Source organism: Staphylococcus sp. NWU MK-U1 (assembly GCF_033283505.1).
Taxonomy (GTDB): Bacteria; Bacillota; Bacilli; order Staphylococcales; family Staphylococcaceae; genus Staphylococcus; species Staphylococcus haemolyticus.
The window spans coordinates 1-57,671 of the sequence record NZ_JAVSMG010000007.1 but is presented as its reverse complement, the minus strand read 5'-3'; the positions used below and the strand labels follow the sequence as shown (position 1 = coordinate 57,671).

Below are 57,671 nucleotides of genomic sequence, written 5' to 3'. Positions count from 1 at the left end.
ACACGTTGTGAGAAGATTAGTCCAAATGTTTTATCGATATTATTTCTCATGTTGTCTTCAAAAACAGTTAGTCTATCAACAATATTAGTGAATCTATTTAAAGCATAATCTAAAGCAATTGTAACATCTGGTAACATGATACGTTCAGCTGAAGAGTGAGAAATATCACGTTCGTGCCATAAAGGCACATTTTCATAAGCCGTTGTAATGTAACCTCGAATCACTCTTGAAATACCTGTTATATTTTCTGAACCAATAGGATTTCTTTTATGAGGCATAGCTGATGACCCTTTTTGACCTTTTGCAAATGCTTCTTCAACTTCACGTGTTTCTGTTTTTTGTAAATTACGTATCTCTACCGCAAATTTTTCAAGAGATGTAGCTATTAGTGCTAGTGTAGCGATATAGTATGCATGACGGTCACGTTGTAATGTTTGAGTAGAAACGGGTGCAGTATCAATGCCTAAATGGTCACATACATATTGTTCTATTTCAGGAGGAATGTTAGCAAATGTACCAACTGCACCACTCATTTTACCAACTTCTATTTCTTTACGTACCTCTTTGAAACGCTTTAGATTACGTTTCATTTCTGTATACCATAATGCCATTTTAACACCAAATGTAGTCGGTTCAGCATGTACACCATGTGTACGCCCCATCATCAATGTGTATTTATAATTTTTAGCTTTCTCTTCTAAAACTTTTATGAAACGTTCAATATCTTTCTCAATAATTTCGTTGGCCTGCTTTATAACATAACTTAGCGCTGTATCAACTACATCTGTAGAAGTTAAGCCATAATGAACCCATTTACGTTCGTCACCTAACGTTTCCGATACTTGTCTAGTAAATGCCACAACATCGTGTCTTGTTTCTTGTTCGATTTCTTGAGCACGTTTCACATCTACTTTAGCGTTCTGTCTTATTTTTTTTACATCTTCTTTAGGAATGTGGCCTAATTCACTCCAAGCTTCACAGGCCAAGATTTCAACCTCTAACCAAGCTTCATATCTATTTTGATCAGTCCAAATATTTGCCATTTCTTCTCTTGAATAACGATCAATCATTTCTAATCTCCTATTCTATGTATAAATTTATAATTCAAAACTGTACATTAAACGTAAATTATCGTGAAAAGTTCGTTTTTACAACTTCATTTTTAGTTTAACAGATAATTAATCAAATGTATAAATCTTTTTTTACAAACTTAGTATAATGGATTTTATCTAAATAATACACTTATCTAACAATAATCCGATAATAAAAAGAGTAAAAAGAAGTTGTACTTTAGCTTCTTTTCACTCTTAATAAAAATTAATTTAAGTTGTAATTTATATTATTAAATCAAAGCTTTTTACCAACAAATTGAATATCCTGTCTTAATACTACTACATTACCTTTTTCATCTTCAGTGTATATAGGTTTTTCAATTCGTTTAACTGGCATATAGCCTTCTTCACGCATACGTGTTAAACATTCTGAGATTGTTTCATTTTCATTTACTTTGAACTTCATCGTCATGCTCCACAACACTTTCTATTTCTTCTACTTCGTATGCTTTTACTTTTCGAGTTCGAACGCCTTTAGTCCAGAAACCGCCGTGAATCGCTCTTGGCTCATACGCTATAATAAACGCTTTCTCATCTAAATTTCGTACTGTCTCCATTAATTTACGTTCATAACGTCTTGGCGTTAAAATCTGCATTACCATTCGACTACCATCGCGACCATGTGCTGCATAGTGTGTAACACCATAACCTAAATTTCTTAACTCATTTGGTAAATCAATTTCATACTCTGATGAGGTTACATTTACGACTGTATAACCTAATGCGAGTTTTTCTTCAATTTTCATACCTACTAAAATCCCAATCGAAAAACCAAACGCATAAGCAAAGATATTTTGAATTTGGTCTAAACTAGACATTACCATACCAAGACCAACTACATATACTAACACTTCAAGGAAACTTACTGCAGCCGCCATATAACGATAACCTTTTAACGTTAATATTGTACGCATTGTTAAAAATGTAACATAAAAAACGTTGATGACGAATATCGCTAATACCATTGACCATGGATTTGAAGTTATCACTGACATACTAATCCCCTTTTCTTACATGGATATCTAAAATCGAAATAATTTTATCAGTGAATTTTTATTTTGTCACTAGAAAATCTTTTTTTAATTTTTAGGCCAAGTATAACGCGTATAGGCTAATTCACGTTTATGTGCATTTTTGACATAGTGATTTTCAATCGTATCACGGGCTACACTAGATATGTGTTTACCTTCTAAATAGTCATCAATTTGATCATAAGTAACACCCAAAGCTTCTTCATCAGGTAATTGTGGTTTATCATCCTCTAAATCTGCTGTGGGAACTTTTTCGTATAAATGCTTTGGTGCGTTCAAATATTTAAGTAGCTGTCTTCCTTGTCTTTTATTTAGACCAAAGATAGGTGCGATATCAGCAGCACCATCACCGTACTTAGTATAAAATCCTGTAATATTCTCTGCAGAATGATCCGTACCTATAACAATACCACTACGATTTGATGCGATTGAAAATTGAACCTTCATACGTTCACGTGCTTTTTCGTTACCACGTTGAAAATCTGTTAATTCAATACCAGCCTCGTTTAAAGATTTAACACTTTGATCAACAGCAGGTTTAATATTGACAGTAATGATTTCATCGGGATGAATAAAGTTTAATGCGTCTTCAACTTCTTCTGCATCTTTCTGCACACCATATGGTAATTTCACAGCAATAAATTGACAATCTCGCCCTTCATTACGTAATTCTTCAACTGCTAGCTGAGCTAATTTACCAGTCAAAGTAGAATCTTGACCACCAGAAATACCTAACACTAAAGATTTAATAAATGAATGTGATTGCACATAGCTTTTAATAAATTGAATAATTTCACGTGACTCTTGTTCACTATCAATATGTTTCTTCACTTTCATTTCATTGACTACAATATCTTGTAAATTAGTCATTGTCTTCCTCCATCTCTTTTACGTGTTCTGCAACTTCGAAAATACGCTTATGTTTGTTGTCCCAACTAGCTGTACTTAAATCCACAGGATATTCTTGAGGATTTAAATAACGTTTATTTTCATCCCATAATTTAGATAATGCATTTTTAGAGTATTCTTGTGCCTCTTTTTCACTCGGTAATTGGTAAACAAGTTTCCCATTTTCAAAGATTGAATGATGCAAGTCAATCGCTTCAAAGTGTTTGATATGTTTCATTTTATACGTGTGAACTGGATGGAACATTTTTAAAGGTTTTTCTTTATTAGGATTCTCATGTTCTAGAGTAATATAGTCGCCTTCTGCTTTACCTGTTTTAGTATTGATGATGCGATACACTTTCTTCTTACCAGGTGTTGTCACTTTTTCTGCATTGTTGGACAGTTTAATTCTATCAACATATCGACCGTTATCATCTTCAACTGCTACTAGTTTATATACTGCACCAAGTGCTGGTTGGTCATAACCAGTAATTAATTTCGTACCTACACCCCATGAGTCAACTTTAGCTCCTTGAGATTTCAAACTCATTATCGTTTGTTCATCTAAGTCATTAGATGCGATGATTTTAGCATCTTTGAATCCCGCTTCATCTAACATTCTGCGTGCTTCTTTAGATAAATAAGCAATATCTCCAGAATCTAAACGGATACCAATGAAATTGATTTTATCCCCTAGTTCTTTCGCTACTTTAATAGCTGTAGGAACACCTGATTTAAGCGTGTGGAACGTATCAACTAAGAACACACAATTTTTATGACGTTCTGCATAAATTTTAAAAGCTTTATATTCATCACCATATGTTTGAACTAAAGCGTGTGCATGCGTACCAGAAACGGGTATACCAAATAATTTACCGGAACGCACATTACTAGTAGAATCAAAACCACCGATATAAGCAGCTCTTGCCCCCCATAGCGCAGCACCTAACTCTTGTGCACGGCGAGTTCCAAATTCCATTAATGTATCATCAGGTGCTACTTGACGAATTCTACTTGCTTTAGTCGAAATTAATGTATGGAAGTTGATTATATTAAGTAATACAGTTTCTATAAGTTGCGCTTGAATTAATGGTGCCTCCACTCTAAGTAAGGGTTCATTTCCAAAACACAATTCACCTTCTTGCATTGAACGAATATTACCAGTGAACTTTAAATTTTTTAAATAGTTTAAGAAATCATTTTTATAACCTATTGACTGTAAATATTCAATATCAGAATCACTAAAATGAAAATGTTCAATAAATTGAATTACTCTTTTTAAACCATTAAAAACTGCATATCCACTCTCAAATGGCATACTTCTAAAATACAAATCAAATACTGCATTTCGTTCATGAATACCATCATTCCAATAGCTCTCTGCCATGTTAATTTGGTATAAGTCATTATGTAACATTAAACTGTCATCTTCGTAACGATACACCACAATCTCTCCTAACGATATTTTAGTACATTTTATCATAATTCAGTAGAAGTGCGTATTCACATCCTATTGATACAATTAAAATTTAAATAAGTACCAATAAGACAAATTCGTGACAATCTATGTAATTGAATGAGTTAATTCATTGTCTAGATTATAATATGAACCGAGGTGGTTATATGTTATTGGAAGAAGCAAGAAGTTTTATCGAAACGATGTATCGTGAACTTAATTACAATCCATCTATTTTTGATAAAAGAATAAAAGAGATAGAAAAAGAAATTGAACTTACTGGTACATATACGCATACTTTGGAAGAGTTGACGTATGGTGCTAAACTTGCTTGGCGTAATTCTAATCGCTGTATTGGGCGCTTATTTTGGGATTCTTTATATGTAAAAGACGCTAGGAACGTTGATAATGAGCGTGATTTTATAGATACAATCAATCATCATCTTAAACATGCGACGAATAATGGTAAGATCAAGCCTTATATAACGATTTTTTCACCTAATCAAGCACCTCATATCTATAATAATCAACTTATTAGATATGCTGGTTATGAACATGCCGGTGATCCATCTGAACGTGAAATCACACAATTAGCGGAGCATTTAGGTTGGAAAGGCAAAGGTACTGATTTCGATGTACTACCACTCATTTATCAATTACCTAATGATTCTATAAAATGGTATGAGTTACCCAATGAATTAATAAAAGAAGTTGAAATAGAACATGAACATTATCCAAAATTAAAAGATTTAAATTTAAAATGGTATGGTGTTCCAATCATTTCTAATATGGATTTGAAAATTGGTGGCATTACTTATCCAACTGCCCCGTTTAATGGATGGTATATGGTAACAGAAATTGCAGTACGCAATTTCACTGACTCATACCGCTATAATTTATTGGAAAGTATTGCAGAAGCGTTTGAATTTGGTACACTAAAAAATAATTCTTTTAATAAAGATCGAACACTCGTTGAACTTAATTATGCGGTATACCATTCATTTAAATCTCAAGGTGTTTCTATTGTTGATCACCTAACTGCATCAAAACAATTTCAATTATTTGAAGAAAAGGAACTAGCAAATAACCGTGATGTCACTGGTAAATGGTCGTGGTTAGCCCCACCACTTTCACCGACCCTAACTTCAAATTATCATCATGGCTATAATAATGAAATCAAGGATCCTAATTTTCATTATAAAAAGAAACAGTCAATGAAATGTCCATTTCACTAGTGTTCGATAATACGAGGTGACGAACAAAGATGCGTTTATATTATTTAGGCCCTAAGGGAACATTTTCTTATTTAGCTGCAACAACTTATTTATCTGAGGAAGAAGTTACATATTCACCTAAATCAAATCTTTATGAAGTAATTAAAGCCGTTAATAGTCATAGTGATGCTGTTGGTATCGTACCTATTGAGAACTCAATTGAAGGTACTATTAATATTGTTGCGGATGCACTTGCACAAGAAGATATTTACGCTCATGGCGAAATCCATTTAGATATTAACTTTGGTTTATACGCTAATAAAGGTACTTCACTGGATGATATTGAAAAGGTCTATTCCATTGCACCAGCAATAAGTCAAACGAGTCAATATATCCATCGACATCATTTCTTATATGATTATGTTGATAGTACGATTCAAAGTTTAGAGAAGATTGACACACATGTCGCTGCTATTGCACCATTAGGAAGCGGAGAGTCATATGGTTTCGAACCGATAGACACACATATACAAGACTATCCACATAATGTCACTCGTTTTTTAGTAGTAAAAAGTAACGAGCACTACAATGAATTTGCTTCTAGTACACTATTACTGATAACACCTAAACATGATAAAGCTGGATTATTAGCTAGTATACTTAACACATTTGCATTATTTGACATTAACTTGTCATGGATTGAGTCTAGACCTCTCAAGACGCAGTTAGGTATGTACAGATTTTTTGTTCAAACCGATATTGGGAAAAATGAAAAACTCAATAAGGTTATCACAATATTACAGACTTTAGATTTTGAAGTTAAAATTATAGGTGCATTTAATCGCCATTAGATAAATATCGTAAGGCATTATGACGACATTATAAAAAATTTGTTGTCTTGCCCTTATTTAACACTGATGTATCGAAATTAAATAGCCAGTAAATGCGTCTTCAAAACGTATTTACTGGCTATTTATTGTTGGGTTGTGTTCGAAAACATTATCTCTACTCAGTCTACATTAATTTTTTTAATAGTAACATCTTCACCCTGGTTTAGGGTTAAATCTTCTATATCTTCTAAATGTATGGTTTGTGATGCTTTATCAAAAGTATTTCCGGCGATAAACACTTGCTGATGTTTTATATTATTATAGCTTCTAATGTGAATGGCATCTTTTTTCATTTCTCCAATAAAGTGATTACCAATCACACTGAAATTCTCACCAGCTTGAGATTCCATGACTTTGCCAGTAACAGGGGCAGCAGCATTCTTTCCATCTTTTACCCCTAAAAATCGAATACCACCTTTACAATTTTTGAATTTATTGCGTGAAATAATCATATTTTTAGCTTTTAAGGGTGTTAGTGCATAGTCTTGAGTCCCCTCAAAACAATTATCTTTTATATGAACATTTTCGTAGAACTTATTATACCTGCTTGCATGTGAGCCAATTGCTCTATTCCATGGACGCATTTGATGGTCATCTGAATTCCCAAAATAACAATTCTCAATGACTACATTTTTAGTGATAGTTCCGTCTGTCGTCCCAAATTTAGGAAACGCACCAGGTACTTGAATATCTAATTGAATTGCTTCAGAAAATGAACGATCTCCATCGAAATCATTAAAACCTTTAAAATTGCAATTCTTGATATACAAACCATTGATACCACAAGCGTCTAGAGCGTGTCCGCCAACTACGTTTAATACTGTTACACCTATTAATTGAATATCTTCGGCATGTCCAATTGACATCGCAGTATTATTGTAGGGATATTCAGAGCCATTCATATCAAACGTTCCACCTTTAACATAAATATGACTATTACCTTGATATCCTTTATAAAAACCAAAACGATGGCCATTTTTTAAAAGTGCATCCTTACCACATCTTAGTAATGTCGTATCATCTTCTAGTAATAAAGTTGTTGAGTCATAAATAATGAGTGCTTTCGAAATATAATATGTACCGCTAGGTATAAGTACTGTGTGTTCACCATATCTTGCTTTATTCAGTGCTCGTTGTATTGCTTTAGTGTCTTTACGTTTATTACATCCTTTTAATCCATAATCTTGAGCATTTATTAACATAACGTATCCCCTATCTAAACTTTCAAACCTATTATATTGCTATATACCATTTTAGAATGGGATTAGCTATAATATATATAATGATTAATGAGGTAATAATTTAATCGTTTCTATATAATTATACAATTTTTAAATAGCTCAAACATTTAATAGAGAGGAAGATTGATCATGACTAGAAAAGCACTAATAGTAGTAGATTATTCTTATGACTTCATTGCAGATGATGGTCGATTAACATGTGGTAAACCTGGGCAAGATATTGAATCTTTTATCCTGAAACGTTTAGAGGCATATCAGTCTGAAGGCCAAGACATTTTCTTTATGATGGATTTACATTATGAGAACGATATGTTCCATCCCGAGACACGATTATTCCCTCCTCACAATATTGAAGGCACAGCAGGACGTGAATTATATGGTAAGATTAAAGCCTTTTATAATAACATTAGTGGAAACAGTAATATTCATTATTTAAATAAGCGCCGTTATGATTCATTCTATGGTACACCTCTCGATAGTCTATTGAGAGAGAGAAATATAAAAGATATTGAAATTGTGGGCGTTTGTACAGATATTTGTATTTTACACACTGCTGTTTCAGCCTATAATTTGGGGTATAACATTACTATTCCTAAAGATGGTGTTGCTTCATTCAATGAGAGTGGTCATAAATGGGCTTTAGGACATTTTGTAAACTCATTAGGCGCAGAGGTAGATGTAGCTAAATGAAACATGATAAAATAAGATGAAAAATTAAATGATAAGGGTGGTTAATAACAATGGCAAAAACTTATATTTTTGGACATCAAAATCCAGACACAGATGCAATAGCATCAGCTATCATCATGGCTGATTTTGAACAATTAACTGGTAACTCTGAAGCGACGCCATATCGTTTAGGAGATATTAATCCTGAAACTAAATTTGCTTTAGATCATTTTGAAGTTAAAGCACCAGAATTATTAAGTGATAATTTAGATGGTCAAGAAGTAATCTTAGTCGATCACAATGAGTTCCAACAAAGTGCTGAAACAATTTCTGACGCAGAGATTAAACACGTTGTGGATCATCATAGAATCGCTAATTTCGAAACTGCTTCACCGCTTTGGTACCGCGCAGAACCAGTTGGTTGTACTGCTACTATTCTTTACAAAATGTACAAAGAACGTGGCTTTGAAATTAAACCGCATATCGCAGGTTTGATGATTTCAGCAATTATTTCTGATAGCTTATTATTCAAATCTCCTACTTGTACTGATGAGGATGTAAATGCTGCTAAAGATTTAAAAGATTTAGCAAATGTTGATTTAGATGAATATGGCTTAGAAATGTTAAAAGCTGGTGCATCAACTACTGATAAATCTGCAGAGGAATTATTAGACATGGATGCTAAATCATTTAATATGGGCGACTATGTTACACGCATTGCCCAAGTAAATACTGTCGACATCGATGAAGTATTAAATCGTAAAGAAGATCTTGAAAAAACAATGTTAGAAACAAGTGCTAATGAAAAGTATGATTTATTTGTATTAGTAGTTACTGACATTATTAATAGTGATTCTAAAATCTTAGTAGTAGGTGCTGAAAAAGATAAAGTCGGCGAGGCATTTAAAGTTCAATTAGATGATGGCATGGCATTCTTATCAGGCGTTGTATCACGTAAAAAACAAGTGGTACCTCAAATCACAGATGCTCTAACTAAATAAAACATATTGGCAATTTAGTTATCGCCTTTATATACGCAGTTGAATGAATCTTTTCATTCAACTGTTTTTTTATTGAAAAATATTTAGGGTATAGATATGATGAATTACATCATTTATTTTAATTTAATTCTTTAATATAGATTTTACTATTTAGGAGGTATCACACATTGCCAAGCATTGAGCAACAATTTGAAGAAAGTAAAGCTTTTTTCAAAACACATAAAACGAAAGATTTAAAATTTCGAAAACATCAATTAAAACTTCTAAGTAAAAGTATTAAAAATCATGAAAATGATTTACTAGATGCTCTAAAGACTGATTTGGGAAAAAGTCCTGTTGAAGCATATGCCACAGAAATTGGTATCACACTAAAAAGTATTAAAACTGCGAGAAAAGAACTTAAAAATTGGTCTAAAACAAAACAAGTTGATACACCTCTATTTATGTTTCCGGCAAAAAGTTATATCAAACAAGAACCATATGGCACAGTATTAATCATTGGTCCATTTAATTATCCTGTACAGTTACTATTTGAACCTTTAATTGGGGCTATTGCAGCTGGAAATACTGCTATTATAAAACCATCTGAATTAACACCTCACGTTGCCACGGTCATTCGTCAAATTATTGAAGACGTATTTACTACTGATTATATAGGTGTTATCGAGGGTGGTATAGAAGAAACACAAACATTAATTAATCTGCCATTTGACTACATATTCTTTACAGGTAGTGACAAGGTTGGTCAAATCGTGTATGAAGCAGCAAGCAAAAATTTAGTTCCTGTTACCCTTGAATTAGGCGGTAAATCTCCAGTTATTGTAGATGATACTGCTAATATTAAAGTTGCTAGTGATCGTATTAGTTTCGGTAAATTTACTAATGCAGGACAAACATGTGTGGCTCCGGATTATATATTAGTTAATAAGAAGGTTAAAAACGAATTGATTGAAGCACTTAAACAAAGTATTCAAGAATTTTATGGTACTAACATAGAGGAAAGTCCAGATTTTGGTCGCATAGTTAATGATAAACACTTTAATCGCTTAAATGAATTACTTAACGTGCACCAAAACCATGTTATTTTCGGTGGTAATGCAAATGCTACAACACGCTATATAGAACCAACTATTTTAGATGGTATTACGTCAAGTTCTAAAATCATGCAAGATGAAATCTTTGGACCTATATTACCTATTATTACTTATGATGATTTTAATGAGGCAGTAGATATTATTCAGAGTAAAGCTAAACCGCTAAGTTTATATTTATTTAGTGAAGATGAGAATACTACACACCGTGTATTAAACGAATTATCTTTCGGTGGCGGTGCAATTAATGATACTTTAATGCATCTTGCTAATCCTAATTTACCATTTGGTGGTGTCGGAATGTCTGGCATTGGACAATATCATGGTAAATATACTTTCCAAACCTTTAGCCATAGCAAGTCATACATCTTTAAGTCTACGCGATTAGATTCAAGTGTTATGTATCCGCCTTATAAAGGTAAATTTAAATATATTAGAACATTTTTTAAAAACTTATAAAAATTTGCAAAAAGCCACGACATTTTACACTGCCGTGGCTTTGTATTTTACTTAAATAAAACTAACATGTACACCTTCAGGTGCAATTTGTTGATTATCTGTTGGCGTTAATTTACCAGTATTTGTGTCTCTTTTAAAAACTGTAATTTCATAATTACCCTGTTGATGGGCACAAACTAGATAGTCATCTGATTCAGTAATATTAAAATCTCTTGGGAATTGGTCCCCACTTTTAACGATTTCTACAGGGTTTAGTCCCGCGCCATTCTCTGTAATCGTGAATACCGCAATACTGTCATGACCACGGTTACTAATATATAAAGTTTGTTGATCATGCGATAAGCGAACAGCCGCTAATTTAGTGTCATCATTAAAATCTTCAGGAACAGTTAAATGACGTTCTAGTTCTTCAAATTGACCATCTTTATATTTAGCTACGCTAACATAATTAGATAATTCATGAACAATGTAGGCATATTCACCATTATTGTGAAATGCAATATGTCTTGGACCATCTTGATCTTTAAATTTAGAAACTTTGTATTCTTTAAGACCTTCATTACTGAATTCATAAGTTACAACTCTGTCTGTACCTAAATCAGTAGCTACAACATATTTGCAATCGGGTGTTTCATTTATATAGTGGACATGTGAATGCTCTTGACGCTCATGACTTCCAAGTGGATAGTCGTGATTTAATTCTTGAATTAACTTAATAATCTCACCTGTATCTTTATTCAATTGATATATTCTAGTGATACCGGCGCCGTATACCGCTTCAAATAAAAAATTGTGGTCTGATGATACCGATATATAGCAACCTGTACCCTCTTCAGATTCTAAGCATTTATTAATTAATGTTAACGAACCAGAAGCTTCTTTTTTAAAAGCAGCTACCCCGCAGTGTGCGCCTTCTTTAGTGATTGCGTATAAATAATCATCTGTTTGAGCAAGATAAGTAGATGCTTCAATCTCATAACCAGTATTAACAGAACTAATTTGTCCACTATCTTCATTTAATTCGAATAAGTAAATACCTTTACCTTCTTTTTTTGTGTATGAACCAATATAACCCTTCGTCGTCATCAGAATACCTCCTATTGTCTAATTACCTTTATTTTATTAAAAGATTGGTGTCTATGACAATTATTCTTAATCATTGTTTGAATTTATTGAAATAAAAAACCAGTAACTTCAAAACTGAAGTCACTGGTTAAATTAATATTATTACGCGTTATTACTTTCGATATCTGAAACGATTTCTTTAGTTTTTCTTTCGATATCTTCAAAGTCTTTCTTGAAGATGTAAGCAAATGCTACAACACCTACACCAACTACTACTGATGTAATAACTACTAAGCTTAATAAGAATTTGAATAAACCTTTAATTAAATCCCACATGTATGTTTCACCTCTAAATAGATATAAGTATGTTTACAATATTATATATTATCATACTTACTGTTATGGTTAAATAGATAGCATTTTCAACATTTAAAAACTTAAAAATTTAAAGAAATAAATGTAAATATTACTGTGTAATACTTTTAATTCTTTATCATAAGCTAATTTAAACCGAAATAACCATTTACATTTTAAATTTCTTATACAAGTCTATAGCTGCTTTTCTGAAATCATTAAATGATGACATGGTATCCCTCCTTGAGATTTTTATGAATCTTGCTATCATGTTTAGTATAATTATATTTTGAATTGAATTCAATCAATCCTATGTTATAAATAAACCTTATAGGAGGCTATTTAAGTGCAACAAGTGAAATCAGATATAATGACGTTTAGAGGATCACATTTTGATTTAGGAGTCAGTACAGCACAATGGCTAAAACAAACACCCTTATTGCAAAATCGTGAACGTGAATGGAAAAAACGTATGCCCCGATTTGATATAGATGTTAACGAAACGTATCAAGTATTTCAAACATACGCACCAGAAATATGGGAAGAGTTAATGGGTATGCAAGAAGTACTGAACTTACCTACAAAACAAATGATATTAAATTTTGCACATTACCGCTTCACAGATTTAAAAGAGAGTGGATGTACTGTATTTCAAGGTAAGGATTTTATGGTGCGCAATTATGATTATCATCCTGCCACATACGATGGGAGATATTTATTATTCCAACCTAATGACGGTGGGCTAGCGCAAATTGGTCCTACGTCTAGAGTGACAGGTCGTATGGATGGTATGAATGAAGCTGGTTTGACGATGGGCTATAACTTTATGCATCGTAAACACCCTGCTAATGGCTTTGTATGTTATATGATTGGTCGTCTTGTTTTAGAATATTGCAAAGACGTTGATGAAGCCGTTAGATTCTTGAAAGAACTCCCTCATAGAAGCTCATTCAGTTATATTTTAATGGATAGAAAGCTTAATCACGCAATCGTTGAGGTTACACCACGTTCTTTTGATGTCAGATATGATAAAGTATGTACAAATCATTTCGAAATCTTAACGCATGAAAACCGAAATTACACAAAAGAATCACGTGAACGTTTAGAACGTACTGTCTCACAAACCTCACAAAGCTTAGATAAACATACAGCTTTTAAATTGTTTAATGACCCAAAATTCGAAATATATAGCAAATTATTTAGAAGTTGGTCAGGTACGATCCACACTTCAATGTATGAACCACAAAACTTAACCGCTTGGATGACTCTAGGAGAAAATCAAGCACCCACTTCAATTAATTTTCAATCATGGCTAGATGGTAATGAGTTAACTATCCAACAATTTAACGGTCAAATTGATACCAATTTAACATTCGCAAATTATTAAAAAATCGACGAACTTTGAAATCGTCCGTCGAATTGAAAAAATGATTGCCTCTTATTGTTTAGGCAATCATTTTATTGTGATGTCTTCTTTTACTGTATAAAATTCAATTACATTATTACTATTTCCTACCTTACCTTTATTAAAAGCTTTATTTTCAACTTTTCCCTCTCCTGTACCTGGGTGTAATTTTAATAAAGTATTTTTAGGCTCATCCTTATAGTCTAAATGAATATAATCATGCTTACTTGAGCCTTTTACATCTGTTTCACTACTCATGTTTGTGAAATTAAGATAACCATCTTCACTTACAAATAATGATTTTTGAAGCTTTGAATTATCTACATTCATGTCACCCAAGTAAGTCTTAAATTTACTATTAAGTATTTCACTATTTTTAATATTTACTCCACCGGTATTATTCCTAAAGGAAAGGTTATTTAATTTTGAATTGTTAATTTTTAAATGACTGTTGTCTTGATAAATCGAACCTTTCTTCGCGTTAATGCCATCAAGATTCACATTTCCAAATCCTGAATATACATCTAAATTATTAATGTTTTTATTTGGAAGTGTAACTTCAATTTTTGATTTACTTTGATTAAAAGGATTAATATTAACGCTATAACCCCTCTTATCAGATTTATGCTCTTTTATATTTAATGTATCTTTTGTGCGATATACCTTAACATCATTATCACCATAATATTTAACACCACAATGTTCTCCTTGCTTAATTGTGAGTTCTGAATTATAGCTGTCAATATTTAAATTATTCATTTTCACATTACTGTATGCTCTATCATATTTTAGCTTTTTATATTCATCTTTATCATGCACAAACCAGACTAAAGTTGCTGCTAAGAAAAATCCTACAAATATTACTATGCCTGTTATCATTGCCTTCTTCATTGTTTAATTCTTCCTTTAACCGTTTGGATATACCAAGTTAAATATTTTAATACAAGTCGATATAAATTTTGTGTAATTTTCATGGTAACTACAAATAAGACGATACCTAATCCAGCATATGAAATGCTAAATAAGAAATTGCTAAACGAATCAACAATCCCTTTTATGATACTCATTGATATTATTATTAATGGAAGAGAAATTAAAAAAACAGAGAATATAAACACAACAATCAATAACGCTATAAATATTACAATAGGGATGATGATGAAGAAAAAAGAAAGCACGCCAAGACTTAATGAAGCCATTATAGCCCTAATAATATTCCGTAGGTTAGGGGTTACTTTAGCATAGGATATTGCTTCTTTGGCTTTAACTTCTTTACCTATATCATGTGGTTCTCTTAAATCCGATATAATATCTTTTTCTGATTTCCCTTTCGATTCTTGTTCATTGAAATGATTTTCATAATCATCCATGAGTTTATCTTTTTCTTCTCTTGATAATTCATCAAGTTCTAATTCAAGTTCATTTAAAAAGGTAATCTTATCCATTATTTCACTTACTTTCTTAATTGAATTATCTCTATCTTATCGAAAAGTAGCTTATTTTGAAGTGCATTGTAAAAGTATCACTTTTTAACGACTAAAAAATTCAATTCGTTTAACCACATTATCCTTATATAAAATGGATAGCTTCATATGGTGCTCTTTATCAACATAAATTAACGCATCATATCCCTTACCTACTTTATCTTTACGATAATTATCACCTAAATAATTGATTGCATGATCCACTCTATCTCCAATTTTAACACCAAAGTTTGTTGTTACATCATGATCATTAATCAATACGATCCCTTTTACTGTTTGGTGTTTATTTTTTACTTTTACAATTAAATCTTTATGTTTTTTATCGTTATAGAATTTGTATCTATCCAACTTTATGTGATGATTTATCTCATAATCATTTTCATTAAATGGTTCATTTAATTGAATATCATTTATCTTCACTTCAGTAAGATTAATTGTTTTTTCATTTTTATAGATTGTAAGACACGTAACCACTATAAAAGCTATTATTGTAAAAATACTAAAGATTATCCATCGATTTTGAATGCGCAACCGTACCACCACTTCTATTCTTATTAACTTAAATATATCATAACCACTTACTGAGAAACATCTAAACCACTACAATCATTTCTTACAGAATTGTAACGTTGTTTTAACGTTCTTATAATTGTGATAAAACTAATATATTTTAAGTTTTATAATTATTCATTCTTAGTAAAAATTGTTATAATGATATAAATTTAACGGGGAGGTTTTATTTATGGCTAATTTAGAAACATATTTTAATAATAGTCAGCCACTTGATGAATATATCGATAACATGACTGTGAATAAAGATAATGTACTAACAATTTTCAATGCATTCACATTACCTTCGTCTGACGATAGAATCAATCAACTTAAAGATAGTTCTTATTCTAAAGTCTTGGTTATAAGTGAAGATTGGTGCGGCGACGCTATGATGAACTTACCTATATTAAAGCGTATAAGTGAATCACTACAGTTAGAAGTACGCGTATTCCATAGAGATGAAGACACAAATCTCATTGATCAATATTTAACAAATGGTACAGCACGCTCGATTCCAATCTTTATCTTTATGAATGATCAATTTGAACAAGTGAGTGTTTGGGGCCCTAGAGCTCGTGAAGCTCAAGAATTTGTTACTCAACTTAGAGCTGAAAAACTACCACCTAAAGATGCACACAATTATGAGGATAAAGAAAAAGAAGTACATCATGAAATCACTTCTAAATATAAATCAGATACTGACTTATGGAATCAAGTTTATGACTCTATAATCAGTAAGTTAATTCTATAAAAGGATATATAGTAAGAGGGTAATAAAACAAAATTTGTTTTACTACCCTCTTTTTTGGATATCAATTTCTTGGCATATATTATATATCCCTTTTAGCTGCATAAGCAATATTCGCAATGAATAAAATAACAATTGATGTTAAAGAAATAAACCATTGCCAATTTGAAAATTTAATACTATCTGTTTGAGATTTCTCAGTTAAATAACTAAACGGAATATACTTTAATGATTTTTGAATTTTTTCTCCCCAGTCAGGAATCAAACCAATAAAAGGTTGAATAAATGGAACTATAAATACTAAGAATATACCTAGTGTAAAAATTACTGCCGGTTTTTGAACAATTAATGTAACTAAGAATAATAGTAAACCGAAGAATAGTAAGAAGATAAGATAGAACCAAATGTTCGTTAAGAACTTATCTCCGTCTAAATTTTTTTCGTCTGTAAACACTTGTACTAACATTAATGTGATATATGTGATGAATGCAAAAATGAATGAAAATAAAATAATTGAAATTGTTTTAGCAATAATATACCCAATTCTATTTCTCACTTTATTCATATAAAGTTGAATCGTACCTTGTGAATAATCACGTGTAATTGTCTTAATCACTACTAACAAGCCAAAGAATAAGAACATCCAATTTGCCATAGATAAAATAGATGAATAATTTACTTGATCATTATTTCGTGCCATTAAGAACGTTATTAATCCTAAAACTAACCAGATTAAAATTAGTGCTATATATGTTAAATAGCTTTTACAAAAACTCAATATATCATATTTAACTAATTGTAAACTTCTCATTTATTTGTCACCTCTTTGATTAATATTAAAGTACGTATCACGAAGCGAACTTTTTCTTGTTTCAATATACTTAGGATATAAATCTTTTTGTGCTAAAGATTTGAGTAATTGTTTATAATCTTTTTGTGCTTTAATCATTATTTCTCCACTATCTTTGTGTGATTGAAGCACGTTAAAATGTTCTGTTAAATAATCTAGTGCTGTATTAAATTCACTAACTTCAAATTTAATCGATGTATGATCTTGCGCACTACCATCTTTCATATTGACATCTTGTACAAAGTTTCCATCACGTAGAAAGACAGCTCTATCACAAATCAATTCAATATCTTCCAATTTATGACTTGAAATTAGAATTTTCATTTCTAAATCATTCACTAATGATTGAATTGTCTCTAATACATCAATTGAGCCATCTGGATCCATACCGTTTGTCGGTTCATCAAGAATTAGATATTTTGGTTTGTTCATTAATGAAACTGCAATCGCAAGTTTTTGTTTCATACCCATTGAATACTTTTTCACTTTTTTCTTAATGTAAGGTCTCATGCCAAATGCGTCTATGATTTTATCTGTATATTCCTTGTCGAAACCTTTGCCTAGAACTTGAGCAAATAATTTCAAGTTATTTAATCCTGTTTTATTATCATATAATTTCGGATGTTCAATAAGATAGCCAACGTTCTCGTTATCATTTAATTGAACTTTTCCTTTAAAATTAATAATATTGCCATTCATGACTTTCATTAATGTTGTTTTACCAACACCATTTTTACCAATTAAACCTACAATTTTACTATTTCCAAAATCAAAATTGATATTATCTAAAACATTGTTATCTCCATATGTTTTTGTAATATTTTCTAATTTCATATAGGCCCTCCTTTATTTTCACGCTGAATTATACGTTTTAATTGAATCAAATAATTTAAAATCATCCAAACAATACTTAAGCTTAATAAACCATAATTGTTATATATGCTAAAGATATTATAAGAAATATGATGATGAAAAACGAATGCATTAATTAGTGTAAAAACTATTGTAATAGCAAATGGAATAACTAACATCATTATCAAGATATAAGGTGCATATGATATCCCTTCGCGTTTCTTTTCAGTATTCCTACTAAATGCAATTGGAATACTTAAAAAGTTTACAAATATAAAAGCAATCGCAGTTGAGTATCTTAAATCCCCAAAATCAATATTAGAAGATTGAAAATTGTACAAAGCGATAATAAAACCACCAAAAAGTGTTAATACGATACAGGTAATGTAATTCGCATTAAGCATGTCTTTTTTAGAGACAGGTAAACTTTCGTAAAACAAATATGAACTTTTACCTCCTAATCTTCTATGTAGTCTAAACAAGTGTCCAGAGTCTAATATGCTAACCGCCATTAATGTGATTGCAATCGGTGCATAGAATAAAAAATAAAGTTCTGTTTTAGAAAATACGAAAGCATATAACGGATTTAATAGAAGTAATAAGATATAAATGGCAATCATTATACTCCTACATTTAAAATTTCTAATTAGTAATTGCGTCATTTTATCAACCTACTTTGCTGAAAATCTTGTTGATTGTCATTACTTTTAGACTTTTCAATGTAAATCATAAGTTCTTCAATCGTAGGTTGTTTAATATTAACTTTTTTTCCGAACAATTCTTTAAACACTTGGGCCTGTTTAGTAAAACCAACAAAACCTGTCGACTTCACTTCTTTATAAAGGAACAAGCGATTTAATTCCTCGTCTAAATCTTGATTATCACCTTGTACAATTGAGTATTGTTCTTGAAGTTGATGACGAAAACCTTGCATAATAACTTCTCCATCTTTTATATGTACAAGATAGTCAGCAATTTTCTCTAAATCCGAAATAATATGGGTTGAAATAAATAAAGTCTTATGTTCGTCGAGTAATTCACTTTGTAAAATTTCTAACACTTCATTACGAACAATAGGGTCTAACCCCGCAGTTGGTTCGTCTAATATAAACAATTCAGCATGGTGACTCAAAGCTAGTGCTAAAGACAATTTCATTTTCATACCTGTAGAAAAATGTTTTATTTTTTCATTGAAAGGTAAATTGAATTTTTCTAAATAATTTTTAAATGCTTGTGAGTCCCAATCGGTATAAAATGGTGAAACCATTTTTTCAAGTTTTTTTGCAGTCCATTGTTGGTTAAAATAAACTTCTGAATAAACAAAACCTATTTTATTTTTTATCCATTTCGGTTTATTTGCTATTGGTTCACCAAATATTGATATATGACCATGATTAGGTTCTATAATATCCATTATCATACGAATTATCGTTGTTTTCCCTGCCCCATTAGCCCCAATGAATCCAGTTACAAATCCTTGAGGAATACTGAATGAAAGATTGTTTATTGAAAATGCACTACTTTGAAACGACACATCTTTTACTTCAATGACATTCATTCTTCTTCCTCCTCATAAATTAAAGCTAGTATTTCTTTTAATTCCTTGAGAGGCATATCTATTGTTTTAGCTTCTTTAATCATTAATCGAGCAAGATTTTCAATTACAAAGAATTGCTTTTCTTTTAATATGGAACTATCTTGTTCTTTAACAAATGTACCTTTTCCTCGGACAGTTGTTACGAATCCCTCTTTCTCAAGATCTTCATAAGCTCTTTTAGTTGTAATTAAACTCACCTGTAAATCTTTTGCAAGCTCACGCATCGAAGGTAAGTGGCTACCAGCTTCAACATACCCCTTTAAAATATTCTCTTTTATTTGTTGTTTGATTTGTTCATAAATGGGTTGTTCACTGGTGTTCTTCAATATAATTTTCATTGATGTCCCCCTTTAATAACTGTATATAAATAATATACACACTATATACACGTTTGTAAAGGAAATTATGCAAATACTTGTATTTGTTGGTATTAAAGCTACAAACTGTATATACATTATAGATACAATTCTATTTAAAAATAAAACTCTATATCTAACGTCAAACGCTAATATAGAGTCTAAAATGTTATTTTCTGTTTTTCTTTCTATCATTATTACGATTAATAAAAGCACATATGATAAACATAATTGCTGCTAATAATAATTTAACACCTTGATTCTCGTGTCCTGTAGCCTGTAAATAATATCCAATAACAAATAAGATAATTGCCAAACTAACGAAAATCTTAGTTAAATGTTTCATCATAATCAACACCTCAATACATGTATTATAACAAATTAAAATTATAAATTTGCTTACTAAATACAATTAAAATTGAAAATATTAATCCATGTGTTACAATTTAATTGTATCCACGAATTACATTACACAACCCCTAACTTGTGACGGCAAGTTAGGGGCTTTTGTGTATGGTCATCTATTTATCTTTCCACTTAGATTCTAACCAAACACGAAATACAACGAGTATACCACCCGAAATTAATGTCACCATACCATCTAATAGCCACGACATTACACTACACCTCCAAATGAAAAGTGTCATATCTTATGATGACCTGTCATTATTCTAACATAAAACGCGAACAAATGTTCGCTTTTGTAAAAACTCAATTATCAATTCTTTGTAATCATTATAGGAACACTTTATCTTTAAGGCATTTAAAGATAATATATTATTAAACACTAAAATAAAGTGAGGTTAAATAAATGAACCCATTAGCACAAAATTTAAATAATCAACTTGTTGATCATTGTCCAGAAATATTAAGTATGCTATCAAATTTAGGTCAATCAATGTATTATCCAAAAGGCATTTTATCTCAATCTGCTGATGCTAAAAAAACTAAATATAACGCTACAATTGGAATGGCTACTAATAAAAACGGGAAAATGTATGCTGATACTTTATTTGATGTCTATAATCATTTATCTCCAGATGAAGTCTTTCCATACGCCCCACCTCAAGGATTAGAAGCTTTAAGGGATTTATGGCAAGACAAAATGCTAAAAGAAAACCCTGATTTATCGAAAGAGACAATTACTAGACCTATTGTCACTAATGCGTTAACTCACGGGTTATCTTTAATAGCTGATTTATTTGTAGAGAGTGGAGATACTGTTTTAGTACCAACACATAATTGGGGTAACTACAAACTAATTTATGAAACACGTCATTCTGCAAATATTGAGACATATTCGATCTTTAACCAAGAAGGACATTACACAACAAATGATTTAGTTACTACTTTAGAAAATTTCAATCAAGACAAAGTCATATTAATTTTAAATTATCCAAACAATCCTACCGGCTATACACCGAACAACGATGAAGTTACAACTATAGTTTCAGCGGTTCGTTCACTAGCTGAAAAAGGAACAAAAGTTATAGCTGTAGTAGACGATGCATATTATGGTTTATTCTATGAAGATGTTTATCGTCAGTCTATTTTTACTGCACTAAATCAAATTGAATCAAGCAATATTTTACCAATTCGTTTAGATGGTGCTACTAAAGAATTCTTTGCGTGGGGGCTACGTGTTGGTTTCCTTACATTTGGATTAAATAATAATGTTGCTAAAGATGTGTTAGAAGCGAAAGTTAAAGGTTTAATACGAAGTAATATTTCAAGTGGACCAATGCCTTCTCAAAGTGCTATTAAATACGTTTTAGAAAATCATGATGAATTTGATAAAGAAATTCAACAAAATATAGATACATTACAAGAAAGATATGAAGTTACAAAATCTGTTGTTTATGACGATAAATATAAAAATCATTGGCAAGCCTATGATTTTAATTCTGGTTATTTTATGGCAGTCAAAGTCAATGGCGTAAATCCTGAAGAACTACGTACCCATTTAATTAACGAATATTCAATCGGTATTATAGCGTTAAATGACTCAGATATCCGTATTGCTTTTAGTTGCATTGAAAAAGATGATATTCCACATGTTTTTGAATCAATCGCAAAAGCAATCGATGATTTAAAGTAAACGATTGATATAAATAAAAAGAGTAATTATGATGACATTGAAGAAGTATTGATATTCGATTTATTCATTCTATCGAAACTAAAAATAACTCGAAAGCTGTGATCTAAATGGTAATTATTTTTTCAATATTACTTATTATTACATTAATCTCCACGTCATATTATTTGTATCTTTACACTTTTACTTCGAAAGGACATGTATCCAAAAATTTATATTTGTTCATAGGATCACTCATTCTATTTATTTTATTTGGAGCATGGTTATTAGATTTATTATAAATTTTCGGATTATAGTTCTTAATTAAAAGACGAGTCTTGGGTTTAATTCCTAGACTCGTCTTTATTTTAGATAATATGTTTTTTCATATTGTTATAATCTTTCGAAAGTTAAGTTATCTTTATATTTCTGTTGTCTTCCATTTTCTAATTTTAGTTCTAAATGACTTAAATGGTGCTACGGTGTTAATGTGAATCCATTTCCAAACTGGCCATTTGGAAGGCGTTGATGAAGCCCATTGCCTTTTTCCACTCTCAAATAATGTTTCATTATCTAAACTTTTAATTAAATCAATAATGCTATCTACTTCCTTATTGAACTGATTAATAAGTTGTTCTAATGTGTAGTTTGAGTACGTTTTATAGAATTCTTGATATAATCCTCCTAAATTATTCCACTTATAGTCAGGACTGGGAGTTACAACTGGTATATTATTTTTATTATCATTCTCCCACGATTGAATTAAATTTAACCATCCAAGCTGGTATGCGATCATCTGTGCAGGTGTTCTATCGACACCAATTTTATATACATCCTTATCTGATTCTGATACATCACTAAATTCATTAATAAAAAGTTCAGCCCTCTTACTAATTTCAAATATTAAATCATCTTTACTTGAATAAGTCTGCATCTTATCACCGCCTAGCATTTATATATTTATTATATATTGTAATGCACATTTAATCAGTTTAAATAAACATTTATATTAAGATTTCCCATTAAAAAAGACGCTTTTCAAATGTGATTTTTTTTCGAAAAGCGTCTAAATTAATTAATTTGGTTAAGTTTGTATGACTTATATCATACCTGGCATACCACCCATACCTGGATTATCATTATTATCTGGTTCAGGGATAGTTGCAACTACTGCTTCTGTAGTTAAGAACATCGCAGCAACACTTGCCGCATGTTGTAAAGCTGAACGTGTAACTTTAGTTGGGTCTACAATACCTTCTTCAAGCATGTTTACCCATTCATTTGTCGCAGCGTTAAATCCAACACCTGCATCTGCATGTTTTAATCTTTCAACAATAACTGAACCTTCTAGCCCAGCATTTTCAGCGATTTGACGTACAGGAGCAGATAAAGCTTTAAGTACGATATTAACACCTGTTGCAACGTCACCTTCAGCTTCGATTTCATCTACTTTATTATAAATATTTACTAATGCAGTACCACCGCCAGCAACAATACCTTCTTCAACTGCAGCACGTGTAGAGTTTAAGGCATCTTCAATACGTAATTTACGTTCTTTCAATTCAGTTTCAGATGCAGCACCTACTTTAATGACTGCAACGCCACCAGCTAATTTAGCTAAACGTTCTTGCAATTTCTCTCTGTCAAAGTCAGAATCAGTTTCTTCAATTTGTGCTTTAATTTGACTCACACGAGCATCAATACTATTGTCATCTCCATCACCATCGACAACTGTAGTATTATCTTTTGTTACTTCAACTTTATTAGCACTACCTAACATATCAATTGAAGCATCTTTTAATTCTAAACCTAAATCATCTGTAATAACTGTAGCTCCAGTTAAAATAGCTAAGTCTTCTAACATTGCTTTACGTCTATCACCGAATCCAGGTGCTTTTACTGCAACTGCAGTAAATGTTCCACGCATACGGTTTAATACGATATTTGTTAAAGCGTCTCCTTCAACTTCGTCTGCTACAATTAAGATTGGACGACTAGATTGAACAACTTGTTCTAATAAAGGTAAGATATCTTGGAATGAAGAGATTTTTTTATCTGTTACTAAAATATATGGTCTTTCTAACTCAGCAATCATTTTATCTGAATCTGTAACCATGTATGGTGATTGATACCCTCTATCAAATTGCATACCTTCAACAACTTCTAATTCTGTATCAAGTCCGTTTGATTCTTCAATGGTAATAACACCATCATTACCAACTTTATCCATTGCTTCAGAAATGTATTTACCGATTTCTTCATCTGCTGCAGAAATTGCACCTACTTGTGCGATTTCATTTTTATTTTCAACTTTTTGAGAAATATCGTGTAGAGCTTGTACAGCTACTCTTACTGCTTTATCAATACCCTCACGTAATCCTACTGGGTTAGCACCACTTGTTACATTTTTCAATCCTTCTTGAATCATTGCTTGTGCCAATACGGTTGCAGTTGTTGTACCATCACCAGCAATTTCGTTTGTTTTATTAGCAACTTCTTGAACTAATTTAGCTCCCATATTTTCATAGGGATCTTCTAATTCAATCTCTTTAGCAATTGTGACACCATCATTTGTAATTAATGGTGCTACATATTCTTTATCTAATACAACGTTACGTCCTTTAGGTCCGATTGTAACTTTAACGGCGTTAGCTAATTTATCGACACCACGTAACATAGCTTGTCTTGCATCTTCAGAAAATTTAAGGTCTTTAGCCATTGATTATACCTCCATTATTTAAAATAGTTTAATATTACTAATTAATTATTATTTATAAATTTTAGTCTTCAATTATAGCAAGTAAATCTTCAACATTTAAAATTAAGTATGTTTCATCTCCACGTTTAACTTCTGAGCCAGCGTATTCTTGGAATACAACTCGATCTCCTTCTTTAACCTCTGGAGCAACCTTTTCACCATTGTCTAAAACTCGTCCGGTTCCAACAGCTACTACTATACCTTCGTTAGACTTTTCTTTTGCACTGTCAGTAAGTACAATGCCACTTTTAGTTGTTTGTTCTTGTTCTTTGCGTTCAATAATCACACGATTTCCTAATGGTTTAAGCATGATCGTTCCTCCTTAACAGGTTCCTTTTTAGCACTTAAATGTAATGAGTGCTAATCTATATTTTATATTAATCAAATTTGGTCAATTTTTCAAGCGAAAGGGTTATCTATATTTTGTATAACATACAAATTTACGATAAACTAACTAATGTTGATTATTATTTTTGGAGGAATAGAATGAAGAGAATTTGGGTAGCATTTCTTACCATTGTTATTTATGCATTAGCACAGTTCTTACCCTTACTTGCACAGCAATTACCTTTCTTTAAAGATTTAAAAGGGATGGAACTAGCTAAAGCGGGCGTATACACTCAAGTTATTTTATTTGTAATAGCAGCATTATTAATAATTTGGTTAAATAGTATTATCAAAAATCCAACAACACTGGAGCGAGGTTATAAAGAACCTAAACGCTACATTTTACCTTGGGCTTTATTAGGATTTGTTGTCGTGATGATTTACCAAATGGTAGCTAGTCTAATCACTATGTGGTTAGTTGGACAACCACAGCAAAGTCCAAATACTGAGAGAATTATGGCAATTGCAAAACAGCTTCCAGTTTTCATATTATTAATCTCAATAGTTGGCCCAATTCTAGAGGAATACATATTTAGAAAAGTTATATTTGGTGAAATCTATAATAAAATTAAAGGAAATCGAATTGTTGCGTTCTTAATTGCTTCAATAGTAAGTTCAATTTTATTTGCGATAGCACATAACGATGTTAAATTTTTCTTCATATATTTTGGTATGGGTATGTTATTCTCTCTTGCTTATGTTTTAACTAAACGTATTGCGGTTCCAATTATCATTCATATGTTACAAAATGGTTTTGTAGTGGCAGTCCAATTTTTCTTTGGTGACACAGTTAAACATTTACAAGAACAAAGTAATTTTATAATTCATTTTCTATTTTAATAAATGAACGCATCTATTAATCTCATCATTTTAAATGACAATAATAGATGCGTTTTCTATTTTAGTTTTTAATTTTCCTATAAATAAACCTACCTGTAACACCTACGAAAATCATAATTATAGATGTAATTAAAGCAATATTTATGTTTTTATATTTATCTTTATTTTCCTCTTCTTTACTTTTTTCATTGGTATCTATAATTTTATCATCATCATGGCTCTGTATATCTGCATCCTCTTTTTTATCTCTATCACTTGGCTTTTTCAATTCAGGCATAGATCCGATTTCTCCAGTTATAAGTGCCAATACTTGCTCATCTAAATTTTTATAATACTTTTTCGAATTTAAAGGGTTAAAATATTCAAATCTGAAATAGTTAGAACCTTTTTGTAAATAATCTAAGTATTCATTATTAAATGATTGTTTTCGGAAAAGTCTGTAAAAATCTTGATTCGAGATATACTCATTATTATTTCCCAACCGGTTTACCTGATTAATAATATATGGATTGTATTTATATGAACCAGTTGCTAAACTATTTAATCTATTTAATAGCATTGACTTGCTATAAAAAGGAACTTCACTTCGCATATTGTCATTATTTGAATAAGTTTCAATATGACTTTGTCGATGATTTTGTTGTAAGTTATCGCCATAGTGCCATTGATTAGTATTAGATCCACTCATAATTGATTGATTTTGATTTCTGTTAGAATGAGATGTCGAGTTGCCATTATTCTTATGTGGGGAAATTTGATGAATCATTGAATCAGATACACTGTTGTTGTGATGATTAGAACCAGTTGAATGGTTTCCGTTTGTTGAACCATTATTATTATTAAAAACGGGTTTATTAGGTTTTACTGTATCATTGGTACTTGAGTGACCTGAATGATTGCCTGGATAGTTACTATTATTATTTGAATTGCTATTGGAATTATTTTGCGAACCATTATTTGATTCATTTGATCCAGAATTTGAATGATGATCACCTTGATTCGAACCAGAATTCCCATCATGTTTAGGTGGTTGCTGATGATTGCCACTGTCTCCTGGCTTATTTCCTCCATCATCTTGCTCGCCTGAGTCATTATTCCCTGGACTGTTTCCATTGTCGGGTTTACCTGAATCATTATCTCCTGGTTGTTCTCCGTCATCTGGGTTGCCTGAATCATTGTCTCCTGGTTGCTCTCCGTCATCTGGATTGCTTGATGAATCATTGTCTCCTGGCTTATTTCCTCCATCATCTTGCTCGCCTGAGTCATTATTCCCTGGATTGTTTCCATTGTCGGGTTTACCTGAATCATTATCTCCTGGTTGTTCTCCGTCATCTGGGTTGCCTGAATCATTGTCTCCTGGTTGCTCTCCGTCACCTGGATTGCTTGATGAATCATTGTCTCCTGGTTGTTCTCCGTCATCCGGTTTACTTGAATCATTGTCTCCTGGTTGTTCTCCGTCATCCGGTTTACTTGAATCATTGTCTCCTGGTTGCTCTCCGTCATCTGGATTGCTTGATGAATCATTGTCTCCTGGTTGCTCTCCGTCATCTGGATTGCTTGATGAATCATTATCTCCTGGTTGTTCTCCGTCATCTGGTTTTCCTGAATCATTTTCTCCTGGTTGTTCTCCGTTATCCGGATTGCTTGTATCGTTGTCTCCAGAATTATTTGTGTCATCACCATTATTTAAATCAGTATTACTGCCTGAGTTACTATTATCAGATGAGTCACTTTGATCCACAGTATTATCACTATTTTCATTAGCATCATTCTCGTTATTTGATGATGAATTGCTTTCAACGCTATTTTGATTATTATTATTTTTTCCTAATTCAGTTGAATCTTGGGTATCAGATTGATGATTTTCATTGATGTTATTACTACTATTTTGACGTTCTTGGGTATCCGTATCAGAACTAACATTACTACTATCAACTTCATTCGTAGCTTGTTGATTACTTTCTGCAGCTTTTACGATGCTCTCATGCCCTAGCATAGATGTGCCTATAGCTAAAATGAGACCTGTATGAGCTATTTTCTTTTTCATCAATCTTCCACCTCCTTGTTTTATAACACTTACAGTATAAAGAATATTTACATATAATGCATTGAAATAAGGTTAATGATAAAAAATATTAATATATTTGACATTTTTTGTTAAAAAACATTTTACATATTTAAGTATAATATTTATACTAGAGATATAACTTATATAAACAAAGGAGATTTAACATGGGCTTATTTAGCAAATCAAAAACAAAACCATTTTTACAAGAAATCGAAGATAGACGTACTATCTATAGCACTGAAACAACAATTTCAATTAGTGATAAAGAACTAGAAGATATGATAGAACATATTATTAAATACACACCTTCAGCTTTTAATTCTCAATCTACTAGAATCGTATTGTTATTAAATGACCAACATCACAAATTCTGGGACAATACTAAAACAGTATTAAAAGATGTTATGGGACCTGACCGTGATTTCACTCCAACTGAACAACGTATCGACGGATTTAAACATGCATATGGCACAATTCTTTATTTCGAAGACGAAGATGTTATTAAAGGTTTACAAGAACAAATGCCAAATTATGCTGATAACTTTGCTAATTGGTCAGTTCAAACAAACGCAATGCATCAATTTGCAATTTGGACTGCATTAAGTTCAAAAGGAATTGGCGCTTCATTACAACATTACAATCCTTTAGTAGATCAAATCACTACACAAGAATTTGACATCCCTGCTTCATGGAAACTTGTTGCTCAAATGCCATTTGGTGACATCCGTGAAAAAGCTGGTGAAAAAGAAATACAACCAACTAACAATAGATTAATAGTTAAAAAATAATCTACATTAATTGATATCGATTAGATCAACAATTCAAGACTCAGTTTCTCTAGGATTCATTTCTATGTTGAAATTGAGTCCTTTTTATATTTATTTTCAAAAATTAAGCATTTTAATCATGACTTTCAAATTTTGATTTTCTTAATCTATTTTAGTAAATTAGAGATAATCATAGGATGAGGAGATTTTTAAATGAAAATACAATTATTTCAATTTTATGTATCATACGGCAATGTAGAAAAAAATGAAAATAAAATAAAAAATTGGTTCGAAAATAAGTTGGAGGAAGATACAGAGGTTGTTGTTCTTCCTGAAATGTGGAATAACGGATATGCATTAGATGAATTAAATGAGAAAGGAGATAGAGAACTTAGTAGAAGCTTTCCCTTTATTCAATCCTTAGCTAAACAATATAACGTCGATATCGTAGCTGGATCTGTATCAAATATTAGAAATAGCAAAGTTTATAATACTGCATTTACCGTTTCTAAAAACGGACATAGAATAAATAAGTACGATAAAGTTCACTTAGTCCCTATGCTAGATGAGCCGACATATTTAGAAGATGGCAAAGCGGTACCAGAACCATTTCCTCTATCTTCAGGTACTCAAGCTACACAAATTATTTGTTATGATTTAAGATTTCCAGAGTTATTAAGATATCCCGCGCGTAATGGTGCGCAGATAGCTTTTTTTGTAGCTCAATGGCCAACACCTAGATTGAATCACTGGAGAGTCTTACTTCAAGCACGTGCAATTGAAAATGACATGTTTGTTGTTGCTTGTAACGGAACTGGAAATGACGGTAATACTGATTACGCTGGTCATTCAATGATTATCAATCCAAATGGTGATATATTAGCTGAATTAGGCCAGGATGAGGACACAATCGCATTTGATATTGATTTAAATGAGGTTGATGTTCAACGTGAAAATATTCCTGTATTCAAAAATTTAAAACCAAATCTATATAAATAGTTACTAATCTGTATCCAATTTTATGGATACAGTTTTTTTTACAAAAAAAGTCACGAGCTTGGGAGGAACTCGCGACTTTCATATTAAGGGAATGTTTTTACAGTTATTTCAATCTTTTGGGGATGTTATTAATTATGAAAATTTTACGATAGCTTACATCCTGAAAATATTTAACTTCTATATCTTACAATAGCTAAGTTAAACACTTTCCACTGAGTTTAAACTTCAGTAACTTTACTTAGTTCATTAATAAGTTGGGATGGCTTATTAATGAACACGTTTAACTACACGAAGAAAACAAAGTAAGAAACTTCATATAAACAAGAAGTCACTTTAGTAATAATGATCAATGGGACATTACTACTATTGCAATGGTTTCATAACCATTAATAACACTTACAACATATGGTAAAGGATACAATAATTTCGCAACTACAAACAAAATTATTTAACTCAATTACCAAACAATAACTATTAAATTTAAAGACTAAGATTATTAAGTTTTTATCACTTGTAAGTGATATGAGTCTATTTAAACACAACCTATGAATAAATAATTAATTATTTCTTAAATCGCATTTTTTTATACATAACTGTAATATTTTATATGTTAAAATATTACTTGTAATTTCAATATAACAGTTAAGTATTTATTTTGAACAGTTAAGCATAAGTACCCAGACCAATTGCACTAAATTGTATAATTGATATAAGGAGAGTGGCACACCATTGAAAGCAATTGATAATAAGATTGAGCAATTCGCATTATATTTGCAACGCAAAAATAATCTTGATCATATTCAATTTTTGAAAGTAAGATTAGGATTACAAGTTGTTGTAAGCAATCTAGCAAAAACAATTGTGACATATGGTGTTGCACTTATCTTCCATACATTTCTATACACTTTATTTACACATGTTAGTTATTTTTTAGTTAGACGTTATGCACACGGGGCACATGCAAAATCATCATTGCTATGTCATGTTCAAAATTTAGCTTTATTTGTAGCATTACCCTGGTTGCTAGTATATTTTCAAGTGAATCTGGGTATTATGTATTCTGTAGTTGCAATTGGGACTGTTTTAATTATTTACTATGCTCCTTCAGCAACTAAGAAACAACCAATTCCTAGTCACTTAAAAATGAAAAAGAAGTTATTATCAATCATCATAACAATGGTTTTATTAATAATTTCATTTTTAGCACCAGAACCGTTTAAGCAATTAATTTTATTAGGAATTACACTTGAGAGCATTACATTATTACCAATCTTTTTTCCTAGGGAGGATTATTAACTATGACAGTATTATTCGATTTGTTTATTAAATTTTTCTCATTTTTATTAGAATCTGTAGGTACATTAGCTTCTTATACTCCATGTGCTACGTACTTTGATGAGCCAGAAGTTCCTGAAGAGTTAACTAACTTAAATAGATAATAAATGTTAGAAAGTGTGAGAGAAGTATGGATGTATTATCAAACGTTCCATTGGCTTTTTTTCAAGGGTTTCTCTTATTTTTAATCGCTAAAATTATTTTAGACATAAGTTATACTAAAAGGGATTATTTAGCCATTCTAGTGGTTATAATCCCTTCAGCCTTTTTATTTATTTACTTGGGCAGTATATCAATTTTATATTTATTAATTGGTTGTGGCTTAATCTTGTATACAAAGGTTAAGCTGTATTCATTGATTGCTGTATTAAGTAGCGCCATTCTTATGTTTTTCAGTAATTTTTTAGGTTTTTTATTTGTGGTTTTAGTTGAAAATCACACTCAAAATTACGTAATAATTTCTTTTTCATACATAGTTATATTTTTTGCTATTTCATTAGTTTTGGCCTTTTCAGTTCAAATTTTATTAAAAAAACTAATGCAATCTTATTTGTCCATCAATAAAACTTATTTAACTATCATTTCATTAGTATTAGTTTTATCTTTTATTATCTTGTATGTTTATTCTCAAATACCTAATATAAATAATTCATCTTTAAAAATGTACGGTTTAATTTTCATTGGAATTATTCTTTTCTTTACTGTTCTAATTATTTTCATATCTAACTATATGATTAAAGAACTTCGTTATAAACGTAACATGGAAGAGATTGAAACATACTATGAATATACGTTACAAATTGAGTCAATTAACAATGAAATGCGTAAGTTTAGACATGATTACGTAAACATCTTAACTACAATGTCAGAATATATTCGTGAAGATGATATGCCTGGATTAAGACAATATTTTAATGAAAATATCGTACCTATGAAAGATAATCTTCAAATGAAGTCTATTAAAATTAATGGAACTGAGAATTTAAAAGTACGTGCGATTAAAGGCTTAGTTACCACTAAAATTCTACAAGCTCAAGAAAAAAACATTCCAATTAGCATAGAAGTACCTGAGTTAGTAGAACATATAGAAATGAACACGATTGATCTTAGTCGTATCATTGGAATTATTACTGATAACGCAATCGAAGCATCTGAAACGCTTGAAGATGCGTTAATACGTATCGCTTTTATTAATACAGATTCTTCCGTCATGTTTATTGTTATGAATAAATGTAAAGAAGATATGCCACGTATTCACGAACTATTTCAAGAGCGCTTTTCAACTAAAGGAGAAAATAGAGGTCTAGGATTAAGTACTCTAAAAGAAATAACTGATTCTACTGAAAATGTATTGCTAGATACCACAATAGAGAATGGCTATTTTATACAAAAAGTAGAAATCATTAACAATTAGTCATAAGGATGTGTAATCATGAAAATATTCATTTGTGAAGATGATGTAAAACAACGCGAAAATATGGTTTCAATTATTAATAATTACATTATGATTGAAGAAAAACCTATGGAGATTGCGCTTGCAACAGACGATCCTTATGAAGTCATTGAAAAATCTAAAGAGATGAATGATGTCGGATGTTACTTTCTAGATATTCAATTAGAGGCTGATATCAACGGTATTAAATTAGGTAGTGAAATTCGTAAGTATGACCCTATTGGAAATATCATATTCGTTACAAGTCATAGTGAGTTAACGTACCTAACCTTTGTTTACAAAGTGTCAGCAATGGATTTTATCTTTAAAGATGATCCAAGCCAATTACAGTCAAGAATTATTGATTGCTTAGAAACTGCACACACTCGATTAAAATTATTATCTAAAGAAAGTACTGTTGAGACAATTGAATTGAAACGAGGAAGTAATTCAATTTATGTTCAATATGATGACGTAATGTTTTTCGAATCATCTACAAAATCACATCGATTAATCGCACATTTAGATAATCGTCAAATTGAGTTCTATGGCAATTTAAAAGAACTTGCACAACTTGATGAGCGGTTCTTTAGATGTCACAACAGCTTCGTTGTTAATAGACATAATATTGAATCCATAGATTCAAAAGAACGTATTGTCAATTTTAAAAACGGTGAGCACTGTTATGCTTCAGTTCGTAATGTCAAAAAAATATAGTTATGTCTATCAAACTTTTTAAATATAAATTTCATTACAGAAGTAAAAATAATTGAGAATATCACGTATAAAAAAGCCAGTAAATGAACTACTAAAATCATTTACTGGTAATTTTTATCATTTATTTAATTCAGTTGTAACATCTTCAATTGTAGGAATACTCTCTATTGCACCATATTAAGTTGTAACCTTTGCGGCCACCATGTTGCTAAATTTGAGAATGTCCTGTCCTTCTTCTTTAAGCAACTTAGTAATATTTAATTCGTCACTCAATAGCATTCTACTTATTGCAGCTCCTATAAATGCATCCCCTGCGCCAGTTGTATCAATTGCTTTCACTTTAAATCCTTCATGGTAAATCTTAGTCCCATCTTTTAAAATGATACTTGCACCTGCAGCACCTTGAGTATATATAACCGCTTCTACAGACCCCTCAAATAATGATTGAATAGCTTTATCTTCATCCGCTTCACCAGTTATAAATTCTAGCTCTTCATCTGAAATTTTAATCACATTAGCTTTCGGTAAAAATTCATGTATTGCTTCTTTACATGCTTCAGCATTTTGCCAAAGAGGTAAACGAACATTAGGATCAAAAACAATGGTTGCATTTGCTGACTTAAATTTATTTACCATAGCTTTGTGAGCTTCTTTCATATTACTTTCAACTAAATCAACAGAACAGAAATGTAATACATCGTTTGGATTAATCGTAATTTCATTTAGATATTCAGCTTTATAAAGCATATCAGCTGAGGGTTTACGATAAAATGAAAAATCTCTTTGTCCATCTTCTTTTAAACTCACAAATGCTAGTGCAGTATTAGCTTCATCTGTTCGCTTTATAAATTGAGTACCTACACCAATATTTTTTAAAGTTTCTACAATAATGTCTCCAAATGCATCATTACCTAATTGAGTGACCATTTCAGTGGAGGCACCCATTTTTCGAGCAACACTCACAACATTAGCTGGTGCACCTCCAACCTGCCTACTAAACTGTTCAACATCTTTAAGTTCAGAGTTCTTAACATTTGGAATAAAATCTATTAATGCTTCACCTATCCCATATAATTTTCTCATTTTTTTACTCATCCTTAAGTTCATATTTAGTGAATTTTAAATATACTTGTCCAGTCTCTGTTGAAGTTTCTATACCTGTAGCATTTTCATTTGGAAATATTCTTGATGTTAAAACACGTTCCCCATCATTACAGAATATTTCAATACTAGATGTATCAACAAATATTTGCAAACGTGTGAGAGAAGAATCCAATATCGTACTTCTCGTTAAATCTTGAACATTATCAGGCAATAATCCACTTTCTGAGCGATCTAATGTAATTTTTTGTTCCCTTGTATTGTAAATAATTTTGGTGTTATTTTGTTTTGAGGTACGTAATTCAAAATAAATTTTTGAAGCGTCATTTTCAATAACGTCAATAATTAGTTCATATTGTTTGCCTTCATATGGATGTAATTTTCGGTTAAATTTATTTGCATAACCTAATGCCGTTTCTTTATTTTTACGTAATCTTTCAAGACCTTTAAACGGGCGTTGTCGTAATTGATTATTCTCTATTGTTAGTACTCTAGGTATCGTTAAACAATGTGCCCATCCTTCTTCATCAGTAGGATAATTTATTTCTGGTAAGCCCATCCAACCTATTAAAACTCGATTGCCATTTTCATCTAAAAAAGTTTGGGGTGCGTAAAAATCAAAACCATTATCCAGTTCTACAAATTCACTATGATCAAAGGATAATGAATCAAAATTTAAATCCCCAATTAAATAGCCTGATTGATATATATTTCTATACTGATCCCCTTGTGGTTCTATTCCTTGAGGGCTGAACAGTAAGATATCCTTAGAATCTAATTTAAAATAATCGGGACATTCCCACATATAACCAAAGGTTTTTAATTTAGTATCAATTTCTCCACAATATGACCATTGATTTAGTTGCTTATCATTCGTTTTATATATTAGGCAGCAACCAAGTTCCTCGTTTTTTTGAGCACCTATAATCGCATAATATTCATTATTTAATTCAAAAACTTTAGGATCTCTAAAATGACTTGTATACCCTTCAGGTTGTGAAGGAATTACGGGTTCATCAAATTTAGTAATCTCTCCATTACTTTGAACTTTAGCGATCATCTGACTAGCATATCGGTTCCATTGTTCATCACGATGATTGCCTGTATACATATAATATAAATCTCCATTATGCTCAAAAGCACTACCACTGTAGACACCATGGCTATCATAATATGTATCGGGTTTAATTAGGGTATCTTGTGGTTCAAACGTCACTAAATCATCACTAGTATAATTAAACCAATATTTCAATCCATGCACTGCTCCTAATGGGAACCATTGATGTGAAACATAATATTTGCCGTTATGATAAATTAATCCATTAGGATCATTTAACAAACCAGTTTCAGGTTGAATATGAAATGTTTGACGAAATCTTGACTCTTTAACTTGTTGCTTGAGATTTTCTAAGTACTTTTTATCAACGTCTTCAATACGACGATAACGTTCTTCTCTTGACCATTCAGCCATATTATTCCTCCAAAATAATTTAAATCTAAATTTACTACAATTTTATCATTGATTATGGTATCGGTTCCATAGTTTTAAATATTTTTAAAATTTCTCTATTTCAACAGAAATGACAGTTTTAGATACTGCATTTTTAGAAAAAATTAATTCATTCAATTGGTTCATGGCATATGTGCCAGCTTTAAAATAATTGAATTTAACTGTCGTAATAGCGGGTGTAACAAGTTGTGTCATTGGGTCTCCCCCAAATCCAAAAATTTGATAATTTCTAGTAGCATTGTTTTGTTGAGAATAAAATTTATGAATTGCTAATGCAATAGGATCTGTTGCTCCAATTAACGCATCGATACCACTAGCATTTTTCAACTTCTCAGAAACATCATTTTTTGCCTCTTCATATTTAAAAGAAGTTAAATAAATTTCAGGATAAACATCGTATTTTTTCAAACCATCAATGATACCTTGTTTACGTTTGACTCCTACAGCAACGTCCTCCTCACTTACACCAAAGAATACAACATTTTTATGCTTTTTACGCCCTATCTGTTCCCCTACTATAAAACCTGCTTGATAATCATCATGAATTATACTATGTAAATTGGGATAGGATTGTCCAACCAGAATTACCGGTACATTTAATTTTTCAATTACTTCCAAGTGTTCATCAGTCAATGTAGTAGCCATTAATATGATGCCATCCACTTTACTTCTTGAAAATGTCTCCAAGGCCTCGATTTCAGCACGTATATCTAAACCAGTATAGTTAAGTAATAATTGATATTGATGTTGATGGCATACAGATACAATTCCTTTCACAGTTTCATCAACCGCATGTGAATTCATCCTTGGAATGATAGCACCAATAAGATTCGTATGCTTAGCTCTTAAACTTTGAGCAAACTGATTCGGCTGATAATCATGTTCTTCAATAATTCGACTTAATTTTTCTTTAGTTTGATGGCTTACTGAGCCACCATTTAAAAAGCGGGAGACCGTGCTTTTAGATACTCCCGCTAATTTTGCGATATCTGATATATTTTTCATTAGATTAATCACCTAAATTAGTTTTCATTTAAGAATTATTTTATCACAGAAATAATCTCTCAAAGTAACTTTTTTAATATGTATTAGTCTAATAATATTATCAATATCTCTTATTTAATTTGTTTAGTTCTCCATAAAAATAGGCTTTCTCACCATGAACAAGTTGATCTAAACCTGCTTTATCTTCTTCTTCAGTAGTAGCGATAGGCATTATTTTCTGTAAAATTTTTCCAATAATCCATGTTAAAACAATGGTATAACACAATACCACGATAACAGCTAGTATTTGAATTAAGACTGAGTGTACATCTCCTGTATAGATTAAACCATTTGATACATCATTATTAACATGTTGTGATTGAAAAACACCGGTAAGAATGGCACCAACAATTCCTCCAGCGCCATGGATACCAAATGCGTCAAGTGTATCATTATATTTATACTTCACTTTAATTACATTAATAACAAGATAACAAACGATTCCACCTGCAAATGAAATAATAAAAGCACTGAAATAACTAACGTAGCCTGCTGCCAGTGTAATAGCGACTAACCCTGCCAACACGCCTGATAACAACCCAAGTAAACTTAATTTCTTAGTAATACAGTACTCAACTACTAACCAGCTAAAAGCGCCACCACTTGCATCAATAATCGTATTTACAAATGATGTTAATGCGACATCATATAAAGTATATGCACTACCTGTGTTAAATCCATACCAACCTATCCATACTAAAATACCGCCAATTAAAGTGATTAAAAGATTATGTGGCTGTATTTTTTCAATTTTTTTACCATTACCTATCATAATAGCCAAAATTAGTCCTGAGAGTCCAGATGTGATATGTACAACTGTACCACCTGCATAATCAAGAGCACCAAGTTGTTGAATCCAACCTCCGCCCCACACCCAATGAGCAACTGGACTATATATTAAAATCACCCATAAAAAGATAAAGATAATAAATGGAAAGAATTTCATACGTTCAGCGATTGAACCTGAAAGTATTGAAACTGCAATTGTACAAAACATCATTTGGAATAGCATAAATAATGCAAATGGAATATGCGGACTTAATTGATCATTAACTGCAAAGCCAACATGCTGTAGCCCAATTAAATCAAAATTCCCTATCAAAGCATTTCCAGTTCCAAAACTCAATGAAAATCCTAATGCAACCCATGTGAAAGTCACGATAACCATTGCTGCCATACTTTGCATTACTGTATTCAAAACATTCTTTGATTGAACTAGACCACCGTAAAACAAGCTAAGACCTGGTGTCATAATCCATACGAGTAAAGTGCAAAGAAATAAAAAAATTGTGTCATCCATCTTCATAATTACCACTTCCTTTAAAAATATCATAATGATACTAAATTGAAATAGCAAAATTACGTAAGATAAAATGACACAATATGTTACATAATATAACAAAGACACTTTACATGCCTATTTGTTTTAAGCTTTCTGAATTGTAATTGTCCATGAAGCATCGTCTAATTGTTCATAATTCGTAACTGGATAACCTTGCTCGGCTGCCCAATTAGGAATAGCTTCTGTTGCTTGTGTACAATCAAAATCAATTTTAAGTTCATCACCACTATCTAGTGTTTGCATTTTCTTTTGCGCTTCTATTAATGGGAATGGACAAACCATACCTACAGTACCTAATTCATATAACATTGTATTACCTCCAAATTAATTAAGTTGTTTGTACTTGTTTTGTCGCTGATGTTGCTTGAGACTTAGATGTTTGTTTTTCTAATTTTTTCATTGGTCTAATAAATATAAAGTAACTCATAAACCATACACCTAAAATCATAGAACCAAGTGCTATCCATCCTTTCCAAGACATGATAGCAGTTTCTACTAAACCATTTCCAATTGAACATCCTCCAGCTACTGAAGCACCAAATCCCATACAAATACCACCAATAGCACTATTGCGAATGGTCTTCTTATCAGGTAATCGCCATTTAAATTCACGTGATCCTTTAGCAGCAATATAAGAACCTAAGAATATACCTAAAATCAATAATACTCCCCAATCAATTAGCTTAGTATCACCAGTAATTAAAAAGGTAATTAAGTTTGCTGAAGGTGTAGTAATGCCTAAGCCGTAATCTCTTCCAGTAGAAATACTCATTGGCCAAGCTATCAAAGCAATTAACCCTACTGCAATACCAGCTACAAATGGATGGTATCGTTTTTCAAATAAATAGTGTCTCAAGCCACTATACTTTTGTTTAAGCTTTGGAACTGCAAACTTGGGTTTTGGTTTACGTAATGTTTTAGTTACAAAAATGATAGTTATAATCGTTAATACTAACGTAAACACCCACATAGGAATACCGGTAGTCTGAGACATATTTGCATTAATGTTTGTAGGTTTATTAATCCATGTCATTACTGGAAGTAAAATACCAGTTTTAGTAATAGCGGCAGTTACAGCATATAGTACGAGCGCTACCCAACTGCCAATCAAACCTTCACCAGCTCGATACCATGTACCTGTAGCACATCCTCCTGCTAATACAATACCAATTCCAAATATAAAAGCACCAATAATTGTACCTATAATTGGAAATGTACTATCTGGTATAGATATAACATTTAATCCGGTTAAAATAAGTAGTCCAATACTTTGGACTGTAATAGCAACTAATAAGGCATAAAACATTTTATTATTTTTTTGAACGTACATATCTCTGAAGCCGCCAGCCAAACAGAAGCGTGTACGTTGCATCACAAACCCTAATAATATACCTACTATAAGACCACTAATAATCATCCATATCACTATCAATTCATCCTTTCCCGATTATTTTACTAAGGTATTATAATCAATTGTACTAAATTTGGCAACATCTTAAAATTAAACGCTTTTGATTTTTAATAATATGCTGTTTTCAATACTAAATGAAATTAATGATTGTTAAACGCAAATTAAAAAACATCCCTCTTATAGAAGGATGCAAGAATATAAATATGAAAATTTAATTAGAATAGTTTTTCATGAAGAATAGCAATGATTGCAATTCTATGCCCAAGTCAATATGATGCACTTGTACGGTATTAGGTACTTCTATTCTAGCTGGTGTGAAATTTAGTATACCCTGAATATCAGCTTCAACTAATTGATTTGCAACGCGTTGTGCCGCTTCTTCTGGTGTAGTTAATATTACAACATTGATTTTTTGAGCATTGAGTACTTTTTTTAAATCGTTCATATGATGCACAGATACATCACCAATCTCTGTTCCGACAATCTGTTCATCTATATCAAAAGCCTCAGTTATTGTCATTTCATCATGAATTGAAAAGTTATATGTCAAAAGTGCTCGACCTAAATTACCAACACCTACTAAAGCTATGTGTATATTATCACTATCACTTAGTGCTGTTTTAAAGAATTCTAATAGACTATCTATATTGTAACCGTAACCTTTTTTGCCTAATTCTCCAAAGTAGGAGAAATCTCTTCGGATAGTTGCTGATTCAATATTAAGTGCCTCACTAATAGCCTTAGAATTAACCCTATCAATGCCTTTAGACTTGAGTGTGTTAACGAATCTGTAATATAAAGGTAATCGCTTCAAAGTTGCCCGTGGAATTTTAGATTTATTATGAGCCATTTAAAATGCCCCCCTTTATGTTTGAATTTTATAATCTATGTATCCAAACTATTTTGAGTGCTATACTTTTTAAATTTAAAAATGTCGTTATGTCCTATTATGAATACTGGAATATTATACCTTAACATATTTTAAAAATAAATAACTTAGTTTCAAGAAACTAAGTAATACGGTAAAATATAGAGTAATATACAATCTAATTTCGAGTAATAAACTTATAAATAGAAAGGTGAAACCTGAATGATACTCTTGCAATTAAACGATATTTCGAAATCATTTGATGGCGAAGATATTTTTACGCGTGTGAATTTCGAAGTAAAAACAGGCGAACGAATTGGTGTCGTTGGCAGAAACGGTGCTGGTAAATCGACTTTAATGAAAATCATTGCCGGTGTTGAAGACTATGATAGCGGTCATATATCAAAGATCAAAAATTTACGTATGGGTTATTTAACACAGCAAATGACACTTAATTCATCTGCTTCAGTCTTCGAAGAAATGTCAAAACCGTTTGAACATTTAAAAAAAATGGAACTTCTAATTAGAGAAGAAACGAACTGGCTAGCTGATCATGCATCTAACTACGATTCCGAAGAATATCAACAACATATGGAACGCTATGAATCTTTAACTAATCAATTCGAACAACTTGATGGTTATCAGTATGAGAGTAAAATCAAAACTGTTCTACATGGTTTAAATTTCAATGAAGATGATTTCGATAAACCAATCAACGATTTCAGTGGTGGTCAAAAAACGCGATTATCCTTAGCCCAAATGCTATTGAATGAGCCAGATTTATTACTACTAGACGAACCTACAAACCATTTAGATTTAGAAACGACGAAGTGGTTAGAGGATTATTTAAAATATTTCAAAGGTGCCATTGTTATTATTAGTCACGATAGATATTTCCTAGATAAAATCGTCACTCAAATTTATGATGTTGCACTTGGCGATGTTAAACGTTACGTCGGAAATTATGAAAAATTTATTGAGCAACGTGATAAATATTACGAAAGCAGAATGCAAGAATATGAACGTCAGCAAGATGAAATTAAACGATTAGAAACATTTGTAGAGAAAAATATAACACGTGCTTCAACTAGTGGAATGGCAAAAAGTCGTCGAAAAACACTAGAAAAAATGGAACGTATTGACAAACCTATGTTGGATGCAAGAAGTGCTAACATTCAATTTGGCTTTAATCGTAATACAGGTAACGACGTTATGCATATTCGTAATCTGAAAATTGGTTATGACTCGCCTATAACATCTCCTATTAATATTGAAGTAAGTAAGGGGGATCATATTGCTATTATTGGCCCAAATGGCGTAGGTAAAACTACTCTAATCAAGACCATCGCTCGACGACAAAATCAATTAGAAGGTGAAATCACCTTTGGTGCAAATCTTCAAATTGGTTATTACGATCAAAAGCAAGCTGAATTTAAATCTAATAAAACAATTATCGACTATGTTTGGGATCAATATCCAACAATGAATGAAAAAGATATTCGTGCTATACTCGGACGTTTCTTATTCGTGCAAGATGATGTAAAGAAAGTCATCAATGATTTATCTGGTGGAGAAAAAGCTCGTTTGCAATTAGCACTACTAATGCTTCAAAGAGATAATGTATTAATTCTTGATGAACCAACAAACCATCTTGATATAGATTCTAAAGAGATGTTAGAACAAGCGCTAAAAGATTTTGAAGGAACTATTCTTTTTGTGTCACACGATCGTTACTTTATTAATCAATTAGCAAATAAAGTGTTCGACTTAAATAATGACGGTGGCCAAATGTATTTGGGAGATTATCAATATTACATCGAGAAAACAGAAGAAGCAGCGGCACTTGAAGCTTTTAAAAATGAACGAAATGATTTAAGTAAAGAGGATACTTCAAATCAAAATGAAGCTAATGAAAATATAAATACCTATGATTCTCAAAAGCAACAACGTCGTGAGCAACGAAAATTAGAACGTCTCATTGAGAACTGTGAAGCCAAAATTGAAACATTTGAGAATGAAATAGCACGCATTGATGAACAACTCACTCAGCCTGACGTGTTCAATAATCCTGACAAAGCCTCATCATTAGCGAATCAGAAACTTGAAACCGAACAGAAGTTAGAACAGGTTATGTTGGAATGGGAAAATTTACAAGAAAATATCTAAAAACTCATCATTTTACTATTAGCTAGAAAGTATTATTGAACTTTCTAGCTAATTTTTTTATACAAATTTCAACAAAAGTTATAAACAGCTAAAATACGATACTATCAACTATCCACATAGTTATCCTACTTATCCACAACTTATTTTAAATTCTTTTACAAACTTTTTACACAAAATTAAATTCATATCCACATTGTTAAGAACGGTTTATCCACAACTTATACACTTAATGTTGATAAGTACAAACGTTCCCTATTGACCTTTTGAATTATTTTTCTCTCAATAAAAAACCTCTTATTAACAGTGGATCTTAATCCTTACGTTAAAAGAGGTTCCTTATGATTATTGAAATAATTAATTCGATTAAATAAATAATATAAATTTAAACGTCTATAGAAGCTTCTTCTATATCCATATTATTTTCGCCATTCAAATCTAACTTAGCTGTAATTCCTGACTGATAATAGTAATATGCTGCAGCACCAATCATTGCTGCATTATCAGTACATAATTTAGGACTTGGAATGGATAAATGAATATGATTATCTTCACATAATTGTTGTAAACGATGTCGCAGTCCTTTATTACTAGCAACACCTCCAGCAACAATAAGTCTGTTAACTTTATAGGCTTTACATGCATTAATCGCTTTAGTACTTAACACGTCTACAACACTATTTTGAAAACTAGTTGCTACATCTTCTTTTACAACTTCTTCATTCTTTTGTCGCAAATTATGCAGTTTATTTATAACAGAACTTTTCAATCCACTAAAACTAAAATCATAACTTTCCTTTTCTAACCACACTCTAGGAAAATCATAAGTATCTTTACCATATTGAGCTAATTTATCAATTTGTGGCCCTCCTGGGTATGGTAAATCAATTGTTCGAGCGACTTTATCATACGCCTCTCCCACTGCATCATCTCTTGTCTCACCAATAACTTCGAAATGCATATGAGATTTCATATATACTAATTCAGTATGGCCCCCTGACACAATTAGCGCAATTAATGGAAATGTTAATGGTTCTTCTAAATGATTAGCATAAATGTGACCAGCAATATGGTGCACAGGAATAAGTGGCTTGTCATATGCAAAAGCTAGTGCTTTCGCTGCATTAATACCGATAAGTAATGCACCAATTAATCCTGGTCCTTGAGTCACTGCTATTGCATCAATGTCATTCATTGATATATTTGCAGTTGTTAATGCTTCATCAATCGTTGTCGTAATCCCTTCAACGTGATGTCGACTTGCAACTTCAGGTACAACACCACCGAAACGCTTATGACTCTCAATTTGACTTAATACAATATTAGATAAAATTGAATTTCCATTTTTAATGACACTTACACTTGTTTCATCACAACTCGTTTCTATTGCTAATATTAATGTTTCTTTATTCATTTAAGTTCACCCACATTACCATTGCATCCTCGCCTTCTCCATAATAATTTTTACGTTTACCTCCATATTGAAACCCCAAATTAGTATAAACATGTTGCGCAATTACATTATCTACCCTAACTTCCAAACTCATCACTTCACATGAATGACTTGCATAATCCATGACATATTTTAATAATAATTGTCCCAGTCCATAACCTCTATAGTCTTTACGAATTGCTATCGTTGTAATTTGAGCTTGATCAATAACCATCCATAGTCCTATATATCCGATAATTTCATTTTCAAAAACAATCACAAAATATTTAGCAAAGTTATTTTCATTCAATTCATGATAAAATGCATCAATTGTCCACGAACTATCATTGAAACTATCTCGTTCTATATCGAATACTCTGGGGACATCATCTACTTGCATTGCTCTAATTGTTAATTCTGTTTCTGTTGGTTTAGCCAATTTCTTTCAGCCTCTGATAATTTAATATAATTAGGAACAAATGTATGAACCGGTTCACTTTTAGTTATGAGTTGTTTCATAGTTGGAGCATGAGGTAAATTATTTTTTATTTCTCCACCTAGGTGTTCGGATAACTTATCAGCATCTCTACCAACATAAAGAAATGGTTGGTTCATTTCAGTTAATTGCTTTTTTAATTCTTCAATAGGTAAATATTGATCTTCTAAAATAGTTGTTAAATTTCCATCAACGTTTTGATAAACACCAGTGTATACCGCTTCACGACGCGCATCAATGATTGGAACTAATAATTTTTGTTCATCATTCTCCACTGTTGCAGCTAATGCTGCTAAAGATGATACACCATATAATTTAGTATTTAATGCATAGGCCAACGTTTTAGCGGTGGTTACGCCAATTCTAACTCCAGTATAGGAACCTGGACCCTTAGCAACAACAATCCCATCAATAGCATTTTTTTCAATTTTTGCTTCTTCAAATAAGTGCTGAATACCAGGCATAAGTTGACTCGAATGATCTTTTTTATCTTCTGACGTAGTTTCTGCCAAGACGATATCATCTTGCATGATTGCGATTGACATCGGTTGATTAGATGTATCAATCATTAATAAATTCACTTTCAACTTCCTCCTTTACTTTTAAATAATGGGTTCCTTGGGCTTCTAATTTTATAGTTCTTTTTGTTTCACTTAAAGTTTCTATATTGATTATTAAATGTTCCTTAGGTAATAAATCTTGAATAAATTGACTCCATTCAATTATGGTAATGCCTTCATCTTGAAAATATTCATCAAATCCTAGATCTTCATCTGAATCTTCCAAACGATAACAGTCCATATGATGTAATTTTAAATTACTCCCTTTATATGATTTTATAATGTTAAAGGTAGGAGAATTAATATTACGCTTAACTCCTAAATGTTTACCTATGAATTGTGTTAGTGTAGTTTTACCTGCCCCTAGGTCGCCATTTAAAAGGATTAAATCACTAGGCTCTAAGTGTCGAACTAACACGTCTGCAAAATGATTTAATTCATCCAAATTATTAATACTTATCATTAGTCCCACTCTTTCAAATTTTTTTAAATCAAATGATTATTCATGACCATTTCAGAACTTATGGTAACTTATTTTATTCTCTCAAACTAAATTAAGTCATAAAAATTTTAACTTACTAATTATAACAAATTCCTTAAACAATTTCCCTATACTCAACACAAGAATGATGAGATGAAGTTGTTAGAAAATTCTTAAAAAGGCTATTGACTTAATAAAAATGATATAGTAAATTAAGTTTATCGAATTTTTAAACAATTCTAACTATTCTAATATAACCATTCAAGAAAGGAGTATATTAAAATGACAAATCAAACATATAACCAGACTGACAATTTAATTATTTTATTATACTCGCAAGGACTGGAACTTTAGTAATTATCTGTTACTAAATGTTTAAGTCCTATTTCTCATTGAATGGGACTTATAGACGTCCCAATCATAAATTGGGGCGTCTTTTAATGTTTTAAACTTATTGTGTTTTATGGGGGAATTATTTATGAGAAGTGACATGATAAAAAAAGGTGATCATCAAGCACCTGCTCGAAGTCTTTTACACGCCACGGGCGCACTTAAAAATCATACAGATATGAACAAACCTTTTGTAGCAATATGTAACTCTTATATCGATATTGTACCTGGACATGTGCATTTAAGAGAATTGGCTGACATTGCTAAAGAAGCTATTCGTGAGGCAGGCGCTATACCTTTCGAGTTTAATACCATTGGTGTTGATGATGGTATAGCTATGGGACACATTGGAATGCGTTACTCACTACCCTCTCGAGAAATCATTGCTGATGCTGCAGAGACCGTCATTAATGCGCACTGGTTCGATGGCGTATTTTACATTCCTAATTGCGACAAAATAACACCCGGTATGTTATTAGCTGCCGTTAGAACCAATGTACCAGCTATATTCTGTTCTGGTGGGCCTATGAAAGCTGGTTTATCAGCGCAAGGTAAAGCTTTGACATTATCATCAATGTTTGAAGCGGTAGGCGCATTTAAAGAAGGTAAACTCTCCAAAGAAGCATTTTTAGATATGGAACAAAACGCCTGCCCTACTTGTGGTTCTTGCGCCGGAATGTTTACTGCAAACTCAATGAATTGTTTAATGGAAGTCTTAGGCTTAGCACTACCATATAACGGTACAGCTTTAGCAGTAAGCGAACAAAGAAGAGAAATGATTCGTGAAGCTGCATTTAAATTAGTAGATAATATCAAAAAAGATATCAAACCACTTGATATCGTAACTCGAGAAGCTATCGATGATGCATTTGCACTTGATATGGCGATGGGTGGTTCAACTAACACGGTATTACATACGCTAGCCATTGCAAACGAAGCTGGTATTGATTACGATTTGGAACGTATCAATGAAATCGCTAAAAAGACGCCTTATTTATCTAAGATTGCGCCAAGTTCTTCATATTCTATGCATGATGTCCACGAAGCAGGTGGTTGTCCAGCTATCATCAATGAATTGATGAAAAAAGAAGGAACATTACATCCAGATAGACTCACAGTTACTGGAAAAACACTTCGTGAAAATAATGAAGGTAAAGAAATTAAGAATTTTGATGTCATTCATTCACTAGATGATCCTTATGATAAGCAAGGTGGTCTCTCAATATTATTTGGAAATATAGCGCCTAAAGGGGCTGTCATTAAAGTTGGTGGCGTTGATCCTTCTATTAAGACATTTACCGGTAAAGCAATTTGTTTCAATTCACACGATGAAGCTGTTGAAGCAATTGATAATAAAATCGTACGCGAAGGTCACGTTGTTGTTATTCGATATGAAGGTCCTAAAGGTGGACCAGGGATGCCTGAAATGTTAGCCCCTACTTCTTCAATTGTAGGTAGAGGTTTAGGTAAGGATGTCGCATTAATAACTGATGGTAGATTCTCTGGTGCAACGAGAGGTATCGCTGTCGGCCACATTTCACCGGAAGCAGCTTCAGGTGGACCTATTGGACTCATTAAAGACGGCGATGAAGTTACTATTGATTTAATCAATCGAACTTTAGATGTTAATCAAACTGAAGAAGAACTTAATCATCGTAAAGAAGCATTACAACCTTTTAAGGCAAAAGTGAAATCAGGTTATCTGGCAAGATATACTGCTTTGGTCACTAGTGCGAATACTGGTGGTATTATGCAAGTTCCCGAAAATCTAATCTAACTAGAGGAGTTGTTCAACATGACAAGTAAAAAGGAAAGTAGCGTAGTAAGTCCTGATGCTATGGACTATTCAAAACAAACTAGTCTAAAAGAAGATAGTGATTTAGACACAAATAATAATTTCAGATCCGGTTCAGAACTTTTAGTAGAGGCATTATTACATGAAGATGTTGATTTCATATTCGGTTATCCTGGTGGTGCAGTTTTACCATTATACGACACTTTCTATGATGGTAAAATCAAACACATCTTAGCAAGACATGAACAAGGTGCTACTCACGCTGCAGAAGGTTATGCAAGAGTATCTGGCAAAACTGGTGTAGTGGTTGTAACAAGTGGTCCTGGCGCTACAAATGCGATTACCGGTATAACAGATGCGTACTGTGATTCCCTTCCCTTAGTTGTATTCACTGGACAAGTAGCAACACCAGGAATTGGTAAAGACGCTTTTCAAGAAGCAGATTTACTTTCTATGACTACACCAATTACAAAAGCTAATTTCCAAGTTAAAAATGTAAATGATATTCCAAGAATTATTCATGAAGCATTTTACTTAGCAAATTCTGGACGCAAAGGCCCTGTAGTTATAGATTTTCCTAAAGATATGGGTGTGCTTAAAACATCTGCACCACTTGTAGATGAGGTGGACTTACCGGCATATAAAGTCATTGAAAATCCCAAAGATAAAGATATTAGTCAATTAATTCAATATTTAGAGAATGCAAAACAACCACTTATCTTAGCAGGCGCTGGCATCAATCATTCACAATCTAATGAATTATTAACTCAATTTGTAACCAAACATCAAATTCCAGTAGCTACTACACTTTTAGGTCTGGGAGCTATTCCTTATGACAATCCACTATTTCTAGGTATGGGTGGTATGCATGGCTCCTATGCAAGTAATATGGCTTTAACTGAATGTGATTTATTAATTAATTTAGGTAGTCGGTTTGATGATAGATTAGCAAGTAATCCTAATGAATTTGCTCCTCATGCAACCGTAGTTCATGTGGATATTGATGAATCAGAGATTAACAAGGTGATTTCGACTGACCTAGGAATAGTTGCTGACTGCAAAAAAGTACTCGAAGCTTTATCTCAAAGATTTACAAATAAAACTTCCCATGAACACTGGGTTAACCATTGTATTGAGAATAAGCACAAACATCCTTTTAAATATAAAAAAGCTGATGACACATTTTGCAAACCTCAAGAAGCTATTGAATACATCGGAAAAATAACAAACGGTGAAGCTATAGTTACTACTGATGTTGGTCAACATCAAATGTGGGCAGCTCAATTTTATCCATTTAAACATCATGGTCAATGGGTTACTAGCGGTGGTTTAGGTACTATGGGCTTTGGTATTCCATCAGCTATCGGTGCTCAATTAGCTGAACCTGATAAAACAGTTATTTGCTTTGTTGGTGATGGTGGTTTTCAAATGACAAATCAGGAAATAGCGTTACTGCCTGAATACGGACTCAATGTAAAAATCGTTCTAATCAATAATGGCACATTAGGTATGGTTAAACAGTGGCAAGATAAATTCTTTAACCACCGATTCTCTCATTCAGTATTTAATGATCAACCTGATTTCATGAAGATGGCAGAAGCATATGGTGTTAAAGGTTTCTTAGTTGATCATCCAAATAAACTAACTAAAACACTTGATTCAGCATTTAGTTATAGTGGACCTGCGCTAATCGAAGTGAGAATCTCACCTACTGAACCAGTTAATCCTATGATTCCAAGTGGCAAAGCGAATCATGAAATGGAGGGGTTAGAATGAAACGAATTTTACATTTAAAAGTAACCGATCAAGTGAGCACATTAAACAGAATTACAAGTGCATTCGTTAGACTACAATATAATATTAATGAATTAACAGTTAAACCATCTAAAGAAAAAGGTATCTCTGATATGCAAATTACTGCAGATATTGAAGATGAAGCTATATTTAAAATTTTAATTGCGAAGTTAAAAAAACAAGTCAGTGTACTCGAAGTTCAAGATATTAGTCAGAACTGAGATAAGCTGTACATTGATGCGCTAGTATAATTAAATAAATAACCACTAACATCACATAATTTAGATAATTTCTTTATCTAAAATTTTAAGAATATTCTAAATATTAAGTTATTTAAATTTTTGGAGGAATGTATTATGACTAAAGTTTATTACGATCAATCAGTTGAGAAAGATACATTACAAGGTAAAAAAATTGCAATTATCGGTTACGGTTCACAAGGACACGCGCATGCACAAAACCTTAAAGACAATGGTTATGACGTTATTGTTGGTATTCGACCTGGTCATTCTTTTGATAAAGCTAAAGAAGATGGCTTCGATGTTTATCCAGTTGCAGAAGCTGTTAAGCAAGCAGATGTCATCATGGTGTTATTGCCAGATGAAATCCAAGGAAATGTCTATAAAAATGAAATTGAACCTAACTTAGAGGCTGGAAATGCCCTAGCATTTGCACATGGTTTTAATATCCACTTTGAAGTTATCAAACCACTTAAAGATGTGGATGTCTTCTTAGTAGCTCCTAAAGGACCTGGTCATTTAGTAAGACGTACCTTTGTTGAAGGAACTGCTGTACCAGCATTATTTGGAGTACAACAAGATGCTACTGGTCAAGCACGCGATATTTCATTAAGTTATGCGAAAGGTATTGGAGCTACGCGTGCAGGTGTAATTGAAACAACATTTAAAGAAGAAACTGAAACAGATTTATTCGGTGAGCAAGCAGTACTTTGTGGTGGTATTCATAAATTAATCCAAAGTGGCTTTGAAACTTTAGTTGAAGCGGGCTATCAAAAAGAATTAGCATATTTCGAAGTATTACATGAAATGAAGTTAATTGTTGATTTAATGTATGAAGGCGGTATGGAGAACGTTCGTTACTCAATTTCTAACACAGCAGAGTATGGTGACTATGTTTCAGGACCTAGAGTCATCACTCCTGATGTTAAAGACAATATGAAAGCAGTATTAAAAGATATTCAAAATGGTAATTTTGCAAATAGCTTTGTTAAAGACAATGAAAATGGCTTTAAAGAATTCTATAAATTACGTGAACAACAACACGGTCATGAAATTGAAGCAGTTGGTCGTGAATTAAGAAAAATGATGCCATTTATTAAATCTAAAAGTATTCAAAAATAAAAGCTAAGGGGTTGTTAAAGATGGAAAGCCATATTCAAATTTTTGATACAACATTAAGAGACGGTGAACAAACACCTGGAGTTAACTTCTCATTTGATGAGCGATTAAAGATTGCCAAACAGTTAGAAACATGGGGTGTGGATATACTTGAAGCAGGTTTTCCCGCTTCAAGTGCTGGTAGCTTTAAGTCTGTTCAAGCTATTTCAAATACTTTAACTAAAACGGCTGTATGTGGATTAGCACGATGTAAAAAATCAGATATCGATGCTGTTTATGAAGCTACAAAAGATGCTGTAAAACCAGTTATTCACGTTTTTATAGCAACTTCACCTATTCACTTAACTCATAAACTCAAAATGACTCAACAACAGGTTTTGGAATCAATTAAAGAGCACGTCAGTTATGCCAAACAATACTTTGATGTCGTTCAATTTTCACCTGAGGATGCCACAAGAACTGATACAGATTTCTTAATAAAATGTGTACAGATGGCAGTAGACTGTGGTGCTACAATCATTAACATCCCAGATACAGTCGGTTATAGTTATCCAAATGAATATGGTCGAATTTTTAAAACCTTGATTGAGAACATTAACTCTAAACAAGACATTACTTATAGTGCACATTGTCATGATGATTTAGGAATGGCAGTTGCTAATAGTCTGGCTGCTATTGAAAATGGTGCTAAACGAATCGAAGGAACAGTAAATGGCATCGGTGAACGAGCAGGTAATACTGCTATAGAAGAATTAGCTTTAGCACTGTTTGTCCGTAAAGATCACTATGGCAATGAAACACGATTGAAACTATCAGAAACAAAAAATACTTCAGATATTATATCTCGTTATGCTGGAATACGCGTTCCTAGAAATAAAGCCATTGTTGGTCAAAATGCTTTTAGTCATGAGTCTGGCATTCACCAAGATGGTGTTTTGAAAAATCCAGAAACTTATGAAATCATGACGCCACAACTTGTTGGTATAAGTAAAAATGATTTACCTCTAGGTAAGCTATCAGGTAAACACGCTTTTGCTGAAAAATTAAAATCTTTAGGATACGATATTGAACCACAAAATCAGGCTGAATTATTTAAACAATTCAAAGCCATTGCTGATAAAAAGAAAAGTGTAACTGATCGAGATATACATGCGATTATCCAAGGTACTGAACATGAGCAAAATGCAATTTATCAAGTTGATACACTTCAATTGCAGTTTGTTTCCAATGGTTTACAAAGTGCTGTTGTCGTTATAAAAGATAAAAATGGTAATATTTATCAAGATTCAAGTATAGGAACTGGGTCAATTGTGGCTATATATAATGCAGTTGATCGCATTTTTAAACATAAAAGTGAACTCATTGATTACCGTATTGATTCTGTCACTGAAGGTACCGACGCTCAAGCAGAAGTACATGTTTCATTAACTATTGAAGGTCAACCTGTTAATGGTATTGGTATTGATCATGATGTGTTATATGCCTCTTGCAAAGCATATGTAGAAGCACATGCTAAATACGCTAGTGAAATTAACAAAAAGGAAGGTAATCACTAATGACTTATAATATTGTAGCTTTGCCTGGTGATGGAATAGGACCAGAAATCTTAAGTGGTACGCTAGAATTATTAGAACTAATCAGTAAAAAATATAAATTTGATTATCAATTAACGTCATATGATTTTGGAGGTGCAGCCATAGATTCGCATGGTGTTCCCCTTCCTGATGATACTTTAAATGCTTGTAAAAATGCTGACGCAATTTTATTGGGTGCTGTAGGTGGTCCTCAATGGACTGATTCTAATAATAGACCTGAGCAAGGATTATTAGCATTACGTAAATCTCTAGGTTTGTTCGCCAATATACGACCTACTAAAGTTACTGAGGGTACAAGTCATTTTTCTCCAATTAGAGAATCACGTGTCAAAGGAACGGATTTTATCATAGTGAGAGAATTAACTAGTGGCTTATATTTTGGTGAACCACGACATATTGATAATCAGAGTGCACTAGACTCACTAACTTATACTAAAAAGGAAATTGAACGTATTGCAAGGATAGCTTTTGAATTAGCATCTCAAAGAAAGAAAAAATTAACGTCAGTTGATAAAGAAAATGTGTTAGCTACAAGTAAACTTTGGCGTCAAACTATTAATGAAATTAGTCATGAATTTCCTGATGTTAAAGTGAATCATTTACTAGTTGATGCTTGTAGCATGCAGTTAATTTCCCAACCTACTAATTTTGATGTCATTGTTACTGAAAATCTATTTGGAGATATTTTAAGTGATGAAGCTTCTACCATTCCAGGTTCATTAGGTTTATCACCTTCTGCAAGTTTTAGTTTAGAAGGACCAAGACTTTATGAACCTATACATGGTTCAGCACCCGACATTGCAAATCAAAATCTAGCTAACCCATTTGGTATGATACTCTCGTTAGCAATGTGTTTACGTGAAAGTTTTAACTTTGATGATGCGGCGTCTGAACTAGAACAGGCTGTATATCAACTTATTAAAGATGGTAAAACAACTAAAGATTTAAATGGGCACTATACTACATCAGATATATTCAATGAATTAAAAAAGAATTATTAATAAGGGGGAATGCTTTTATGGGACAAACGTTATTCGATAAAGTTTGGAATAAACATGTTTTAACCGGGAATGAAGGTGAACCTCAATTATTATATATTGATTTACACTTAATTCATGAAGTGACTTCCCCACAAGCTTTCGAAGGTTTAAGACTTCAAAATAGAAAATTGAGACGCCCTGATTTAACATTTGCAACTTTAGATCATAATGTTCCTACAATAGATATTTTTAATATTAAAGATGAAATTGCGAACAAACAAATTACTACACTTCAAAAGAATGCAAAGGAATTTGGTGTTCAATTATTTGATATGGGTTCTGATGAACAAGGTATTGTTCACATGGTAGGTCCAGAAACAGGTCTCACTCAACCTGGAAAAACAATCGTTTGTGGTGATTCACATACCGCCACGCATGGGGCCTTTGGTGCAATCGCATTTGGTATAGGGACAAGTGAAGTTGAACATGTATTTGCTACTCAAACACTTTGGCAAACTAAACCTAAAAATTTAAAGATAGACGTTACAGGTCAATTACCAAAAGGCGTCTATGCGAAAGATATTATCTTGTATCTTATTAGTCAATATGGTGTTGATTTTGGTACTGGGTATGCTATTGAATTTACAGGTGAAACGATTAAATCTCTGTCTATGGAAGCTAGAATGACTATCTGCAACATGGCCATTGAAGCTGGTGCTAAATATGGATTGATGCAACCAGATGAAACGACATTTGCTTATGTCAAAGGCAGAAAATATGCTCGAAATTTTGACCGTTCTATCAATGATTGGCGTCAATTATATACTGATGCCGATGCTAAATTTGATAAAGTTATCAAACTTGATGTTACAAATTTAGAACCTCAAGTTACATGGGGAACAAATCCTGAAATGGGTGTTAGTTTTAATACACCTTTTCCAAAAATTAAAAATATTAATGATGAACGCGCTTATCAATATATGGGCTTAAAACCAGGCCAAAAAGCTGAAGATATTGATTTAGGTTATGTGTTCTTAGGTTCTTGTACCAATGCAAGATTATCAGACTTAGTAGAAGCTAGTCGAATCGTTAAGGGTAAACAAGTCCATCCAAAAATCACTGCAATCGTTGTACCTGGCTCTCGCTCAGTTAAAAAAGAAGCTGAAGCATTGGGTTTGGACAAAATATTTAAAGATGCAGGATTTCAATGGAGAGAACCAGGTTGTTCAATGTGTTTAGGTATGAATCCTGATCAAGTACCTGAAGGCATACATTGTGCCTCTACGAGCAATCGTAACTTTGAAGGAAGACAAGGTAAAGGCGCTAGAACGCATCTAGTGTCCCCTGCTATGGCTGCTGCAGCGGCTATTGAAGGTAGATTCGTAGATGTTAGAAAGGTGGTTGTTTAGTAATGGATATCCAACCTATTACAACCTATACAGGAAAAGTTGTACCATTGTTTAATGACAATATTGATACTGACCAAATTATTCCCAAAGTACATCTTAAACGAATAACTAAAAGTGGTTTCGGTCCATTTGCATTTGACGAATGGAGATACCTTCCTGATGGTACAAATAATCCAGATTTTAATCCGAATAAACCTGAATACTCTGGTGCTACTATTTTGATCACTGGTGACAATTTTGGTTGTGGTTCAAGTCGTGAACATGCTGCATGGGCTTTAAAAGATTATGGATTCAATATTATTATAGCTGGTAGCTTTAGTGACATATTCTTTATGAATTGTACAAAAAATGGCATGTTACCTATTACTTTAGGTGAAAACGAAAGAAAATATTTAGCTTCTCAAAAAGAAATTACCATTGATTTACCAAATCAAACTGTTTCAGCTAATGATAAATCATTTAACTTTCAAATTGATGAAACATGGAAACATAAATTAGTTAATGGTTTAGATGATATAGCCATAACATTAGAATATGAAGATTTAATAGAACAATATGAAAATAAGAATAAAGGTTGAGATAAAATGACTGTGAAGACAACTTTAAATGCTAAAGATGTAGAAAATGCATACTTAAGAATAAAAGATGTTGTTAAAGAGACACCTTTACAATTCGATCTCTATCTTTCTCAAAAATATGACTGTAATGTGTATTTAAAAAGAGAAGACTTACAATGGGTTCGCTCTTTCAAACTTAGAGGTGCATATAATGCAATTTCTGTTCTAACAAGTGAAGCTAAAGAAAAAGGTATTACATGCGCAAGTGCTGGAAATCATGCTCAAGGTGTTGCTTATACTGCTAAAGCATTAAATTTAAAAGCTGTGATTTTCATGCCTGTTACCACACCTCTTCAAAAGGTTAATCAAGTTAAATTTTTTGGTTCTAAAAACGTTAAAATCATATTAACTGGAGATACTTTTGATGATTGCTTAAAAGAAGCTTTAATTTATACTGAACAAAATCACATGACTTTTATCGACCCTTTTAATAATGTAGATACAATAGCTGGACAAGGAACATTAGCAAAAGAAATTTTGAATCAATCAAGTAATGATTCAATTACGTTCGATTATCTATTTGCTGCTATTGGTGGTGGAGGTTTGATTTCAGGTATTAGTACTTATATGAATCAATATAGTCCACAAACTAAAATTATTGGTGTCGAACCCTCTGGCGCTAGTAGCATGTACGAATCAGTTGTTGTCCAAAACAAAATAGTGACACTTGATCATATTGACAAATTTGTAGATGGTGCTTCTGTGGCACGAGTTGGTGATATCACTTATGATATAGCTAAGAAATTTGTAGACGATTATATTCAAGTAGATGAAGGTGCTGTTTGTTCAACTATTTTAGATATGTACTCTAAACAAGCTATTGTTGCTGAACCAGCAGGTGCATTAAGTGTTTCAGCATTAGAGCACTATAAGGAAAAAATTAAAGGTAAGACAGTAGTATGTGTAGTTAGTGGTGGTAATAACGATATTAATCGAATGAAAGAAATTGAAGAACGTTCATTACTTTACGAGGAGATGAAACATTACTTTATTCTTAACTTTCCTCAACGTCCTGGTGCATTAAAGGAATTTGTTAACGATGTATTAGGACCTCAGGATGATATTACTAAGTTTGAATATTTAAAGAAAACTTCTCAAAACACTGGTACTGTCATTATCGGTATTCAACTTAAGAATCATGATGACCTTAACCAACTAAAAATTAATGTTCATGATTTTGATCCATCAAATATTTATATTAATGAGAATAAAATGTTATACTCACTTTTAATTTGAATATTAAACACTCCCATTCCTTGATATGGGAGTGTTTTTCATTAATTTTCTTGGTAACATCCTACTCTAGCGGAACGTAAATCTGCTACCACCGGCGCTAAGAAACTTACTTTACTTCGATTCAAGCGCTCGCATCCTTCCTCATTTTCTTAAATTACTTGCTCTTTTAGCTCAACTAAACTCGCTTCTCAATTTTCTCAATTCATCGGCTTCAAACGCTTTCTCCTCGTAAAGCTATTACACTTTCATTTGTTGATATCTTATTAAACCTTCGGTTTTATTTTATGCATAAAAAAAGAGACCTTTCGGTCTCATTAATTTGCCTGGCAACGTCCTACTCTAGCGGAACGTAAATCCAACTACCATCGGCGCTAAGGAGCTTAACTTCTGTGTTCGG

The 57,671-nt window shown here is 32.1% G+C and carries 58 protein-coding genes (1 of these 58 running past the window's edge); 25 read left to right on the top strand and 33 right to left on the bottom strand.

Features of this window, described 5'->3' with window-relative positions:
- The 5 genes from purB to SBL16_RS09820 form a co-directional block, all read right to left on the bottom strand.
- A protein-coding gene (gene purB, locus SBL16_RS09840; protein ID WP_107611676.1) for an adenylosuccinate lyase crosses the window boundary here: on the bottom strand, positions 1 to 1,070 show its 5' portion. 226 nt of this gene lie to the left of the window's left edge; 1,070 of the gene's 1,296 nt are visible here — the first part of the coding sequence; its start codon is at positions 1,068 to 1,070; its stop codon lies beyond the left edge, outside the window.
- A 277-nt stretch (positions 1,071 to 1,347) separates the two neighbouring features.
- The gene (locus SBL16_RS09835; RefSeq protein ID WP_011275348.1) at positions 1,348 to 1,518 is read right to left on the bottom strand and encodes an NETI motif-containing protein; all 171 of its coding nucleotides are present in this window, start codon (positions 1,516 to 1,518) and stop codon (positions 1,348 to 1,350) included.
- Positions 1,499 to 2,107 carry a DUF2179 domain-containing protein gene (locus SBL16_RS09830; RefSeq protein WP_011275347.1) on the bottom strand — a complete coding sequence of 203 codons (609 nt, stop codon included), beginning with the start codon at positions 2,105 to 2,107 and terminating at the stop codon, positions 1,499 to 1,501. Before SBL16_RS09830 ends, SBL16_RS09835 begins: the two co-directional genes overlap by 20 nt.
- 84 nt (positions 2,108 to 2,191) lie before the next feature.
- Positions 2,192 to 3,013, bottom strand: coding sequence for an ammonia-dependent NAD(+) synthetase (gene nadE / locus SBL16_RS09825; protein WP_107611677.1), 822 nt, complete (start codon positions 3,011 to 3,013; stop codon positions 2,192 to 2,194).
- Positions 3,006 to 4,475, bottom strand: coding sequence for a nicotinate phosphoribosyltransferase (locus SBL16_RS09820; protein ID WP_317953908.1), 1,470 nt, complete (start codon positions 4,473 to 4,475; stop codon positions 3,006 to 3,008). Before SBL16_RS09820 ends, nadE begins: the two co-directional genes overlap by 8 nt.
- A 179-nt stretch (positions 4,476 to 4,654) precedes the next feature.
- On the opposite strand from SBL16_RS09820, the gene SBL16_RS09815 reads away from it, so the two are divergent.
- Both SBL16_RS09815 and SBL16_RS09810 read left to right on the top strand, forming a co-directional pair.
- On the top strand, positions 4,655 to 5,722 hold the full coding sequence (locus SBL16_RS09815; RefSeq protein ID WP_107611679.1) for a nitric oxide synthase oxygenase: 1,068 nt from the start codon (positions 4,655 to 4,657) through the stop codon (positions 5,720 to 5,722).
- A 29-nt stretch (positions 5,723 to 5,751) separates the two neighbouring features.
- Positions 5,752 to 6,552, top strand: a complete 801-nt coding sequence (locus SBL16_RS09810) for a prephenate dehydratase (RefSeq protein ID WP_107611680.1) — start codon at positions 5,752 to 5,754, stop codon at positions 6,550 to 6,552.
- A 158-nt stretch (positions 6,553 to 6,710) separates the two neighbouring features.
- Here the strand turns inward: SBL16_RS09810 and SBL16_RS09805 are convergent, their stop codons facing one another.
- On the bottom strand, positions 6,711 to 7,793 hold the full coding sequence (locus SBL16_RS09805) for a glycosyl hydrolase family 28-related protein (protein ID WP_107611681.1): 1,083 nt from the start codon (positions 7,791 to 7,793) through the stop codon (positions 6,711 to 6,713).
- A 168-nt stretch (positions 7,794 to 7,961) separates the two neighbouring features.
- On the opposite strand from SBL16_RS09805, the gene SBL16_RS09800 reads away from it, so the two are divergent.
- The 3 genes from SBL16_RS09800 to SBL16_RS09790 all read left to right on the top strand — a co-directional run bounded on the left by SBL16_RS09800 (position 7,962) and on the right by SBL16_RS09790 (position 11,052).
- Entirely contained in the window at positions 7,962 to 8,522 is a 561-nt protein-coding gene (locus SBL16_RS09800) for an isochorismatase family cysteine hydrolase (protein ID WP_317953905.1), read from the top strand.
- A 50-nt stretch (positions 8,523 to 8,572) separates the two neighbouring features.
- Entirely contained in the window at positions 8,573 to 9,502 is a 930-nt protein-coding gene (locus SBL16_RS09795) for a manganese-dependent inorganic pyrophosphatase (protein ID WP_107611683.1), read from the top strand.
- A 167-nt stretch (positions 9,503 to 9,669) separates the two neighbouring features.
- Complete coding sequence (locus tag SBL16_RS09790; protein ID WP_053018845.1) at positions 9,670 to 11,052, top strand: aldehyde dehydrogenase; 1,383 nt, start codon at positions 9,670 to 9,672, stop codon at positions 11,050 to 11,052.
- A 51-nt stretch (positions 11,053 to 11,103) separates the two neighbouring features.
- Here the strand turns inward: SBL16_RS09790 and SBL16_RS09785 are convergent, their stop codons facing one another.
- Together SBL16_RS09785 and SBL16_RS09780 are read right to left on the bottom strand one after the other, a co-directional pair.
- Positions 11,104 to 12,138, bottom strand: a complete 1,035-nt coding sequence (locus SBL16_RS09785; protein WP_107611684.1) for a lactonase family protein — start codon at positions 12,136 to 12,138, stop codon at positions 11,104 to 11,106.
- A 141-nt stretch (positions 12,139 to 12,279) separates the two neighbouring features.
- A complete protein-coding gene (locus SBL16_RS09780; RefSeq protein WP_011275337.1) occupies positions 12,280 to 12,453 on the bottom strand; it encodes a hypothetical protein in 174 nt (57 codons plus the stop codon).
- A gap of 364 nt (positions 12,454 to 12,817) precedes the next feature.
- Here SBL16_RS09780 and SBL16_RS09775 point away from each other — a divergent pair, with 364 nt between their 5' ends.
- On the top strand, positions 12,818 to 13,858 hold the full coding sequence (locus tag SBL16_RS09775; RefSeq protein ID WP_107611685.1) for a C45 family autoproteolytic acyltransferase/hydolase: 1,041 nt from the start codon (positions 12,818 to 12,820) through the stop codon (positions 13,856 to 13,858).
- Positions 13,859 to 13,924: 66 nt separating this feature from the next.
- On the opposite strand, the gene SBL16_RS09770 is transcribed toward SBL16_RS09775, so the two are convergent.
- From SBL16_RS09770 to SBL16_RS09760, 3 genes are all read right to left on the bottom strand, one after another.
- Complete coding sequence (locus SBL16_RS09770; protein WP_107611686.1) at positions 13,925 to 14,767, bottom strand: DUF4097 family beta strand repeat-containing protein; 843 nt, start codon at positions 14,765 to 14,767, stop codon at positions 13,925 to 13,927.
- Positions 14,764 to 15,321 (bottom strand): HAAS signaling domain-containing protein, encoded by a 558-nt coding sequence (locus SBL16_RS09765; protein ID WP_107611687.1) that lies wholly within the window; start codon positions 15,319 to 15,321, stop codon positions 14,764 to 14,766. Before SBL16_RS09765 ends, SBL16_RS09770 begins: the two co-directional genes overlap by 4 nt.
- Before the next feature lie 84 nt (positions 15,322 to 15,405).
- A complete protein-coding gene (locus tag SBL16_RS09760) occupies positions 15,406 to 15,891 on the bottom strand; it encodes a hypothetical protein (RefSeq protein ID WP_107611688.1) in 486 nt (161 codons plus the stop codon).
- Positions 15,892 to 16,102: 211 nt separating this feature from the next.
- On the opposite strand from SBL16_RS09760, the gene SBL16_RS09755 reads away from it, so the two are divergent.
- Complete coding sequence (locus SBL16_RS09755; protein WP_107611689.1) at positions 16,103 to 16,663, top strand: thioredoxin family protein; 561 nt, start codon at positions 16,103 to 16,105, stop codon at positions 16,661 to 16,663.
- Positions 16,664 to 16,742: 79 nt separating this feature from the next.
- Here the strand turns inward: SBL16_RS09755 and pmtD are convergent, their stop codons facing one another.
- The 7 genes from pmtD to SBL16_RS09720 form a co-directional block, all read right to left on the bottom strand.
- Entirely contained in the window at positions 16,743 to 17,471 is a 729-nt protein-coding gene (pmtD, locus tag SBL16_RS09750) for a phenol-soluble modulin export ABC transporter permease subunit PmtD (protein WP_107611690.1), read from the bottom strand.
- Positions 17,472 to 18,344, bottom strand: a complete 873-nt coding sequence (gene pmtC / locus SBL16_RS09745; RefSeq protein WP_011275330.1) for a phenol-soluble modulin export ABC transporter ATP-binding protein PmtC — start codon at positions 18,342 to 18,344, stop codon at positions 17,472 to 17,474. It abuts the gene before it with no gap.
- Positions 18,341 to 19,024, bottom strand: a complete 684-nt coding sequence (gene pmtB, locus SBL16_RS09740) for a phenol-soluble modulin export ABC transporter permease subunit PmtB (RefSeq protein ID WP_317953898.1) — start codon at positions 19,022 to 19,024, stop codon at positions 18,341 to 18,343. The genes pmtC and pmtB overlap by 4 nt, the downstream gene beginning before the upstream one ends.
- Complete coding sequence (gene pmtA, locus SBL16_RS09735) at positions 19,021 to 19,920, bottom strand: phenol-soluble modulin export ABC transporter ATP-binding protein PmtA (protein ID WP_053041871.1); 900 nt, start codon at positions 19,918 to 19,920, stop codon at positions 19,021 to 19,023. Before pmtA ends, pmtB begins: the two co-directional genes overlap by 4 nt.
- Positions 19,917 to 20,297: a PSM export ABC transporter transcriptional regulator PmtR gene (gene pmtR / locus SBL16_RS09730; RefSeq protein ID WP_011275327.1), complete on the bottom strand. Its 381-nt coding sequence runs from the start codon at positions 20,295 to 20,297 to the stop codon at positions 19,917 to 19,919. The genes pmtA and pmtR overlap by 4 nt, the downstream gene beginning before the upstream one ends.
- Before the next feature lie 187 nt (positions 20,298 to 20,484).
- Positions 20,485 to 20,661, bottom strand: a complete 177-nt coding sequence (locus tag SBL16_RS09725) for an SE1626 family protein (RefSeq protein ID WP_029376652.1) — start codon at positions 20,659 to 20,661, stop codon at positions 20,485 to 20,487.
- Positions 20,662 to 20,836: 175 nt separating this feature from the next.
- Positions 20,837 to 20,932 carry a Trp-rich small protein gene (locus SBL16_RS09720; protein ID WP_233641593.1) on the bottom strand — a complete coding sequence of 32 codons (96 nt, stop codon included), beginning with the start codon at positions 20,930 to 20,932 and terminating at the stop codon, positions 20,837 to 20,839.
- 194 nt (positions 20,933 to 21,126) lie between these two features.
- On the opposite strand from SBL16_RS09720, the gene SBL16_RS09715 reads away from it, so the two are divergent.
- On the top strand, positions 21,127 to 22,413 hold the full coding sequence (locus SBL16_RS09715) for an aminotransferase class I/II-fold pyridoxal phosphate-dependent enzyme (RefSeq protein ID WP_107611692.1): 1,287 nt from the start codon (positions 21,127 to 21,129) through the stop codon (positions 22,411 to 22,413).
- 397 nt (positions 22,414 to 22,810) lie between these two features.
- On the opposite strand, the gene SBL16_RS09710 is transcribed toward SBL16_RS09715, so the two are convergent.
- The 3 genes from SBL16_RS09710 to groES all read right to left on the bottom strand — a co-directional run bounded on the left by SBL16_RS09710 (position 22,811) and on the right by groES (position 25,457).
- A complete protein-coding gene (locus tag SBL16_RS09710) occupies positions 22,811 to 23,323 on the bottom strand; it encodes a ClbS/DfsB family four-helix bundle protein (RefSeq protein WP_317953894.1) in 513 nt (170 codons plus the stop codon).
- Between the two features lie 165 nt (positions 23,324 to 23,488).
- On the bottom strand, positions 23,489 to 25,108 hold the full coding sequence (groL, locus tag SBL16_RS09705) for a chaperonin GroEL (RefSeq protein ID WP_317953892.1): 1,620 nt from the start codon (positions 25,106 to 25,108) through the stop codon (positions 23,489 to 23,491).
- A gap of 61 nt (positions 25,109 to 25,169) precedes the next feature.
- A complete protein-coding gene (gene groES / locus SBL16_RS09700) occupies positions 25,170 to 25,457 on the bottom strand; it encodes a co-chaperone GroES (RefSeq protein WP_016931053.1) in 288 nt (95 codons plus the stop codon).
- Positions 25,458 to 25,633: 176 nt separating this feature from the next.
- On the opposite strand from groES, the gene mroQ reads away from it, so the two are divergent.
- A complete protein-coding gene (gene mroQ / locus SBL16_RS09695; protein ID WP_107611694.1) occupies positions 25,634 to 26,374 on the top strand; it encodes an intramembrane glutamic endopeptidase MroQ in 741 nt (246 codons plus the stop codon).
- Positions 26,375 to 26,435: 61 nt separating this feature from the next.
- Here mroQ and SBL16_RS09690 read toward each other — a convergent pair whose 3' ends face one another.
- A complete protein-coding gene (locus SBL16_RS09690) occupies positions 26,436 to 28,421 on the bottom strand; it encodes an SdrH family protein (RefSeq protein ID WP_317953889.1) in 1,986 nt (661 codons plus the stop codon).
- 185 nt (positions 28,422 to 28,606) lie between these two features.
- On the opposite strand from SBL16_RS09690, the gene SBL16_RS09685 reads away from it, so the two are divergent.
- From SBL16_RS09685 to agrA, 6 genes are all read left to right on the top strand, one after another.
- Positions 28,607 to 29,230, top strand: coding sequence for a nitroreductase family protein (locus SBL16_RS09685; protein WP_011275306.1), 624 nt, complete (start codon positions 28,607 to 28,609; stop codon positions 29,228 to 29,230).
- A 192-nt stretch (positions 29,231 to 29,422) separates the two neighbouring features.
- Entirely contained in the window at positions 29,423 to 30,208 is a 786-nt protein-coding gene (locus tag SBL16_RS09680; RefSeq protein WP_107611696.1) for a carbon-nitrogen family hydrolase, read from the top strand.
- Between the two features lie 729 nt (positions 30,209 to 30,937).
- Positions 30,938 to 31,504 carry an accessory gene regulator AgrB gene (locus SBL16_RS09675; protein ID WP_033079903.1) on the top strand — a complete coding sequence of 189 codons (567 nt, stop codon included), beginning with the start codon at positions 30,938 to 30,940 and terminating at the stop codon, positions 31,502 to 31,504.
- Between the two features lie 2 nt (positions 31,505 to 31,506).
- Complete coding sequence (gene agrD, locus SBL16_RS09670) at positions 31,507 to 31,647, top strand: cyclic lactone autoinducer peptide AgrD (protein WP_053017473.1); 141 nt, start codon at positions 31,507 to 31,509, stop codon at positions 31,645 to 31,647.
- A gap of 26 nt (positions 31,648 to 31,673) precedes the next feature.
- Entirely contained in the window at positions 31,674 to 32,957 is a 1,284-nt protein-coding gene (gene agrC, locus SBL16_RS09665; protein ID WP_107611697.1) for a quorum-sensing sensor histidine kinase AgrC, read from the top strand.
- An 18-nt stretch (positions 32,958 to 32,975) separates the two neighbouring features.
- Positions 32,976 to 33,692, top strand: a complete 717-nt coding sequence (gene agrA / locus SBL16_RS09660; RefSeq protein ID WP_037538035.1) for a quorum-sensing response regulator AgrA — start codon at positions 32,976 to 32,978, stop codon at positions 33,690 to 33,692.
- 177 nt (positions 33,693 to 33,869) lie between these two features.
- Here the strand turns inward: agrA and SBL16_RS09655 are convergent, their stop codons facing one another.
- The 7 genes from SBL16_RS09655 to SBL16_RS09625 form a co-directional block, all read right to left on the bottom strand.
- Entirely contained in the window at positions 33,870 to 34,775 is a 906-nt protein-coding gene (locus tag SBL16_RS09655) for a carbohydrate kinase family protein (protein WP_107611698.1), read from the bottom strand.
- 4 nt (positions 34,776 to 34,779) lie between these two features.
- Positions 34,780 to 36,264 carry a sucrose-6-phosphate hydrolase gene (locus tag SBL16_RS09650; protein WP_107611699.1) on the bottom strand — a complete coding sequence of 495 codons (1,485 nt, stop codon included), beginning with the start codon at positions 36,262 to 36,264 and terminating at the stop codon, positions 34,780 to 34,782.
- An 84-nt stretch (positions 36,265 to 36,348) separates the two neighbouring features.
- A complete protein-coding gene (locus tag SBL16_RS09645; RefSeq protein WP_107611700.1) occupies positions 36,349 to 37,308 on the bottom strand; it encodes a LacI family DNA-binding transcriptional regulator in 960 nt (319 codons plus the stop codon).
- A gap of 100 nt (positions 37,309 to 37,408) precedes the next feature.
- Positions 37,409 to 38,653 carry an ammonium transporter gene (locus tag SBL16_RS09640; RefSeq protein WP_317953882.1) on the bottom strand — a complete coding sequence of 415 codons (1,245 nt, stop codon included), beginning with the start codon at positions 38,651 to 38,653 and terminating at the stop codon, positions 37,409 to 37,411.
- Between the two features lie 120 nt (positions 38,654 to 38,773).
- Complete coding sequence (locus SBL16_RS09635; RefSeq protein ID WP_037538043.1) at positions 38,774 to 38,998, bottom strand: sulfurtransferase TusA family protein; 225 nt, start codon at positions 38,996 to 38,998, stop codon at positions 38,774 to 38,776.
- A gap of 19 nt (positions 38,999 to 39,017) precedes the next feature.
- Positions 39,018 to 40,115, bottom strand: coding sequence for a YeeE/YedE family protein (locus SBL16_RS09630; protein WP_053018828.1), 1,098 nt, complete (start codon positions 40,113 to 40,115; stop codon positions 39,018 to 39,020).
- A 196-nt stretch (positions 40,116 to 40,311) separates the two neighbouring features.
- Positions 40,312 to 40,950: a redox-sensing transcriptional repressor Rex gene (locus SBL16_RS09625; RefSeq protein WP_037538047.1), complete on the bottom strand. Its 639-nt coding sequence runs from the start codon at positions 40,948 to 40,950 to the stop codon at positions 40,312 to 40,314.
- A 240-nt stretch (positions 40,951 to 41,190) separates the two neighbouring features.
- On the opposite strand from SBL16_RS09625, the gene SBL16_RS09620 reads away from it, so the two are divergent.
- Entirely contained in the window at positions 41,191 to 43,134 is a 1,944-nt protein-coding gene (locus SBL16_RS09620) for an ABC-F family ATP-binding cassette domain-containing protein (RefSeq protein ID WP_107611702.1), read from the top strand.
- Positions 43,135 to 43,516: 382 nt separating this feature from the next.
- Here SBL16_RS09620 and tsaD read toward each other — a convergent pair whose 3' ends face one another.
- From tsaD to tsaE, 4 genes are read right to left on the bottom strand one after another with little or no spacing between them, the layout of a single operon-like run.
- On the bottom strand, positions 43,517 to 44,545 hold the full coding sequence (gene tsaD, locus SBL16_RS09615; protein WP_107611703.1) for a tRNA (adenosine(37)-N6)-threonylcarbamoyltransferase complex transferase subunit TsaD: 1,029 nt from the start codon (positions 44,543 to 44,545) through the stop codon (positions 43,517 to 43,519).
- Entirely contained in the window at positions 44,538 to 45,002 is a 465-nt protein-coding gene (rimI, locus tag SBL16_RS09610; RefSeq protein ID WP_107613510.1) for a ribosomal protein S18-alanine N-acetyltransferase, read from the bottom strand. The genes tsaD and rimI overlap by 8 nt, the downstream gene beginning before the upstream one ends.
- Positions 44,975 to 45,640 carry a tRNA (adenosine(37)-N6)-threonylcarbamoyltransferase complex dimerization subunit type 1 TsaB gene (tsaB, locus tag SBL16_RS09605; RefSeq protein ID WP_107611705.1) on the bottom strand — a complete coding sequence of 222 codons (666 nt, stop codon included), beginning with the start codon at positions 45,638 to 45,640 and terminating at the stop codon, positions 44,975 to 44,977. Before tsaB ends, rimI begins: the two co-directional genes overlap by 28 nt.
- Positions 45,621 to 46,082, bottom strand: coding sequence for a tRNA (adenosine(37)-N6)-threonylcarbamoyltransferase complex ATPase subunit type 1 TsaE (tsaE, locus tag SBL16_RS09600; protein ID WP_053017493.1), 462 nt, complete (start codon positions 46,080 to 46,082; stop codon positions 45,621 to 45,623). Before tsaE ends, tsaB begins: the two co-directional genes overlap by 20 nt.
- Positions 46,083 to 46,578: 496 nt before the next feature.
- Between tsaE and ilvD the strand changes: the two genes are divergently transcribed.
- From ilvD to ilvA, 9 genes are all read left to right on the top strand, one after another.
- Entirely contained in the window at positions 46,579 to 48,267 is a 1,689-nt protein-coding gene (ilvD, locus tag SBL16_RS09595) for a dihydroxy-acid dehydratase (RefSeq protein WP_107611706.1), read from the top strand.
- Between the two features lie 60 nt (positions 48,268 to 48,327).
- The gene (gene ilvB / locus SBL16_RS09590) at positions 48,328 to 50,061 is read left to right on the top strand and encodes a biosynthetic-type acetolactate synthase large subunit (protein ID WP_233641613.1); all 1,734 of its coding nucleotides are present in this window, start codon (positions 48,328 to 48,330) and stop codon (positions 50,059 to 50,061) included.
- Positions 50,058 to 50,300: an ACT domain-containing protein gene (locus SBL16_RS09585; RefSeq protein ID WP_037538958.1), complete on the top strand. Its 243-nt coding sequence runs from the start codon at positions 50,058 to 50,060 to the stop codon at positions 50,298 to 50,300. Before ilvB ends, SBL16_RS09585 begins: the two co-directional genes overlap by 4 nt.
- Positions 50,301 to 50,435: 135 nt before the next feature.
- Positions 50,436 to 51,440 (top strand): ketol-acid reductoisomerase, encoded by a 1,005-nt coding sequence (gene ilvC / locus SBL16_RS09580; protein ID WP_317953874.1) that lies wholly within the window; start codon positions 50,436 to 50,438, stop codon positions 51,438 to 51,440.
- A gap of 20 nt (positions 51,441 to 51,460) precedes the next feature.
- Positions 51,461 to 52,993: a 2-isopropylmalate synthase gene (locus tag SBL16_RS09575; protein WP_053018823.1), complete on the top strand. Its 1,533-nt coding sequence runs from the start codon at positions 51,461 to 51,463 to the stop codon at positions 52,991 to 52,993.
- Positions 52,993 to 54,033: a 3-isopropylmalate dehydrogenase gene (gene leuB, locus SBL16_RS09570; protein WP_107611709.1), complete on the top strand. Its 1,041-nt coding sequence runs from the start codon at positions 52,993 to 52,995 to the stop codon at positions 54,031 to 54,033. The genes SBL16_RS09575 and leuB overlap by 1 nt, the downstream gene beginning before the upstream one ends.
- 17 nt (positions 54,034 to 54,050) lie before the next feature.
- Positions 54,051 to 55,421, top strand: coding sequence for a 3-isopropylmalate dehydratase large subunit (gene leuC, locus SBL16_RS09565; protein WP_037538950.1), 1,371 nt, complete (start codon positions 54,051 to 54,053; stop codon positions 55,419 to 55,421).
- Positions 55,422 to 55,423: 2 nt separating this feature from the next.
- Positions 55,424 to 55,999, top strand: a complete 576-nt coding sequence (gene leuD, locus SBL16_RS09560; RefSeq protein ID WP_053017507.1) for a 3-isopropylmalate dehydratase small subunit — start codon at positions 55,424 to 55,426, stop codon at positions 55,997 to 55,999.
- Positions 56,000 to 56,005: 6 nt separating this feature from the next.
- On the top strand, positions 56,006 to 57,274 hold the full coding sequence (gene ilvA / locus SBL16_RS09555; RefSeq protein ID WP_053017509.1) for a threonine ammonia-lyase IlvA: 1,269 nt from the start codon (positions 56,006 to 56,008) through the stop codon (positions 57,272 to 57,274).
- Positions 57,275 to 57,671: the final 397 nt, after the last annotated feature.

What these genes read in the sequence shown, in the direction of transcription:
- ilvC (WP_317953874.1), top strand. Translation starts at nt 50,436, where the DNA reads ATGACTAAAGTTTATTACGATCAATCAGTTGAGAAAGATACATTACAA.
- SBL16_RS09800 (WP_317953905.1), top strand. Translation starts at nt 7,962, where the DNA reads ATGACTAGAAAAGCACTAATAGTAGTAGATTATTCTTATGACTTCATT.
- mroQ (WP_107611694.1), top strand. Translation starts at nt 25,634, where the DNA reads ATGAAGAGAATTTGGGTAGCATTTCTTACCATTGTTATTTATGCATTA.
- SBL16_RS09785 (WP_107611684.1), bottom strand. Translation starts at nt 12,138, where the DNA reads ATGACGACGAAGGGTTATATTGGTTCATACACAAAAAAAGAAGGTAAA.
- SBL16_RS09645 (WP_107611700.1), bottom strand. Translation starts at nt 37,308, where the DNA reads ATGAAAAATATATCAGATATCGCAAAATTAGCGGGAGTATCTAAAAGC.
- SBL16_RS09795 (WP_107611683.1), top strand. Translation starts at nt 8,573, where the DNA reads ATGGCAAAAACTTATATTTTTGGACATCAAAATCCAGACACAGATGCA.
- SBL16_RS09830 (WP_011275347.1), bottom strand. Translation starts at nt 2,107, where the DNA reads ATGTCAGTGATAACTTCAAATCCATGGTCAATGGTATTAGCGATATTC.
- ilvB (WP_233641613.1), top strand. Translation starts at nt 48,328, where the DNA reads ATGGACTATTCAAAACAAACTAGTCTAAAAGAAGATAGTGATTTAGAC.
- groL (WP_317953892.1), bottom strand. Translation starts at nt 25,108, where the DNA reads ATGGCTAAAGACCTTAAATTTTCTGAAGATGCAAGACAAGCTATGTTA.
- SBL16_RS09620 (WP_107611702.1), top strand. Translation starts at nt 41,191, where the DNA reads ATGATACTCTTGCAATTAAACGATATTTCGAAATCATTTGATGGCGAA.
- SBL16_RS09770 (WP_107611686.1), bottom strand. Translation starts at nt 14,767, where the DNA reads ATGAAGAAGGCAATGATAACAGGCATAGTAATATTTGTAGGATTTTTC.
- tsaD (WP_107611703.1), bottom strand. Translation starts at nt 44,545, where the DNA reads ATGAATAAAGAAACATTAATATTAGCAATAGAAACGAGTTGTGATGAA.
- ilvA (WP_053017509.1), top strand. Translation starts at nt 56,006, where the DNA reads ATGACTGTGAAGACAACTTTAAATGCTAAAGATGTAGAAAATGCATAC.
- SBL16_RS09835 (WP_011275348.1), bottom strand. Translation starts at nt 1,518, where the DNA reads ATGAAGTTCAAAGTAAATGAAAATGAAACAATCTCAGAATGTTTAACA.
- nadE (WP_107611677.1), bottom strand. Translation starts at nt 3,013, where the DNA reads ATGACTAATTTACAAGATATTGTAGTCAATGAAATGAAAGTGAAGAAA.
- pmtA (WP_053041871.1), bottom strand. Translation starts at nt 19,920, where the DNA reads ATGAATGTCATTGAAGTAAAAGATGTGTCGTTTCAAAGTAGTGCATTT.
- SBL16_RS09755 (WP_107611689.1), top strand. Translation starts at nt 16,103, where the DNA reads ATGGCTAATTTAGAAACATATTTTAATAATAGTCAGCCACTTGATGAA.
- SBL16_RS09710 (WP_317953894.1), bottom strand. Translation starts at nt 23,323, where the DNA reads ATGCAGACTTATTCAAGTAAAGATGATTTAATATTTGAAATTAGTAAG.
- SBL16_RS09780 (WP_011275337.1), bottom strand. Translation starts at nt 12,453, where the DNA reads ATGTGGGATTTAATTAAAGGTTTATTCAAATTCTTATTAAGCTTAGTA.
- pmtB (WP_317953898.1), bottom strand. Translation starts at nt 19,024, where the DNA reads ATGACGCAATTACTAATTAGAAATTTTAAATGTAGGAGTATAATGATT.
- SBL16_RS09655 (WP_107611698.1), bottom strand. Translation starts at nt 34,775, where the DNA reads ATGAGAAAATTATATGGGATAGGTGAAGCATTAATAGATTTTATTCCA.
- agrD (WP_053017473.1), top strand. Translation starts at nt 31,507, where the DNA reads ATGACAGTATTATTCGATTTGTTTATTAAATTTTTCTCATTTTTATTA.
- tsaE (WP_053017493.1), bottom strand. Translation starts at nt 46,082, where the DNA reads ATGATAAGTATTAATAATTTGGATGAATTAAATCATTTTGCAGACGTG.
- SBL16_RS09625 (WP_037538047.1), bottom strand. Translation starts at nt 40,950, where the DNA reads ATGGCTCATAATAAATCTAAAATTCCACGGGCAACTTTGAAGCGATTA.
- SBL16_RS09815 (WP_107611679.1), top strand. Translation starts at nt 4,655, where the DNA reads ATGTTATTGGAAGAAGCAAGAAGTTTTATCGAAACGATGTATCGTGAA.
- SBL16_RS09650 (WP_107611699.1), bottom strand. Translation starts at nt 36,264, where the DNA reads ATGGCTGAATGGTCAAGAGAAGAACGTTATCGTCGTATTGAAGACGTT.
- pmtD (WP_107611690.1), bottom strand. Translation starts at nt 17,471, where the DNA reads ATGAGAAGTTTACAATTAGTTAAATATGATATATTGAGTTTTTGTAAA.
- SBL16_RS09575 (WP_053018823.1), top strand. Translation starts at nt 51,461, where the DNA reads ATGGAAAGCCATATTCAAATTTTTGATACAACATTAAGAGACGGTGAA.
- SBL16_RS09680 (WP_107611696.1), top strand. Translation starts at nt 29,423, where the DNA reads ATGAAAATACAATTATTTCAATTTTATGTATCATACGGCAATGTAGAA.
- ilvD (WP_107611706.1), top strand. Translation starts at nt 46,579, where the DNA reads ATGAGAAGTGACATGATAAAAAAAGGTGATCATCAAGCACCTGCTCGA.
- leuD (WP_053017507.1), top strand. Translation starts at nt 55,424, where the DNA reads ATGGATATCCAACCTATTACAACCTATACAGGAAAAGTTGTACCATTG.
- leuC (WP_037538950.1), top strand. Translation starts at nt 54,051, where the DNA reads ATGGGACAAACGTTATTCGATAAAGTTTGGAATAAACATGTTTTAACC.
- SBL16_RS09585 (WP_037538958.1), top strand. Translation starts at nt 50,058, where the DNA reads ATGAAACGAATTTTACATTTAAAAGTAACCGATCAAGTGAGCACATTA.
- SBL16_RS09805 (WP_107611681.1), bottom strand. Translation starts at nt 7,793, where the DNA reads ATGTTAATAAATGCTCAAGATTATGGATTAAAAGGATGTAATAAACGT.
- SBL16_RS09725 (WP_029376652.1), bottom strand. Translation starts at nt 20,661, where the DNA reads ATGAAACATTTAACTAAGATTTTCGTTAGTTTGGCAATTATCTTATTT.
- leuB (WP_107611709.1), top strand. Translation starts at nt 52,993, where the DNA reads ATGACTTATAATATTGTAGCTTTGCCTGGTGATGGAATAGGACCAGAA.
- SBL16_RS09685 (WP_011275306.1), top strand. Translation starts at nt 28,607, where the DNA reads ATGGGCTTATTTAGCAAATCAAAAACAAAACCATTTTTACAAGAAATC.
- SBL16_RS09635 (WP_037538043.1), bottom strand. Translation starts at nt 38,998, where the DNA reads ATGTTATATGAATTAGGTACTGTAGGTATGGTTTGTCCATTCCCATTA.
- SBL16_RS09810 (WP_107611680.1), top strand. Translation starts at nt 5,752, where the DNA reads ATGCGTTTATATTATTTAGGCCCTAAGGGAACATTTTCTTATTTAGCT.
- SBL16_RS09690 (WP_317953889.1), bottom strand. Translation starts at nt 28,421, where the DNA reads ATGAAAAAGAAAATAGCTCATACAGGTCTCATTTTAGCTATAGGCACA.
- SBL16_RS09640 (WP_317953882.1), bottom strand. Translation starts at nt 38,653, where the DNA reads ATGAAGATGGATGACACAATTTTTTTATTTCTTTGCACTTTACTCGTA.
- groES (WP_016931053.1), bottom strand. Translation starts at nt 25,457, where the DNA reads ATGCTTAAACCATTAGGAAATCGTGTGATTATTGAACGCAAAGAACAA.
- agrC (WP_107611697.1), top strand. Translation starts at nt 31,674, where the DNA reads ATGGATGTATTATCAAACGTTCCATTGGCTTTTTTTCAAGGGTTTCTC.
- SBL16_RS09720 (WP_233641593.1), bottom strand. Translation starts at nt 20,932, where the DNA reads ATGTCGTGGCTATTAGATGGTATGGTGACATTAATTTCGGGTGGTATA.
- SBL16_RS09765 (WP_107611687.1), bottom strand. Translation starts at nt 15,321, where the DNA reads ATGGATAAGATTACCTTTTTAAATGAACTTGAATTAGAACTTGATGAA.
- SBL16_RS09715 (WP_107611692.1), top strand. Translation starts at nt 21,127, where the DNA reads ATGAACCCATTAGCACAAAATTTAAATAATCAACTTGTTGATCATTGT.
- pmtC (WP_011275330.1), bottom strand. Translation starts at nt 18,344, where the DNA reads ATGAAATTAGAAAATATTACAAAAACATATGGAGATAACAATGTTTTA.
- pmtR (WP_011275327.1), bottom strand. Translation starts at nt 20,297, where the DNA reads ATGAAAATTATATTGAAGAACACCAGTGAACAACCCATTTATGAACAA.
- agrA (WP_037538035.1), top strand. Translation starts at nt 32,976, where the DNA reads ATGAAAATATTCATTTGTGAAGATGATGTAAAACAACGCGAAAATATG.